The following is a 55,683-nucleotide window of genomic DNA, read 5'->3' as shown; positions in this document are numbered from 1 at the left end:
CAGAGCGCTTGCTTATATTAGCAAAACCGTACCCGTTTGTCAACACCTTTTTTCATTTTTTTCGAGCTTTTTTCCACTTTCTTTTCCACACCCATATCTTAGGTCTTACCCCCTTTTTCATCACAAAATATGCCGTTTCTCCGCCATCCTCCCCAAACGCCGAACAGCAGCGCCAGCAGAAACGGAACCACCAACCCCAGAATCAGGTTCCCCCAGAGGACTGTGTCCCGGCTCCAGCGGAGGGCAGTCTCCTCTGGAAAAGCCGTCAGCGCCAGGGCAGCGGCCAGGATCAGACCGGCGGCCGCGCTATGGGTTTCTTTTACTTTGGAGCACAGCCGCGCCGCCATGGCCCGCAGGCTGAACAGAATCAGCCCGGCCATGGTCAGGTCGGCCAGGGTCCACAGAGCGGTGATCACGCTCTCCACCCGCTGGAAAGCCCCCTCCACCCCCACGCTCTTGGCCAGGGTAAAGAAGGGGCTGTCCAGCTGCCCGGCCAGAGTGGCCCCCAGGCTCCCCAGGATCACAAATTGGGACAGCGCCAGCAGCAGGCAGCCCCCCACCACCCAAAAGGTCCAACGCCGCCCTCCGTCCCGCTCCGGACTTTTTACCCGGTCTGTCAGGAAGGCTGCCCAGAGCCCCCATCCCAGAGTCCCCGCCGCCGGCAGGGCGGAACGGAGAACGGGTACTAAGTCTCCGGTCCACAGGGGCAGGACCCGCTCCAACCGGATCTGGGTCAGGGACAGCAGGAGCACCACTCCCCCGGCGGTCAGCAGGATAGCCAGGAAGATCTGGCCGGCCCGGGCGAAGGCGGCCAGCCGTCCCCGTCCGATCCAGAGGGCCAGCCCTGCCACCGCCAGCAAAAAGAACCACAGCGCCCCGTCCCGCTGTCCCGAGGACAGCAGCCTCCGGGCACATAACCGCAGCCGGAGGGTCAGCAGCAGCTCCCCCCATACTATATATATAAGCAAAACTGCCTTTCCCGCCCAACTGCTCCCCAGCCGGCGGGCCAGTCCACAGCCCTCCCCAAGCCGGCTCAGAAGCCAGCCGGCGGCCAGTACCAGGGGAATGGCGGCGACAGGAGCCAGCCAGGCCCCTTTTCCAGCCTGGGGCAGGGTGACCGCCGGCAGCAGCTCCGCCGCCGGGGCCAGCGTCCCCGCCCAGACCAGAGCGGCCAGCTGGGTCCGCGAGATCTTGTCCTCCTCCATATTCGTGCCCCCCTTCCCGTTTCTTTCCGTATTATGGGTGAAGCTCCACCCGGACCGTTACCTCCGGCTCCCGCCGGGCAAAGGTCCGGCTCCAGTCCTCCCGGACCCGGCTCCAGACCCCAGGGGCGGTGAGCGCCCCTTTGGCCCCCAGCCCCAGGCAGTCCGCCTCCCAGCCTCTCAGCCGGTCCAGCGTCCCCCGGACCCGTGCCTCCTCCCGGAGGCGGACCTGCTGCTCCAGCTCTTCCAGCTCCTCTCCGGTCAAAGGACGGCTGTGCTCCGTCAGGCGGGCGGTCACACGGCAGGTGAGGGACAGGCCTCCCTCGTCAGTCAGACGGCAGGCTGCGCTCCCCCCGGACACCCGGACCGTCACCGGCTCTCCTCCCACCGTCTCCTCCAGCACATGGGCAGAGGGCTTGCCCGCCAGCAGCTCCAGCCCCCGGGCCTCCTCCCCTTCCAAAAAGCCGGCCAGCCGGTCCCCTTTCAGCACGGCGTAGCCTCCGTCCACCAGAGCGGCCCCCTCCCCCTCCATTACCGTCAGGGCGGGCACATAGGAGCTACCCTGCTCCAGCAGATTGGCGTATACCTCCCCCATCCGCCGGGAGATGGCGGACACCCCCATCTCCCCGTCGGTACACAGGGTGGTCAGGCGGCTGTCCACCCCCTGGTCGCCTCCCGACTCCACCGCGCCCCGGGCCGTTCCCCGAACCACCCAGATCCGGGCCCCGAGGCCCAGCTCCACGTCCCGGGCGAAGTAGTCCAGCACCGGGGACACGCCGTCCCTGGCCAGATCCTCCCCCAGCAGGAGCTGGTCCACATAGCCGAAGAACACATAGCTGTCGCTGAGACTCTGGAGGGTCAGCGCGGCGGCGCTGAGAGACCCGCCTTGGGCGGACAAGATAAGAGCCGGCTCCCGGTCCCCCTGGAGCCCTCTGGCCCGGGGGCCGGTGGACACGGTGACGGTCAGCGCGTCCCCGCCTCCGTCTACCCCCATGGTCCGCAGCAGGGCCATGTCCTCCATCTCCCGGGGGTAGGGCAGCTGGCCGCAGCCGGTCAGCAGCACGCTCAGCAGCAGCGCCGGAACGGCGATTGCTTTTCTCATCTCTGGTTCCTCCGATTCTCCGTCCTCACAGCTCCGTCCCGCCACTTCATCCAAGGCAGAGGCGGACGGATCAGACTGGGGTGGCCCCGCCGGACCCGGGTCCCCGTGGTGAATGGGGCCAGATAGGGGACGCCGAAGGTCTCCAGCCCCGCCAGATGATAGATGAGGGCAGCGCAGCCCATCGTCAGCCCGAACAGCCCCCCCAGGCTGGCCAGAATGGCCAGCAGAAACCGCCACAGCCGCAGGGCGCTGCCCAGGTCCTGGGAGGGCATGGTGTACCCGGCCACCCCGGCGATGGCCACGGCAATGAGGACGGCGGGGGATACGATGTGGGCGTCCACCGCCGCATTGCCCACCACCAGCCCGCCCAGAATGGACACAGTGGCTCCAATGGGGCTGGGGAGCCGGAGGCCCGCCTCCTGGACCACCTCGAAGGCCAGCAGCATGATAAGCACCTCGAAGATGGTGGAGAAGGGCACCTCCTGTTTGGCGGAGACGATGGACAAAGCCAGCTTGACCGGGATTGCCTCGGGATGAAAGGTGACCAGGGCGATATACAGCCCCGGCAGCAGCAAAGTCACCAGGGCGCAGAGGTAGCGGATCAGGCTGAGGGCGGAGGCCGTCATCCAGTGGTAGGCCCGGTCCTGCCCCGTCTTGAAGAACTGGTCCACGGTGCCGGGGACCAGCCACCCCAGGGGAATACCGTCGGCGATGAGGCCCACCCGTCCCTCCAGCAGTCCCTGGCAGAAGCGGTCGGGCCGCTGGGTGTAGACCATGAGGGGGAAGGGGGTCCGGGCGGCCTCCACCAGATACTCCTCCAGGTTGCCCGCCGCCTCCACCCCGTCGATGTCGATCTCGTCCAGCTTCTGCTCCAGCCGGGCCACCGTGTCCGGGTCGGCGATGCCCGCCAGATAGACCACGTCCACCGGCGTCAGGGACTGGCGGCCCACAGTGTGTTCCTTCACCTTCAGTTCCGGAGCCCGGAGCCGGCGGCGGACCAGGGAGGTGTTGGTTCGGACGCTCTCCACAAAGGAGTCCCGGGCTCCCTTCAGCGCCGGCTCGTTCTCCGGCTCCCCCACGGAGCGCTTCTCCTCGGTGGCCACGGGAATCAGCAGGGCGTCGGACCGGCCGGGGAAAAAGAGGGCGCAGCTGCCGTCGATGATGGCCAGGGCCGCCTCGTCCAGTTCGGTGGCGCGGGTGGCCGACTGGGCATAGAGGGCCCCCTTCTCCAGCAGCTCAAAGACCCGGCTCTCCGGGACGGAGGCCAGCATGGGGTCCTGGGCCAGGGGCCGCATGACGTAGTCGTTGAGCCGCTCCGTCCGGGCCATCCCGCCGATGTAGCACACCGTCACCTGCCGGGAAGGGTCGCCGTGGAGATACACCTGCCGCTTGTTGAAATCGTCACAGTCGGCAAAGACCCGCTCCAGGTTCTCCAGAGAGAGCGGCATGGGGATGCGGGGCTCCTGCCGGGGGTGGGGCAGATCGATCCTGGGTGCTCGAGACATGAAACCTCCCTCCTTTCGGCTTAGTTTGCCGAAATGGAGGGAGGTTATGTGCGGAGATGGAAATTTTAGTTGATCGTTTTATGTAAGGTAAGGGCTTGGTAGGGCGGGGACTTATCCCTCCCCCTTGTGGCCTTCGGCCATTTCCCCCCCGACGGGGGGAATCGTCCCCCGCCGTCCGACGGCTGCCATTTTGGCGGCGGCCCCAAGGGGCCGCCCTACGGGCGGGGCGTCCAGAGGCCGCCCCCTACGAAGCCATATTGTAAACCGTGCGTAGGGGGCGGCGGCCCCGACGCCCCATAATACATCCATAAACTAAAATTTATTTTGCCGCTTTTTGACGTGCAGCAGCTTTGGAAATAACTCCCGCTCCGGCCCCCTTCCGCCGCTCCAGGGCCTTGGCCGCTTCACAGATAGGGATGGGAGCTATGGCCAGCAAAACGACGGCGAGCCACTGGGCGGCGCTCATAGGCGCCACGGAGAACACCCCCCGCAGGGGCGGGACCACCAGCACCGACAGCTGCAGGGCCATCCCCGCCAGAAATGCCCTGTTCATGGCCGGGTTGGACAGCACCCCCTGGGAGAAGAGGGACCGGTCCTCGCTGCGGACGTTAAAGGCGTGGAACAGCTGGCACAGGGTGAGGGTGGCGAAGGCCATGGTGTTGGCCGCCGCCCCCTCCATTCCCGGGGCTCCAAGCCGGGCATAACCCAGGAAATAGGCCGTCAGGGTCAGCCCTCCCACCATCAGCCCCTGCCAGGCCAGCCGCAGGGAAAACCCCCGGCTGAACAGTCCCGCCCGGGCGTCCCGGGGCCGCTCCTCCATAACCCCCTCCTCCACCGGCTCCACTCCCAGAGCCAGGGCGGGCAGGGAATCGGTGACCAGATTGAGCCACAGCAGCTGCACCGGCACCAGAGGCATCTGGCCCAGGTCCAGGAGGGTGGCTGTGAAAATAGTGAAGATCTCCCCGATGTTGCAGGAGAGGAGGTAGTGGATGGCCTTGCGGATGTTGGAGTAGATCCCCCGGCCCTCCTCGATGGCGGAGACGATGGTGGAGAAATTGTCGTCGGTGAGGATCATGTGGGCGGCTCCCTTGGCCACGTCGGTGCCCGCCAGACCCATGGCGCAGCCGATATCCGCCGCCTTCAGGGCGGGGGCGTCGTTGACCCCGTCCCCCGTCATGGCCACCACATGGCCCTTCTTCTGCCAGGCCCGGACGATCCGCATTTTATGCTCCGGGGACACCCGGGCAAAGACGGAGAACTTTTCGATCTCCTCCTCCAGCATCTCCTGAGGCATAAAGTCCAGCTCCGGCCCCGTCACCGTCACTCCGCCGGGCCGGAGGATGTCCAGCTCCCGGGCCACGGCGGCGGCGGTGGCCCGGTGGTCTCCGGTGATCATCACAGGGCGCACCCCCGCCCGGTGGCACTTGTCCACGGCGGCGCGGACCTCGGGCCGGGGCGGGTCCATGAGGCCGAAGAGGCCCAGAAAGGTCAGCCCGCTCTCCACCGCCCGGGGCTCCAGCCCCGCGGGCAGGATCGCCAGCTCCCGCCGGGCCACGGCGATGACCCGGAGGGCCCGCTTGGCCATGTCCTCGTTGGCGCTCAGGATCCGCTGGCGGTCGTCATTGCTCAGCGGCCCGTTGGGCCCAGCCACGCACAGGGGCAGCAGCACGTCGGGCGCCCCCTTGACAAACACCGTCCAGCCTCCGTTCTTTCCGGGGTGGACGGTGGACATGAGCTTGCGGTTGGAGTCGAAGGGGATGTCGGCGCTCCGTGGCCGTTCCTCCATCAGCTTGCCCTGGTCCACCCCCTCCCGGGCGGCGGCCACCACCAGCGCCCCCTCGGTTGGGTCGCCGGAGGCGGTGGGCGCCCCGGCCTTCCACTCCAGCCTCGCGTCGGAGCACAGGCACCCCGCCACCAGCGCGTCCCGCCGGTGGCCGCCCGGAGGCGTCCACAGCTCCTGGACGGTCATTTTGTTCTGGGTCAGGGTCCCCGTCTTATCCGTGCAGATGACGCTGGCGCAGCCCAGAGTCTCCACGGCGGGCAGCTTTTTCACAATGGCCCCCCGGGCGGCCATCCGCTGGACCCCCAGGGCCAGGACGATGGTGACGATGGCGGGCAGACCCTCGGGAATGGCAGCCACCGCAAGGGAGACGGCGGTCAGGAACATCTCCAGCATGTTCTTTCCCTGGACCAGCCCCACCCCGAACATGACCGCGCACACCGACAGGCACAGAAAGGACAGGGACTTGGAGATCTCGGCCATTTTCCGCTGGAGGGGGGTGTCCCCCTCCCGGCCCTCCAGCAGCAGGTTGGCGATGTGTCCCATCTGGGTGTCCATCCCCGTGGCCACCACCAGGGCGGAACCCCGGCCGGCAGTGACCAGAGTGCCGGAGATGAGCATGTTCCGCCGGTCCCCCAGAGGGGTGTCCTCCGGCAGCGACTCCAGGGCCTCCTTTTCCACGGGCACCGACTCCCCCGTCATGGAGGACTCGTCGGCCCGGAGGCGGCTGCACTCCAGGATGCGGGCGTCGGCGGGCACCTGGTCCCCCGCCTCCAGCAGGATCACGTCTCCGGGCACCAGATGGGCGGCCGGGAGCCTTTGGGCCTTGCCGTCCCGCAGGACCCGGGCCATGGGAGAGGACATCCGCCGCAGCTCCTCCAGCGCCCGCTGGGCGTGGTCCTCCTGAGTAATGGAGATGATCCCGTTGACCAGGACGATAACAAGGATGATGGCCCCGTCCAGCCAGTCCTCTCCCCCGCTGGCCGCCAGGGAAAGCCCCGCCGCCCCCAGCAGGACCAGGATCATGGGGTCCTTCAGCTGTCCCCATATCCGGGCCAGCACGGAAGGCCCCTTGGGCGCTTCCAGTTGGTTGAGACCCGCCTTTTCCAGCCGCCGGGCCCCCTCCCGGCCGGTAAGGCCCTCCGGGCCGCTGTCCAGCTCCTTCATGATCTGGGTAACCGGCCTGCTGTGCCACTCGCCCATATGTACCACGCTCCTTTCCTTTGTCCGGTTGTCCTATCAGTATAGAACAGGGCCTGTCCCGATTTTTGGGGAAACTTGGAGAGAAGCAAAAAAGAGCCCGGCTTTCAATGGGAGCCGGAGCTCAAACAAGGGAAAAAACGCCCCCTGGGCCATGGTCCGGTCCCGGGTATACAGAAATACAAAAGGAAATGCCCGTTTCTCCAGTTGCTTTTTTCGCCCGCTCTCTGTACAATAAAAGCGACCAAATCCATCCAGGAGGTCTTGACTATGGATCACTTAACGGAAAAATTCGCCAAGCTGGGCGTGGACAGCGCCCCCGGCCAGGAGGGCCTGCAAAAGCAGGAGGTCCTGCCTCTGGAGGGCGACCCCATCCCCGGCGTTCCCGTGGACTTCTCCCACGGCGACGTGGACGCCCACAAGCCCATCCCCGGCAGTCTGGAGACCTTTGCGGCAGGCTATGAGGCCGGCGGTTGCCAGGCCTACACCGAGTACCGGGGCAAGGGGACCGTCCGCCGCTATCTGGCGGAAAAGCTGGCCGGCTTCAGCGGCGCTCCCGTGGACCCCGACACTGAGCTTATCCTCACTCCGGGCACCCAGGGCGCCCTGTTCCTGGCCATGGGCTCCCTCATCGCCCCCGGGGACAAGGTGGCCATCATCGAGCCCGACTACTTCGCTAACCGGAAGCTGGTGGAGTTCTTCGACGGCGAGCTGGTCCCCGTGCCCATCCGCTGGCAGGACACGGAGCACTACTCCGGTCTGGACCTGGAGGCCCTGGAGCAGGCCTTTCAGGCGGGGGTGAAGCTGTTCCTCTACTCCAACCCCAACAACCCCACCGGCGTCATCTACTCCCCCCAGGAGGTGTCCGCCATCGGCCGTCTGGCCAAGCGGTACAACGTGGCCGTCATCGCCGACGAGCTGTACTCCCGCCAGCTCTTCGACCCGGACCTGCCCTACACCCACCTGCGCGCCCTGGAGGAGAAGCCCGACGCCCTCATCACCATCATCGGCCCCTCCAAGACCGAGTCCCTCAGCGGCTTCCGGCTGGGCGTGGCCTATGGCTCCGCCCCCATCATCACCCGGATGGAAAAGCTCCAGGCCATCGTCTCCCTGCGCGCCGCCGGTTACTGCCAGTCCGCCTACCTCAACTGGTTCTCCGAGCCCCAGGGCTGGCTGGAGGCCCGGGTAGCCGACCACCGGGCCATCCGGGACGACCTGCTGGCCGTCATCGCCAAATATCCCGGCTGTTGGGCCCGCCCCACCGAGGGAGGCAGCTACCTCTTCCTCCGGCTGCCCAAGCTGAAGGTCACCATCGGCCAGTTCGTCAAGCTGTGCCGGGCCCAGGCCGCCGTCACCGTCACCCCTGGCACCGAATTCGGTCCCCAGTTCACCGACTGGGTCCGGCTGAACTTCTCCCAGGACCGCAAGGCGGCCGTGGACGCCGTGGACCGACTGTGCCGGATGGCACAGCGCTATCAGGCCTGACCCTATCCACCCCAATCAGACAGGAGGCACCCCACATGAACAAAAATCCCATTCCCCAGGGCAAATACAAGCCCGCCGTCCGCCATGGCGACCTGATCTTCACCGCCGGTATGACCCCCCGGAAGGACGGCGTCCTGCTGATGAGCGGCCGGGTCTCCCCCGACCAGCCCGTGGAGTTCTACCGCGACGCCATCCGCCAGGCGGTCGCCAACGCCCTCACCGCCGCCCGGAACTGTCTGGCGGAGGGGGAGCGGATCGCCCAGATCCTGTCCCTCACCGTTTACGTCAACGCCGCCCCCGATTACACCACCCACGCCAAGATCGGCGACGTGGCCTCGGAGTACCTCTTTGAGCAGCTGGGGGACGCGGGTATCGGCCCCCGGGCCGCCATCGGCGTGGCCACCCTCCCCGGCGGCGCGCCGGTGGAGATCCAGCTGGTCGCCGCCGCCCAGCCCCTCTGACCGCGCCGCCGGATCTGAATCCGCATCAATAAAAACCGTGCCCCTCCGTCAGGAGAGGCACGGTTTTTATGTATCTTCCTTGGGCTGTCAGCCCTGGCTGCCAGCGGCAGAAGAGGACGCGGAGCTGTCCGCCTCCTTGGCCTCGGTAATGGCCATGATCTCGTTGTAGGCCCCGCTCTGGAGGGACTGGGCCTTCTCCCAGAAGTCGGAGGGGTCGATCTTGTCATAGGCGTCGGTGGTGGTGATGGGATACTCCTCCAGCCACTGCTCGCTCTTGTCCTGCATCCGCTGGGACACCAGCGCGTCCCGGAACTGGTCCAGGTCCTCCAGAGGCAGGCGGAGGATAATGTGGTAGCCGTAGGTGCTCTCCACCACATCGCTGATCTCCCCGTCCTTCAGGGCCAGGGCGGCCTCCTCAAACTCGGGCACCATCTCACCCTTGCAGGTGGTATAGCCGTCGGGGTTGGCGGCCAGACCGGTGTCCTCGCTGTACTCGTTCATCAGGGTGTCAAAGAGAGCCACAGGGTCGTCCGCCGCCCGCAGCTGGGCCAGCAGGTCGTCGGCTTGAGCTTTCTTCTCGGCGACCACATCGTCGCCCAGAGGGGCGTAGCCGGAGGTGCCGTCCTCGTTGGTCACCCAGTTTTCCATATCCTTGGTCAGCAGCAGGATGTGCTTGGCCCGGTAGTAGCCCTCCTCGTCCTGGGCAAAGGAAAGGACCTCGGCGTCGGTGGGATAGCCCTCGCTGTCCTGACCGAAGTAGTGCTCCTGGAGCATGGCGTTCATCTCGCCCGCCAGATAATTCTCCCGGAAGGTGGCGGGGGTCATCATAGCCATCCAGAAATAGTGCTCCATCGCCGTTTCGCTGCCCAGCTCCGCCAGGAAATAAGCCTCATCGGCATCCATGTCGTCCAGGGTCTCCTGGGGAATGCTCAGACCCTCCTGCGCCCCGATCTCGGGCAGCAGGCGGTAAAAGGCGGCCAGCTGAAGGGCGGTATACAGCATGGACTGCTCCGCGGTGACACCGCCCACGTCGCTGTCCCAGGGGATCTCGGTCATGCCGTAGTAGCTGTACTGCTGGAGGGTGTAGGAGATGTTGTAGTTCAGCCAATAGAGCAGGTTGTCGGCCGTGATCTCATAGTCCCCCGCGGTGGCCACCACCGTGTCTCCGGCCAGACCCGCGGTTGCCAGGAAGGGGTCGGTGATCCCGGTCAGGTCCATGGGCTCTATCTGGGAGGCGGAGGAGGCACCGGCAGAAGAGGAGCCGGACGCGTCGGCGGAAGAGCTGTCCCCTTTGGAGCAGCCGGCCATCAAAGTCGTCCCCAGGGCCAGAGCCAGCGCCAGGGACAGAAATCGTTTTGTCATAGTCATAAGTACAGGTTCCTTTCAAAGAGGAAAATCGCCCGGCTTTCGCCGGCAGTGTATCTATCATAACACAAACTGCGGATGGGAGCAAGGCAAGATTCCGCCCCTCGCTCCGCCGCACAAGCGGCGGGGGGCTTGCGCCCCCAAAAGGCGGGGACCCGTTTCGGGCGCTCACCCCTCCAGCCCGGCGGCATAGTCCGCAACCAAAGTTCGTGCCGCTCTTAAGGGGTCCTCGCCTTTTTTCAGCCGCAGGGACAGATAGGGCTTGTCGCCGGCGGAAAAGAGCAGCCGGCCCTTGTACTTGTCGCTCCCGCACAGCTGGGACACCTGGCGCAGATCGAACTTGGGGATGGTCAGCAGCAGGGCGCCGTTCTTCTGGTCGATGTCGGTGATGTCCGCCCGGGCCGCGTCCGCCCGGAGGAGGGCCACGGAGATCAGGTTGTTCACCTGCCGGGGCGGCTCGCCGTAGCGGTCAATGAGCTCATCCACCAGATCGTCCGCGTCCCCTTCCGACCGGATGCCGGCGATGCGCCGGTACAGGTCCATCCGCTGTTCGGGAGAGGGGACGTACCGGTCGGGGACGGAGGCGGCCACCGACAGGTTGGCGGCGCACTCGGTCCGGGTGGGGACGGGCTGGCCCTGCTCGGTGAGCACCGCCTCCTCCAGCAGCCGCAGGTACATGTCGTAGCCCACAGACAGCATAAAGCCGCTCTGCTCCGGACCCAGCACGTTGCCCGCGCCCCGGATCTCCAGGTCCCGCATGGCGATCTTGAAGCCGGAGCCGAATTCGGCGAACTCCCGGATGGCCTCTAGCCGCTTGGCCGCCACCTCGCTGAGCACCTTGCCCTTCCGGTAGGTCAGATAGGCGAAGGCCCGCCGGCTGGACCGGCCCACCCGGCCCCGGATCTGGTGGAGCTGGGCCAGACCAAGCTTGTCGGCGTCCTCGATGATGAGGGTGTTGGCGTTGGGCAGGTCGATGCCGGTCTCGATGATGGTGGTACACACCAGCACGTTCAGCTCCCCGTCGGTCATCCGGCTCATCACGTCGTCAATGGCCTCCTGGGCCATCTTGCCGTGGGCCACCCCAATGGCCGCGTCCTCCCCCAGCAGCAGCTGGAGCCGGGCGGCGGTGCGGTCGATGGTCTCCACCCGGTTGTGAAGGTAATATACTTGCCCCCCTCTTTCCAGTTCCCGGCGCATGGCGTCCCCCAGCACGCTCCAGTCGTGCTCCAGCACATAGGTCTGCACCGGCTGGCGGTCGGCGGGGGGCTCCTCCAGGGTGGACATGTCCCGGATACCGGACAGGGCCATGTTCAGAGTCCGGGGGATGGGGGTGGCGGACAGGGTCAGCACATCCACCTGCTTGAAATTCTCCTTCAGCTTCTCCTTGTGCTGAACGCCGAAGCGCTGCTCCTCGTCCACCACCAGCAGCCCCAGGTCCTTAAAGCGCACGTCCTTGTTGAACAGCCGGTGGGTGCCGATGAGCACGTCCACGCCTCCGTTCTCCACCTTCCGCAGGGTCTCCTTCATCTGGGCGGGGGTGCGGAACCGGGACACCACGTCCACGTTCACCGGGTACTTCCGGAAGCGGTTCAGGGCGGTCAGATAGTGCTGCCGGGCCAGGACGGTGGTGGGCACCAGAATGGCTGCCTGCTTGCCGTCCAGGACGCACTTCATAATGGCCCGGAAGGCCACCTCCGTCTTGCCGTAGCCCACGTCGCCGCACAGCAGCCGGTCCATGGGGGTGGCCCGCTCCATATCGGTCTTGATCTCCTGGATACACCGGAGCTGGTCGTCGGTCTCGGTGTACTCGAACTGCTCCTCAAACTCCCGCTGCCAGGGGGAATCGGGTGAAAAGGCGTAGCCCGGCTGGCGCTGGCGCTGGGCGTAGAGCTGGATCAGGCCCTTTGCCAGGTCCTGGACCGCCTTTTTGGCCTTCTTTTTGGATTTCTCCCACTCGGTGCCCCCCAGGCGGTTGAGTTTTTTGGTCTCGTTGGCGTCCTCGCCGCCGCCGATGTACTTGGACACCAGGTCCAACTGGGTGGCGGGAACATAGAGCACGTCGGTGCCCGCGTAGGCGATCTTCACATAGTCCTTTTCAATGCCGTCCACCGGCATCTTCACCATGCCCACATACCGGCCCACGCCGTGGTGCTCATGTACCACCAGGTCCCCGGGGGACAGGTCGGCGTAGGACTTCAGCTTCTGCCGGTTGGTGGCGTCCTTCCGGGGCCGGGGGCGCTTGACGGCCGCCCGCTCCCCCTCGGTGAGGACGGCCAGCTGGATGCCGGGGTACTCCATTCCCGCGGACAGGCCCCCCACGGTAATGACGGTCTGGCCGGGCTTGGGCAGCTCCGTCAGGCGGAATTCCACGGCGGAGCGCACCTTCTGCTCCCGCAGCAGGGCCTGGAGGTCCAGCGCCCGCTGCTCTCCGGACACCAGCACCAGGCAGGCGAAGCCCGCATTCTGGTAGTGGGCCAGGTCCTGGACCGCAGTCTCCAGACTGGCTCCGAAGGAGGGCAGCTGCTTGGCCACCATGGACAGCAGGACCTTGGGCGGCGTGGGGTAGGCGGCGGTGGTGAAGGAGTCCAGATAGGCCACCGCCCAGTCCTCCAGAAAGGCGCACAGCTGGGGGAAGGTCCGGGCCAGCTCCCCGCAGGAGCCCTCCAGCTCTCCCCGGTCCATCAGGGTCTTCACGTCCTCCTCCAGCTGCCACTGGTAGGTCTTGGCCCGGTCGGCCACCCGGGGGCACTGGTCGAAAATAACGCAGGCGTCCCCGGGCAGATAGTCGGCGGCGGTGGCCATTTTCGGGTAGATCAGCGCCAGATACCGGTCCACCGCCGGGAAGGAGCGGCCTTGAGAGACAGCCTCCCGGTCCTGCTCCAGGGTGGCGGCCAGCTCCTTCAGCCCGTCTCTGGTGGCCTTAGCGGCCAGCTTCCCCAGCTTCTCCGACAGACCGGCCAGACCGCCGGGGGCCATCTGGGGCAGGGCCTCGGCGGCGGGCAGCAGGAGGGCGGAGTCCACGTTTTCGGTGCGCCGCTGGGTGGCGGGGTCGAAGACCCCCATGGCGTCCACCTCGTCCCCGAAGAACTCCACCCGGACGGGCGCCTCCATGCCGGGGGCGTAAATGTCCAGAATGCCGCCCCGGAGGGCGAACTGGCCCACGCCCTCCACCTGGTCGCAGCGGACGTAACCGGCGGCGGTCAGCGTCTCGGTCAAGTCGTTCAGGTCCCGGGTCTGCCCCACCTTCAGCTCCACGCAGCACTGCTCCAGCACCTCCGGGGGCATGGTGCGCTGGAGCAGGCTCTCCACCGTGGCCACCAGATAGGGGATCTCCCCCGCCGCCAGCCGGCGGAGCAGGGCCAGGCGCTTGTGCTCCCACTGGCGGGAGACGGTGGCGGCGTTGTGGAAGGTGAAGGAACGGGGCGTGAGCACCGGGACGGGCTGCTCCGCCAGGGCGGACAGGTCCCGGGCCAGCCGCTCCCCTTCCCCCTCGTCGGCGCACACCACCACCACGGGACGGCCCGTCATCAGACCGATCCCGGCGGCGATGTGGGTCCGGTGGAGGTTGGCCGCCCCGGACAGGGCCACGGGACAGCGGCCCCCCTCCATGGCGGAGAGGAGCTGCTGAAATTCCGGGATTCGGTTGATCGCGGCGGTGAGCAGTTTCATGGGGATGACCTCGCTTTTAAAATTTACAAAATTTGGAAGTTATGGGCGTGGGAAAGCCCCCCGTTCCCTGCGAAGAGGGGGGATGGGTGCCTGTGGTGAGGCGCTTTTGGGTGCGGGGCGGCCAGCCAAGAGAGGCGGGGGCAAGCCCCCGCCCTGCGGCCCATGTCCCCGGGTGTAGGCAGTTTGCAGGGACCGACCCGTTGCCGCCGCAGCGCCGACTCACCCGTTGAACCGGTTCATTCCCTTGTCCAGGCCGTCCTTCAGGATGCACTCGATGGCGTCGGCGGCCTTTTTCACGGCGGCGTCGATGGCCTTCTTGTCCTCCCCCACGAACTTGCCCAGCACCCAGTCGGCCAGGTCATAGTCGGGATGGGGCTTCTCCCCCACGCCCACCCGGATGCGGGGGAACTGGTCGGTGCCCAGGTGCTGGATGATGTTTTTCAGCCCGTTGTGGCCTCCGGCGGAGCCTTTGGCCCGGATACGCAGCCGGCCCACGGCCAGCGCGGTGTCGTCGGACACCACCAGCACATGGTCGGGGGGCACCTTGTAAAAGTCCACCGCCTGGCGCACCGCCTCTCCGGACAGGTTCATGTAGGTGATGGGCTTCATCACCAGCACCTTTTCCCCGGAAATGGTCAGCAGATTGGTCAGCGCCTTGAACTTCAGCTTCTGGATGGGCTTGTTCTGCCGCTCGGCTACCTCGTCGGCCACCATGTAGCCCACGTTGTGCCGGGTATTCTCATATTTATCCCCGGGGTTGCCCAGACAGACCAGAATCCACCCGGCGCCGCCGGAATTTTTTTGGAAAAGCATGTGGGTCTCCTCGTTTTCATCAAAAATCGGACAATCCAAATAGGGGCGGGTAAACCTACCCGCCCCTCTACTGTCAAAAAAGTGGCTTTGCCATTTTTTGAATGGGAAAGCACGAAATTTTCACCTCGATTTCTTCCGAAATTGTCGGCAAAAATTTCGTGAGAGGTGTCATTTCCCACGCGCATGTCGCGGGAAATGACATGATTTAACTTTATTCCGTCGCCTGCGGGCGGCGGAACTCCTTGCAGGAGGGCTTTTTGACAAGCCCCCCCGCAGCGGAAGAATTGCGTTCTGTTTTTCCCGGCGGCAAGCGCGCCGGGAAAAACACCGCTCATCTGACAAGCGGTGCCAGCGCAGCGAACGCTGCGCGGTCAGCCGCAAGCCTCGATCAGAGAAACAGCGGGGACACGGAGGTCTCCATATAGATGTGGCTGATGGCCTCGGCGAACATGTGGGCCACGGAGATATACTTGATCTTGGGGCAGTCGGCACCGGGCTTGCTGGGGATGGTGTTCAGGAAGATGACCTCGTCCAGAACGCTGTCGGCGATGCGCTGGATGGCGGGGCCGGACAGCACGCCGTGGGAGGCGCAGGCGGTGACGTCCTTGGCGCCGCCCAGCTCCACCAGCGCCTTGGCGGCGTGGCACAGGGAGCCACCGGTGTCCACCATGTCGTCCAGGAGGATGACGTGCTTATCCTTCACGTCGCCGATGATGTTCATGACCTCGGAGGAATTGGCCTTCTGGCGGCGCTTGTCCACAATGGCCATGGGCATATCCAGCTTCTGGGCGAAGGCGCGGGCGCGGGCCACGGAGCCCACGTCGGGAGACACCACCATGGTATCGGCGTGGACGGCGGCGAACTTGCGGATGAAATGGTCCACAAAGATGGGAGAACCCAGCAGGTTATCCACAGGGATGTCGAAGAAGCCCTGGATCTGGTTGGCGTGGAGGTCCATGGTCAGCACCCGGTCGGCGCCGGCCTCAGTAATCAGATCGGCCACCAGCTTGGCGGAGATGGGGTCGCGGGGCTTGGTCTTGCGGTCCTGGCGGGCATAGCCGAAGTAGGGGATCACAGCGGTGATCCGACCGGCGGAGGCCCGCTTCAGGGCGTCGATCATGATGAGCAGCTCCATCAGCGCGTCGTTGACGGAATGCTGCTTGCCGTCCTTGTCCACAAAAGCGCAGGTGGACTGGACCACAAACACATCAGAGCCGCGGACGGTCTCATAGAAAGAAGCAAAGTTCTCTCCGTCAGAAAATGCGCCTACTTCAGAGGTGCCCAGAGGGATACCCAGTTCCTTGCAGATATCCTTGGCCAGCTGGGGATTGGAATTGCCGGTAAAAACCTTGATGTCCTTCCCATGTGCGATCATGTTGTTTCCTCCCATAATTTGGTGTGCGCGCCGGCCCTGTCCCGCCGGGGGCACCCGTTTTCCTTTTCTGTCTCTTCGCAGGGGGTCAATGCTTGGTGTGAGCGGGTCGGCTCACTTTTTCCCTTTCTTTTCCCGGTTGGCGGCGGCCCAGCCCTCCTTGACCTGCTGCCGGGCCCGGCCGATGACCATGGCGTCGCCGGGGATGTCCTCAGTCACGGTGGTGGCGGCGGCGATAAAGGCCCCGTCCCCCACAGTCACGGGAGGCACAAAGTTGGTGTTGCAGCCCACGAACACGTTGCTGCCGATGGTGGTGCGGTGTTTCTGGAAGCCGTCGTAGTTGCAGGTGACGGTGCCGCAGCCGAAGTTGCAGTTGTCGCCCACATCGCTGTCGCCCACATAGGTCAGGTGGGCCATCTTAGTGCCCACGCCCAGGTTGCAGTTCTTCAGCTGGACAAAGGCCCCGATCTTGGAGCCCTCCCCTACCACGCAGTGGGGCCGGATGTGGGTGTAGGGGCCGATCTGGCAGTTGGGGCCGATCTGGCTCTCCTCGCACTGGGAGGCGTTGATGGTGGTCCCCTCCCCCACGGTGCAGCCGGTCAGCATCACATTGGGCCCGATCTGGCAGTTGGGGCCCACCACGGTGTCCCCCCGCAGAATGGTGCCGGGCAGCAGCAGCGTGCCCGCCCCCACGGTCACCGTGTCCTCCACATAGACAGCGGCGGGGTCCATCATCTCCACACCGGCCGCCAGCAGGGCCTGCCGCTTGGCCGCCAGGGCCTCGGAGTGATCCTTCATAACGATCTTGTCCTCCTATCGCAATCGAATGACGGAAAACCGTCATTTCTTTCCATTTGACATTATAGCATAATATCAGGGAATTTCAGCCATGGCAAGGGGAATTTTTTTGAATTGGGCCAGAAACCGCAATTTCTTCACAATATCGCTCAACAGGGCAAAACTCCTCTCCGCCGTCTCGGAGAGGAGTGCCGCTTTTTGCCCTCAGCCGGCGGGAATCAGGGGACGAACCCCCAGCTTTTCCCGCAGCCGGGAAGGGTGATAGATGCGGAACACCTCCAGCCCGGCGCAGAAGGTGTCCACCAGATCCACCAGCAAGGCCTCGGGGGACCGGGGCAGCTGGCCGCCCAGGGGCCACATGTGGGACAGGATGATGTTGCGCTCCTTTGAGGACAGGCGGGTCAGCGCCTCGGCGTTCCGGGCGGCGGCCCGGGGATGGTCGAAGCACTGCCAGCCGGGGTGGGCGGACTTGTCCTTGGAGTCGTATAAATACAGGTCGTGGAGCAGCCCGCCCCGGGCGGCGGCGGTCTCGTCCAGACCCAGGGCCCGGGCCGCCCGGAAGGACAGATAGGCCACAAAGAGGGAGTGGTCCAGGGTGGTGATCGGTCCGTGGTGCTTCCACCGGCCCATCATACGCACCTGGTCGGACCCCAGCAGCTCCCCGGTGGTCTCGACAAATTCACGCATAAAACGATTCATTGGAATCAGTCCTTTCTGGAAACGGGTGTGAGAGGGCCCCGCGGGCCGCGCCCCACTAAAGTGTGTCCTTACATATTCCCGGCGCCGGAGAGAGGACGGCGTGCGCCTCACCTTCATCATAGCGCACCGGCTCTCCGCTGTCACCCGGAACATTTTCCCTTACCGGATCTGGCCCCCGCCCCGGATGACATACTTGAAGGTACACAGCTCCCGGAGGCCCAGGGGGCCCCGGGCGTGGAGCTTCTGGGTGGAGATGCCCATCTCGCAACCCAGACTGAACTCCCCTCCGTCGGTGAACCGGGTGGAGGCGTTCCAGTAGACGGCGGCGGAGTCCACCCCCGCCAGGAACCGCTTGGCCGCCCCTTCGTCGGCGGTGACGATGGCCTCGGAGTGGCCGGTGGAGTGGGCGGCGATGTGGGCCATGGCCTCGTCCACGTCCCGCACCACGCCAACGGCCATGATATAATTCAAAAACTCGGTGTCAAAGTCCCGCTCCCCGGCGGGAACGCCGTCGATCACGGCGGCGGCCTTCCCGTCCAGACGCAGCTCCACCGGAGGCAGGCCCTTTTCCCGGCGGTCGTCCACCATACGCTGCCTGAACTTGGGCAAAAACTCCCCGGCGATGGCCTCATGGACCAGACAGACCTCGGCGGCGTTGCACACGCTGGGCCGGGAGCATTTGGCGTTCTCCAGAATGTCCAGCGCCATGGCCTGGTCGGCCTCTTTGTCCACATAGATGTGGCAGATGCCGGTACCCGTCTCCAGGACGGGAACGGTGGCGTTGTCCACGCAGGCCCGGATGAGCCCCGCTCCCCCTCGGGGGATGAGCAGATCCACATAGCCCCGGGCGCACATCAGCTCATTGGCGGAGGCCCGGGTGATGTCCTCCACCAGCCCCAGGGCGTCCTGGGGCAGTCCGGCGGCGGACAGCCCCTCCCGCAGGGCGGCCACGATGGCGGCGGCGGAGCGGTGGGCCTCCTTGCCGCAGCGCAGCACGCAGGCGCTCCCCGCCTTCAGCGCCAGGGCGGCGGCGTCGGAGGTGACGTTGGGGCGGCTCTCGTAGATGATGGCGATGACCCCCATGGGCACGGCGGTCCGCTCGATGACCAGACCGTTGGGCCGCTCCACCCGTTCCCGGACCTCGCCCACCGGGTCGGGCAGGGCGGCCACCTCCCGGACGCCCCCGGCCATGCCGGCGATGCGGCTCCCGCTGAGGGCCAGCCGGTCCAGCATCACGTCGGAGACGGTCCCCCGGGCCGCCTCCAGATCCAGGGCATTGGCAGCCAGGATCTGGGCCGAGTGGCGCTCCAGAGCGTCCGCCATGGCCAGCAGGGCCTTGTTTTTGGTCACGCTATCTGCCAGAGCCATGGCGGCTTTGGCGCCTTTGGCCCTTTGCAGCAGTTCCATCGTTGTCATAGCTTCCAGCCTCATTTCCTTAAAATGCGCCGTCGGACGCTTTCTTACCCAAAAAACGGGTGCCTACCGCCTTGCCCTCCACAATGTCATAGAGGCATTCGGGGTGTTCGCCGTTGGTGATGACCATGTCGCAGCCCCGGTCCGTGACCATTTTGGCGGCCCGGAGCTTGGTGGCCATCCCTCCGGTGGCCAGCTCGCTGCCCTTGCCGCCGGCCAGCGCCTCGATTGCGGGGGTGACCGCCTCCACCACGGGGAGCAATTTGGCGCCCGGGTCCTTTCGGGGATCGGCGGTATACAATCCCTCGATGTCGCTGAGCAGCACCAGCAGGTCGGCCCCTACCGAGCAGGCCACGATGGCGCCCAGGGTGTCGTTGTCCCCCACCTTGATCTCGGCGGTGGCCACGGTGTCGTTCTCGTTGATGACGGGCAGGGCCCCCAGCTCCAGCAGTCGGAACATGGTGTTTTCAAAGTTGTGCCGCCGGTCCTCATGGTCCACGTCCTCCCCGGTCAGGAGGATCTGGGCCACGGTGTGGTTGTACTGGGCAAACAGCCGGTCATAGGTGTACATCAGCTCGCACTGGCCCACGGCGGCGGCGGCCTGCTTGGTGGGCATGTCGGCGGGACGGCCGGGCAGGTTCAGCTTGCCCACCCCCATGCCGATGGCGCCCGAGGACACCAGAATCATCTCGTGGCCCGCGTTTTTCAAGTCGGAGAGCACCTTGACCAGCTCCTCCACATGGCGGATGTTCAGCCGCCCGGTGGGGTGGGCCAGGGTGGAGGTGCCGACCTTGACGACGATACGCATATGTTGAACTCCTTTCAGGACAGTCATGGGTGAACACGCGGGAGCGGGCGGTTGGAAGCTCCCGGCGCATCCCGTATGACGTCCGGCTCATTTCCCGGCCAGCGCCCGGGTCTTTTCGTAGGCGGCAATGACCGCGTCCATGGCGGCGGCCCGGAAGCCCCCCTCCTCCAGGGCGCGCACCCCCTGGATGGTGGTGCCACCGGGGGAGCACACCGCGTCCTTCAGCGCTCCGGGGTGTCTGCCGCTCTCCAGCACCATGCGCGCGGAGCCGGCCACCATCTGGGCGGCGTAGGCCAGCGCCTTGTCCCGGGGCAGTCCGCAGGCCACTCCCCCGTCGGCCAGAGCCTCAATAAACAGATAGGCATAGGCCGGACCGCAGCCGGAGACAGCGGAGGCCGCGTCGATCAGCTCCTCGGGCACCGGGTCCACCAGACCGGCGGGGGCAAGCAGGGCGGCAAACGCCTCCAGCTCCTCCCGGGCCGCCCCCAGGCCGCAGTACTGCACCACGCCTGCCCCAATGGCGGCGGGGGTGTTGGGCATCAGCCGAATGACGGGGCAGTCCAGCCCCGCCAGCTCCCGGATGCGGGCGCAGGACAGGCCGGCGGCCATGGTGGCCAGCACGAAGCGGCCGGTCCGGCCGGCCAGGATGGGGGAAAGCTCCGCCAAGACCCCGGCCATCATCTGGGGCTTCACCCCCAGGAAGATCAGATCGCAGCCTTGGGCGATCTCTCCGTTGGTAGCGGTCCGGGCCCGGGTCAGCTCCCCGGCCAGCTTCTCCGCCTTGGCGGGGGTCCGGTTGGACAGGTACAAAACGGCGCTCTCCGCCGCTCCCTTGTCGGCTGCCCGGGCCAGGGCGGAGCCCATGCTGCCGGTGCCGATAAAGCCGATGGACTGATACATGTTCATGCCTCCTGAGGATGCGGTCCCGAGGGCCGCCTTTTATTTTCTTTATCATATCACAACCGCGGCCAAGATGAAATTGAATATTGTGTTAAAGTTTCAAAAGCACGCCGTTCCTCTCTTTGACACTCTGCGGGGAGGACGGCTCCTTCCGCGGCGGGCAGCCGCAGAGGGCTGTCTCTGCGGTGTTGGTGTGGTCTTGATATCCCAGAAAGCCCTGTGTAAAGACAAAGGGCCCCCGCGGCTGCCACGCCGCGGGGGCTCTCTCTGTTGTTCTATGCTATTCTATGTGAGCCTTCCAGAATCACTGTTGATGCCGGGATGTACTCAGCACTTCTCAAAGATGGTGGCAACGCCCATGCCGCCGCCGATGCACAGGGTAGCCAGACCCTTCTTGGCGTCGTCACGCTTCTGCAGCTCGTGGAGCAGGGTGACGATGATGCGGGCGCCGGAAGCGCCGACGGGGTGGCCCAGAGCGATGGCGCCGCCGTTGACGTTGACCTTGCTCATGTCAAAGTTCAGCTCGCGGGCCACGGCGATGGACTGGGCGGCAAAGGCCTCGTTGGCCTCGACCAGATCCATGTCCTCGATGGTCAGACCGGCCTTGGTCATGGCCTGACGGGAAGCGGGCACGGGGCCCACGCCCATGATCTTGGGATCCACGCCGCCCTGGCCCCAGGAGACCAGCTTGGCCATGGGCTTCAGGCCGTACTTCTCAACGGCTTCCTTGGAGGCCAGGATGATGGCGGCGGCGCCGTCGTTGATGCCGGAGGCGTTGGCGGCAGTGACGCGCTGCTCGTGCTTGCGGGTATCGGCCTCATGGACCTTGGTGACCTCAAAGGTGTGGACCACCTGGTCCTCAACGCCCTCGGGACCCACGGGGAAGGCGCCCTTCAGCTTGGAGATGCCCTCGGCGGTGACGCCGGCGCGGGCGAACTCGTCCACCTTGAACTCCACCATTTCCTTCTTCTTCTTGACCATCACGGGGACGATCTCGTCGTTGAAGCGGCCGGAGCTGATGGCGGCCTCAGCCTTGTTCTGGGAGGAGGCGGCGAACTCGTCCAGCTCCTGGCGGGTGATGCCCCAGATGTCGCAGATGTTCTCGGCGGTGGTGCCCATGTGGTAGTTGTTAAAGGCGTCCCACAGGCCGTCCTTGATCATGGTATCCACGACCTTCTTGTCGCCCATGCGGGCGCCCCAGCGCTCGGCAGGCAGGGCGTAGGGGGCGGCGGACATGTTCTCCATGCCGCCGGCCACGATGATGTCGGCGTCGCCGGAGGCGATGCAGCGGCCGGCCTCGATGACGGACTTCATGCCGGAGCCGCAGACCATGCCCACGGTGTAGGCGGGGACAGAGGTGGGCACGCCGGCCTTCAGGGCGGCCTGGCGGGCGGGGTTCTGGCCCAGACCGGCGGTGAGGATGCAGCCAAACATGACCTCATCCACCTGCTCGGGCTTGACGCCGGCCCGGTTCAGGGCTTCCTTGATGACAAGAGCGCCCAGGTCGGTGGCGGGGGTATCCTTCAGAGAGCCGCCAAAGGAACCAATGGCAGTACGGCAGCAGTTGACAACATAGATTTCCTTCATAGTGTCTAAACCTCCAAATATTCGGTTTTGGCGTCACAGGGACGCCTTTACTTCCGCTCTTATGATAAATTATATCGAAGGGCAGATGAAAAAGCAACAAGATTCTTGTGGCATCTGGCACTGTTTCTGCCTGAGGTTGACGTATTATTATAAATATGCAATGAAGATTATTGCTTCTATGTAATAAAGCGTCTTATCCTGCCGGCCACCCCGCATTTCTTCACAGCAGCCTCTCTTGGGAAGCCTGCTATTTCACAGAGACGGCCGCCCACCGGGCGGCCGTCTCCTGTGCGTATTTTCTTCCCTGATCAAAAATCCTGAGTCATGCCTTCAACGGCCTCTTCCGGCGCCACCGTTTCCCACATCTCCTCATTCTCATCAGAGGCGGTATGGGGCCGCAGCTCATAGCTCTCCCCCAGGCCGGAGAACTCCTCCAGCCAGGCCAGGGTCCGCTGGGCGTTGGGGGTGAGGGTGATGGTCATGTCCCGCTGACTGGTCACCGTCTGTCCCCTACTGTTCCGTCTGGTCATTTCAAACGTGAAGGTCAGGTCGGTGCGGTAGGTGTTGTCCAGCCGTTCCCCGTCGTCAAAGAGGTAGCGCACCCCGATGGTGCCGTCGTCGAAGTCGGCCCGGACGGCCTGCCACAGGCCCTGGAGGTCCTCCCCCGCGGCTCCGTTCAGATAGAGGATGGACTGTTCCTCCCGGGCGCCGTCGCCGCGAAGCTGGTACACGTCGGTGAGGTAGGCCTCCACCAGACGGCTCTCCTCGCAATCGTCAAAGCCGTAGCGCTCCTCCACCAGCTCCCGGTCCTGGAGCAGCCGCTGGACCTGCCAGGTGACGGAGCCCTCCTGGTCAAGCTCGGACTGGTAAACGGGAATGGATGAGTAGTAGCGTTCCAGGGTAGCGCCGGTATTGAGTGTATAGTCCAGCCGGATATAGATGTACTCCTCTCCCGGCTGGTAGACATAGCTGTCCCGGTCCACCCGGTCCTTGTCCCGGAGGATGGCCCGGTGCAGGTCGATGAACCGCTGGATCTGCTCCCGGTCGGTCACCAGCGCGGTATGATTCCGGGCGGTGTCATAGGGGTAGCTCAGATCGGTGTAGACGGTCAGAGAGGCCACCTCTCCGGCGTCGGGCACCTTGTCCTCGATGCCGAACCAATCCAGCGCGAAGGCGGCGCACAGCAGGGCCATGGCCAGGGCCGCCGCCAGGGCGTGCTTCCAGTATCTCAGCACCCGGAAGGACTTGCGCAGCAGCATCTCCGCCGCGAAGCAGCCCACCACCGTCCAGAGGATGACGCACAGGGACATGGGCAGGGCCTCGGTCCAATCGAAGAAGGCGGCGGTGACCACCCCGAAGCACAGTCCGGAACAGAACGCCACCCCGTACCGGAAGATGGGCCGAACGATGGGGACGGCCACCACGTCGCCGGCGGATTCCACATGGCGGCGCTGGTAGACCAGCAGGGCCAGGACGGCCAGCACCACTCCGGCGGCGGCGTAGGCCGCCACAGTACCGGGGGACTCCAGACTGCGGACCACCGCCTCCCCGGAGTCGCTGTAAACCGTCTGCCACCCACAGGCCTCCATCAAGGCGTACACCGGGGTCAGATACCGGACCAGGGGGCCTTCCGCCCGCATGCCCGGATAGCCGAAAAAGAACAGGTCCATGAGGGCGGAGATCAGAAAGTAGACGGTGAACACCAGCCCATTCAGGATGCCGTAAAAGGCGGGCAGCGCCAGAAGGTGTCCGGTAAACATGGCGCAGAAGGCAGCAAAGGAGAAGAAGAACAGTGCGGTGCCACTCTGGACCAGCAGCAGGGTGCCCAGGGCGGACAGGGCCTGGCCCCAGGACTGGGAGGGCAGCAGCGCCAGCTCCACCGCCGCACCCATCAGGGCCGCCGCCAGCTGGGGCAGCAGCAGGAAGCTGAGCCCCGCCAGGTAGTTGGACCAGAACAGGGCCTCCCGCCGCACGGGCAGGGCGTGGATGGTGCAGGCGGCGCGGTTGTTATACAGGTAGCCAAACACCGCCATGGCCGCCAGAACTCCGCAGACCAGGGACAGGAACAGCCCCAGCTCCAGGCAGCCGGGCAGATCCAGGGCCTGGTCCAGCAGCTGTTCCTGGGCTTCGGACACGGTCCAGCCCCAGCGGATGCTCTGGAAGTAGCCGTTCATCAGGTTCAGCGGGACGGCAAAGAGCCAGACCACCCCGTACAGGGCCCACAGGGGCCAGAACCGGGCCATGGTCTTGCGGTAGAGGGTGGAATTAAAGAACGATGTCGCGGACCCCATAGTCCTCACCTCCCAATTCGTAAATAAAGATCTCCTCCAGGGACAGGGGCAGGACCTCCAGCAAAATGGGGCTGAGGGCCGCCATCCGGCTCTTGATCTCCGCCGGGTTGCCCCGGACGATGTAGGTATACACCCGGCCCACCTGGGAGGTGTGGAGGATGTTCATGTCATGGGGCAGCTGGGGCGGCTCAGGCTGGGCGAAGGCCGCCTGGAGCTTGACCACGTTGTCCTGCAGGTCGGTGAGGGACCGCTCCAGCAGCACCTTGCCGTGGGACAGGATGCCCACATGGTCGCACACATCCTCCAGCTCCCGCAGGTTGTGGGAGGAGACCAGCACGGTGGTCCCCCGCTGGGCCACGTCTCCCATGAGCAGGGACCAGACCTGCCGCCGCATCACCGGGTCCAGGCCGTCCACCGGCTCGTCCAGCACCAGCAGCTCGGGGTTGCAGCACAGGGCCAGCCAGAAGGCCGATTGCTTCTGCATCCCCTTGGACAGCCGGCGGATGGGCTGACGCTCGTCCACCTCGGGAAAGGCCTCCTTCAGCGCCTGGTACCGCCTGTCGTCAAACTTGGGATACAGCCCCCGGTAGAACTTCATCATGTCCCGGGTGGAGGCGGAGGCGAAGTAGTACAGCTCATCGGGGATGACGGCGATCTTGGCCTTCACCGCCGGGTTTTCATACACCGACTGGCCGTCCACCAGAACGGAGCCGGAATCGGGGCGGTACACCCCGGTGATGTGCCGCAGGATGGTGGACTTGCCCGCGCCGTTGGGGCCCACCAGCCCGTAGATGGAGCCCTTCTTTACCTTCATGGACAGGCCGTCCAGAGCCTTGAAGCCCTCGAAGGTCTTGACCACGTTGTTCACCTGGATCATTGCGCCTCTCCCCCTTCCATGGCCCGGATGCGGGCCCACAGCGCCTCCCCGTCCACGCCCAGAAACAGCAGCTCCGCCGCCGTCTGGTCAAAGACCTGGAGCAGTTCTTTCTTTCGCCCCTGATCCACCCCCGTGTGGGGAGCGGCAAAGGACCCCTTCCCCGGAACAGAACAGAGATAGCCCTCCGCCTCCAGAGCCTCGTAGGCCCGCTGGATGGTGTTGGGATTGATGGCCAGGGAGCTGGCCATGGTCCGCACCGAGGGCAGCTTCTCCCCTTCCTGAATCACCCCGGTCACCACCAGCCGGCGCAGGCCGTCCTTGACCTGCTCGTATATGGGGCGGGCGTCCCGGTAATCTAAATTGAGCACGGAAGTCCCTCCTTCCCGATATCCCGGCGGTCTGGGCCGCCGGTTCAAATTGGCTCAAACTGTATGAATCGTTCTAGTACACACAGTATACCGGGGGGCAGGGCAAAATACAATTAAGAAGTCTTTAAGATTTTCTTAGGATGGGCGGCGGGGGCAAGCCCCCGCCCTACCCCTTCCACGCCAGACATGGGAAGCCGTATTTCCACGCAGCGCTCCGGGCCTTTCCGTTGGGGCGGCCCCATGTGGCCGCCCGCTGTGCGGCGGGGACACCTTCCTACGGGCGCCGCCGCTGTATGGGATATGCTTCCTTCTTGCATAAACCCAACGATTGGGTTACACTGTGAAGGTAGAAAGGAGGCGGGAGCATGGACCACGAATACTACATGGGGCTGGCCCTGGAGCTGGCCCGCCAGGCGGCGGAGCACGGGGACGTCCCCGTGGGCTGCGTCATCGTAAAGGACGGCCAGGTCATCGGCCGGGGCCGGAACCGCCGGGAGGAGCGTGGGGACGCCACCGCCCACGCCGAGCTGGAGGCCATTCGGGACGCCTGCGCCCGGACGGGGAGCTGGCGGCTCCACGGCTGCACGTTGTATGTCACCCTGGAGCCCTGTCCCATGTGCGCCGGCGGCATCATCAATTCCCGCGTCGATACGGTGCGCTACGGGACCCGGGACGAGAAGGCGGGGTGCTGCGCCTCAGTGCTCAACCTCTTTGAGGAGCGGTTCAACCACCGGCCCCGCATCTACCGGGGGCCCCTGGAGCGGGAGTGCGAGGCCGTCCTCCAGAACTTTTTCGAGGACCTCCGGGGCCGGCCGGAGTGGACGCCGCAAAAAAAGATTTAATCCTTTTGTAACATTTGGGGATAACTTTTTTAATAACCCTTGGATATACTAATACTCGCAAGGCAAGAACATCTTTTCATTCTATCCTCCAATTTCTTGAAAGGCTGGCGGTCATCCCGTCGGTCTTTCTCCTTTTATGCCCGGTCTGTCGGCCGCGGAGTCCCGGTCCGAAGATTTAAAACTTATGTAACAATTCCCGTTGGATTTTTTAATAACTCTTCTTTATCATAAAATCTGCAAGAGACAGTTCGTTTCATTTTAATCCTCTTTTTCAACGGCAAGGCCCGGACGCTTTGGAGCTGGCGTCCGGGCCTTGCTGTTTTTTCATACTGGCCGCCGGTCGAACACAGACCTTTGATTTCTGTCCGGCCATGGGGGACGGCAGCCCTACCCCGCCTTCATGGCCAGCAGGGTCCGGGCCACGTTGTCCGCCCACAGCCGGGCTCCGTCCACGGCCTCTGTCAGGGTATTCCCGTGGCCTCCCACCTCCACCAGGAGGGAACCGGGGGACAGCTGCTGGTTATAGCGGCTGTTGCGCAGGACGATGGGCCGGGCCAGGCTGTCATAGCCCCGGGTCAGCCCCTGCTGGAGCTTCACCGCGAAGGCCAGATTGTCCTTCCACCGGGGATGCTCGGCCCCGGAACCGCTGGTGCCCACCACCAGCATGACCTGGGCCACCTTCTTTCCCGCCTCCTCCGACACCAGCTTGTAGACCTCTCCCCCGGAGCCCACCAAAGCGTCCCGGTGGACGTCCAGCACGATCTTGATGGTGGGGTACTGCGCCAGCCACTGCTCCACCGCCGCTTTGGAGCGGTCGTAGGCTCCGTTGTAGGCCGGATAGTCGAACAGCGTGGTATCGTGGATCACCTGGAAGCCGTGGGCCCGGAACACGGTGGCCATTTCCTCCCCCACCTTCACCACATTGTGGGTGCAGTCGGTGGTCCGGTAGGGGTCGCTCTCCTCGTAGGCGTCCCCGTCGGTCTGGGCGTAGGACTCGCTGCCGTGGGTGTGGACAATGAGGATCTGGGGCCCCTCCCCCAGAGCCACGTCTACCGTTCCCTGGGCCAGCACCGAGGCGTCCAGATCAAAGTCGGTGCGGTTATACAGATACACGCCCTGGCTGTAAAGGTATTTTCCTTCCGCCTTGCCTCGGGCAGTCATCTCCACCACGCCGTCCTCGCCAGTCTGGGGCCGGAGCTGGGGTTCCTCCTGGTCGTCGCTGTCCTCATCCCGCACCGCTGGGTCGGAGGCGTCCTGGCTCCCGCCGCCGCCCTCCCGCAGCCGGAGGACCTCCTCCTCCCCGGCGGCCAGCAGAGGGGACTGGCCCAGGAGCAGCCGTCCCCAGCCCTCCAGCGCGTCGGTCCGTTCCCCAGGCAGCGGACCCAGTTGGCGGGCCAGCAGGGCCCGGGTCAGGCCGGGGGCCCGTCCCAGTGAGGCCAGCCTGTCCCCCAGCCCGGAGAACCCCGCCAGCTGTCCCGCTCCCCACAGGGCCGCCAGCACCAGTCCCAGGGCCACCCCCCGGCGCAGGGCGGTCAGGTATCGCCGGCTTTCTCTCATGGTACCACTCCTTGTCCTGTGTATGACTTGCACCCACATCCTATGAGGGACAGGCGGCGGTTATGACTGCAAGGGGCCCGGGAGAATACGGTGATTTCCGCGCAAAAAAAGCCTGACCGCATCCGGTCAGGCTTTTTTGTTGCAGTTACCGCTCCTCGCGGAAGTAGTTCAGTCCCAGCGCGGCGGGCAGGCCGGAGCCCTCCCGTTTCCGCACCGAGGTGACCACCAGGACAATGGCGGTGATGATAAAGGGCAGGGCCTGGTACAGCTGGGTGGGGATGGCAGCCAGCCAGCCCAGAGGGCCGGGGAAGGCGGCGGCCAAGCTGGAGCCCGACACCCGCAGGGTGTTGAAGAAGCCGAAAACAAAGGTGCCCAGGATGGCCAGGGCGGGATTCCAGTTGGCGAAAATGACCAGGGCCACCGCGATCCAGCCGTAGCCGTTGATCCAGCAGCTGCTGTTGAAGGAGCCGGACATGTTCAGGCCCATGTAGTAGCCGCCGATGCCCATGATGCCGCAGCCCAGGCAGATGTGGATATACTTGTACCGCTTCACGTTGATGCCCACCGAATCGGCGGCGCCGGGGTTCTCGCCCACGGAGCGCAGCCGCAGACCGGGGGCGGTGCGGTTCAGATACCACCACATGACCAGCGCGATGGCCACGCCGAGATAGACCAGCACGTTGTGGGAGAACAGTCCACGGCCCAGGACGGGGATCTGGGACAGGCCGGGGATGGCGATGTCGGCAAAGCCGTTCTTAATCCCAGAGTAGTCGTTCATGGCGGGCCAAGCCACCGCCTTCAGACCGTTGCCCACGAAGAAATAGACGCCCAGACCGAAGGTGGTCAGGGTCAGGCCGGTAATGTTCTGGTTGGCCTGGAGGGATACGGTGAGAACGGCAAAGAGCAGGCCGCACAAAGCCCCGAAGGCGAAGGCGGTGAGGATGCCCACGGCGATGCTGTTGGCGTAGCAGCCGATGATATAGCCGAAGATGGCGCCCACGGCCATGATGCCCTCCACGCCCAGATTCAGACTGCCCGACTTCTCCACCACGATCTCGCCCACTGTGCCATACAGCAGCGGGATGTTGTAGACCACGATGTTGTGGATAAAGGTGGTGACCACGCCCAACTTATCCATTTCCATTGGTTTTTCCCCCTTTCTGCACGGGAACCACCCGGAACCGGGTGTAAAAATCGGCGGCCAGCACCAGGAACAGGATGGAGCCCTGGAGCATGTTGGCAAAGCTGGAGTCCACCTGGGAGAAGGTGGCGGCGGCGACGGTGGAGCCGTACCGCAGCATGGAGATAAGGGCGGACACCAGGAAGATGATGGCGGTGTTCATCTGGGACAGCCAGGCTACGATGATGCCCGTCCAGCCCACGTCGTCGGTGATGGCGGTGGACAGGATGCCGGCGGTGCCCACCTTGAAGGCGGCGGCCAGGCCGATGAGGCAGGCGGACAGGAACACGGTCCGCAGCACAATGGCATTCACCTTCATACCGGCGTAGTGGGCGGTGCCCACGCTGTCACCCACAACAGCGATCTCATAGCCATGCTTGGTGTATTTCAGATAGACAAAGACCAGCACGCCAATGACCAAGGTAAAGAGAACGCACACGTTCAGTCCGAACTTGCCCACCAGAGGGATCTTGGGGAAGGTCACGATGTCAGAAAAGCTGGCGAAGATGGGCCGCACCGAGTTGGGGTCCAGATAGAAGTTCCAGTCGGCCTTGGCCTCTCCCAGGAAGGTGAGGATATACAGGGCAATGTAGTTGAGCATCAGGGTCATCAGCGTCTCGTTGGTGCCGAACTTCACCTTCAGCACCGCCACGAAAGCGCCGTACAGGCCGGCCAGCAGCATGGCGGACAGGCACATCAGCAGCAGCGTCACCGCCCCGGGCAGGACGGGCCCCAGCTTGAAGGCCACGGTGGCGGCGGCGATGGCGCCCAGGATGAACTGGCCCTCGCCGCCGATGTTCCAGAATCGCATCTTAAAGGCCAGGGACAGGGCCACCGAGGTCAGGGCCAGGGGGACGAAGACCTTCAGGTAGTTTTCAAAGGTCTTGTAGGCGATCTTGTTGCCCACCATGCCCATGGTGAACATCCGGTAATAGTAGGAGACCGGATCCACCCCCAGGGCCAGCAGCACCAGGGCCCCCAGCCCCAGAGCGGCGGCCACCGCCAGGACATAGAGGCACAGCTTTTTCCACAGGGGGCAGTTGTCCCGCTTTACCACATGAAATCTCACGGCTGCTCCTCCTCCCCTTCCCGGCGCTCCAGCTCCCGGAGCTCCTCGTCGGTGATGTTGGTGTCCCGGGCATAGCCTGCGGGCTTGTCCTCATATTTGTTGGTCAGGTCCAGGGCGCCGGTCATCATCAGGCCAAGCTCCTCCTTGCTGGTCTTGTGGGCGTGGACCACGCCCATGACCCGGCCGTGGCACAGCACCATGATCTTGTCGCACAGGGCCAGCATCACGTCCAGATCCTCGCCCACGAAGAGGATGCCTACCCCGGCCTCCTTCTGCTGGTTGAGAATGTTATAGATGGCGTAGGAGGAGTTGATGTCCAGGCCCCGCACCGGGTAGGCGGTGACGATGACGTTGGGTCCGGCCTTGATCTCCCGGCCCAGCAGCACCTTCTGGACATTGCCGCCGGACAGGCGGCGCACCGGAGTCTCGGTGGAGGGGGTGACCACCTCCAGCTCCTCAATGACCCGCCGGGCGTCCTCCCGTCCCCCCTTCCGGTCCACGAAGGGGCCCCTGGCCTCAGTATAGTTTTTCAGGATCATATTGTCCGTGATGGACAGGGAGGGAGCCAGGCCCATGCCCAGCCGGTCCTCGGGGATGAAGGACATGGAGATGCCCTTTTCCAGAATGGCCTTGGGGGACAGGCCCACGATGTTGTCGCCCTTGTGGATCATCAGACCGGACTGGATAGGCCGCAGCCCGGCAATTGCCTCGCACAGCTCCTTCTGGCCGCAGCCGGCGATGCCCGCCACGCCCAGGATCTCGCCGCCCCGGATGTAGAAGTTCACATGGTCGATGGCCAGAGCGCCCTCGTCGTTTTTGATGGTCAGGTCCCGGATCTCCAGCAGGGGCCGGGTCTTTTCCACCACCGGGCGGTCGATGTTCAGATCCACCTTCCGCCCCACCATCCACTCGGTCAGCTCCTGCTCGTTGGTGTCGGCGGTGTTGACGGTGGTGATATACTCGCCCTTGCGCAGGATGGCCACCCGGTCGGAGATCTCCAGCACCTCGTTGAGCTTGTGGGTGATGATGATGATGGAGTGGCCTTCCTCCTTCATGCGGCGCAGCACCCCGAAGAGCTTTTCGATCTCCTGGACCGTCAGCACGGCGGTGGGCTCGTCCAGGATGATGACCTTGGCCCCGTAGTACAGCACCTTGATGATCTCCAGAGTCTGCTTTTCGGAAACGGCCATGTTCCGGACCTTTTTCTCGGGGTCGATGTCAAAGCCGAACTTTTTGGCCATCTCCCCAATCTCGGCGTAGCGCTCCCGCTTCAGGGTGAAGCCGGACTTCTCCCGGCCCATCCAGATATTGTCGGCGGCGGAGAACACATCCACCAGCTTGAAGTGCTGGTGGACCATGCCGATGCCCAGCCGCTTGGCGTCCTCCGGGGAGTCGATGGACACGACCTTCCCGTCCACCAGGATCTCCCCCCGGTCCGGCTTGTAAATGCCCGAGAGCATGTTCATCAGGGTGGTCTTGCCCGAGCCGTTCTCCCCCAGCAGCGCCAGGATCTCCCCCTGACGCAGGGTCAGATTCACGTCCCTGTTGGCCACCACGCTGCCAAAAGCCTTGGTGATGCCCCGCATCTCAATGGCGTACTGTTCCGGCATGGCCTTCTCTCCTTTTCTGTGAAATTCGGCAGGGGCGGTCCTTAGCTGCCCGCCCTCTATGTTCTCATTTGGTCTTTCCTCTCCGGGCCGGGCCTCCCGGCCCAGGGAGCAAAAACCAAACCGGGCCGGCCGGATGACCAGCCGGCCCGGTGTTCGGGTCTCGCGTTTTGTGGGGGGACGAAAGGGGTCAGGCCTCTTCCACGCCGGCCACGAAGTAGTTCATGGTGCCGGTGATGACGCTGTCCTCCACGGAGGGGCCGCCGGCGGCCACGATCTCAGCGCCGGTGTTGTCCACCAGAGCCTCGTCGGCCTTCTCCACGGTGGCGGCGCCGTCAGCCACGGTGATGTGCAGCTTCACGCCGGAGAACACGTCCCACTCGCCGGAGATGATGAGCTCCTTGACGGCGTCGATGGCTTCCTGAGTGCCGGCGGCACAGGTGGCCTCGTTCAGGGGGGACACGTCCACGAAGCCCTCCTTCAGGCCGCCGTACCAGGCGCCGGAGCCCAGGGTGGAGACGTAGTTGGAGGCGTCGCCACAGGTCATGGCGGCCTCAATGGCGGTGCGGTAGTACACGTTCCAGTTCCAGATGGCGGCGGTCAGGTGGGCGTTGGGGGCGTCGGCGGTCATGTCGGAGTTGTAGCCGCAGCCGAACACGCCGGCGTCCTGGGCAGCGATCTGGGGCTGGGCGGAGTCACAGTGCTGGGAGATGACGCCGCACTTGTAGCTGTCGATCAGCTCCTTGGCGAAGGCGGACTCGTTGACCTCGTCGGCCCAGGCGCCCAGCTTCTTCACATAGACCTTGGCGTCGGGGTTGACGGACTGGGCGCCCAGAGCGAAGCCGTTGATGCCGGAGCAGGTCTCGGCGTACTCGGTGCCGTAGGCGGCCACATAGCCGATGTTGTTGTTGCCGGTCTCCAGGCTCTTCAGACCGGCGGCGATGCCGGCCAGGTAGCGGGCCTGATAGGCACGGCCGAAGTAGTTGTTGAAGTTGGTGTCGTTGCACTTATAGCCGGTGGCGTGGGAGAACACCACGTCGGGGTACTCGGCGGCGGCCTTCTCCATGGCGTCGATATAGCCGAAGGAGATGCCGAAGATGATGTTGGCGCCCTCGCCCACCAGGGTGTCGATGGCGGTCAGCACCTGCTGCTCATCCTCGGGGATCTCGTCCTGGATCACCAGCTGAGTGGCGGGATCCATGCCCAGCTCCTCCATGGCGGTGGTGATGCCGTGATGGTGGGCGTAGGTGTAGCCGGCGGTGTCGTTCTTGCTGTTGATATAGATGGCACCCACCTTGAAATCGGCGGCGTCGCTGGTGCCGGCGGCGCCGGAGCTGGCAGCGCCGGAAGCGGCGGAGCCGGCGGACGTGCTGGGCTTGTCACCGCCGCCGCAGGCGGCCAGAGACAGCACCATGGCCATAGCCATGACCATTGCAAGGATCTTCTTCATAACTTGGTTGTCCTCCTTAGTTTTGGTTGGTTGGATCTTTTCATTCCTTGGATCGCTTACCTTTTATATTAAAACCGAATGACACGGTTTTAATCTTAATCCACAAATTCCACTCCGTTTTCCTCGGACATGGACTTGATACGGGCCAAAGATTTCCCACAAAATCTTTGATTTTGCGGGTACCCGTTTTTTTAATCCTCGGGCGGAATGAATCCGCCCTTGCGGAAATTCTCCGCCGCTTCGCGTCTTCGAATTTACGGCCTGCCGGCCGCCCCACCTGCGGCGGGGCCCCGTGGAATCCCTGGCCAGCTGTGGAAAATTCTCTAGCTTAATCTACAAATTCCACTCCGTTTTCCTCGGACATGGACTTGATCCGGGCCAAGGATTCCACCCGAATGCCCCGGGCACGGATGCGGTCGCCGCCGGGCTGGAAGGCCTTCTCAATGACGATGCCCGCACCCACCAGCTGGGCTCCGGCCTGGTTCACCAGATCCATCAGTCCCTCCAGTGCCGCGCCGTTGGCCAAAAAGTCGTCGATGATAAGCACCTTGTCCTCCGGACCCAGGAACTTCTTGGACACGATGACGTCGTAAACTTTGCCGTGGGTAAAAGACTCCACCTTGGTGGCGTACACCTCGCCGGTGATGTTCTTACTCTGGCTCTTCTTGGCAAAGACCACGGGGCAGCGGAACGACTGGGCCGCGACACAGGCGATCCCGATGCCTGACGCCTCGATGGTCAAGATCTTGTTCACGCCGCAGCCCTCAAAGCGCCGCTTGAATTCCTTGCCGATCTCTTCGAACAGGGCCACGTCCATCTGGTGGTTCAGAAAGCTGTCCACCTTCAGCACGTCGGTCCCTCTCACGGTGCCATCCTGCCGGATGCGCTGCTTGAGAAGCTCCATATTTCTCTTCCGTCCTTCCACGAAAATGACAATGGCCCGGAAGATTCGGGCCACGCAGTCTGAAACGATACGCATCCATTCTACAAAAAATTTTCTTGCCCTGCAATCCCTTTTTCAAAAAATTTTCCCGGTTTTTTTCCATATTCTTTCAAATTTTCCGTCACTATCCCGCGCATCCCCTTCCGGGGCAAAAAACGGCCGTTTTCTCCGCCCGCGGATAAAATCCGCCACCGTGTTTTCCGCCGGTCAAACAAACCACGCAGAGCTGGGGCTCGCAGTCATGCCGACTGTCCTCCATCGGGCGGACAGCGGATCCACTGCGGCAAACCGCGTTTTTCTCCGGACCGCAGCTTTTTCTTGTTTGACAGATAAAAAGGGCCGCGCCTTGCGGGCGCAGCCCTTTACCCATGCTAAACACAAGCGAATTGCTTGTGCAGCAGGCGCAGGAGGCCAAACGGCTCCTGCTCTTGCTACTCGCTAATGAGCGAAGACGCTTGACAAGTTCCGTCAGCGGCTCCGTGACCTGCTGAACAAGTAAAGCGCCGGGCCGCCACCCAAGGCCCAGCCCGACGCTTTTTGTCCCGGGATGCTTGACGAGTTCGCCGCCAAGCTCCCACATTCCGCCGGGGGCCAGCCCTGACAAAGCTCCCACGGCGTCCTGGTTTCGGAACGGCTGGCGAGTTCGCCGCCGCCCTGCCGCTATTCCGGAATCATTTGCAAAAAGCCTGGATTTACTGCAGCGCGCCGCTGGTACGGGCGGCCTTTCGGTCCTCCAGCTTGGAGATAATGACGGCACAGGCGGCGTCGCCGGTGATGTTGATGGTGGTACGGCCCATGTCGAAGATCCGGTCGATGCCGGCTACCAGGGCGATGCCCTCCACAGGGATGTTGACGCTCTGGAGCACCATGGCCAGCATGACCATGCCCGCGCCGGGGACGCCGGCGGTGCCGATGGAGGCCAGGGTGGCGGTGAGGACGATGGTAGCCATCTGGCCGATGGTCAGATCAATGCCGTAGCAGGAGGCGATAAAGACGGCGCACACGCCCTGGTAGATGGCGGTGCCGTCCATATTGATGGTGGCGCCCAGGGGCAGCACGAAGGAGGCCACCTCACACCGGGCGCCCAGGCGCTCGGAGCACTCCAGGGTAAAGGGCAGGGTGCCCACCGAGGAGGCGGAGGAGAAGGCCATCATCATGGCGGGGGCCATGCCCTTGAAGAACGCCAGGGGGGACACCCCGCCCAGAGCCCGCACCGTGGTGGAGTAGACCACGATGGCGTGGACCGCATAGCCCACATAGGCCACCAGCAGCACCATGGCCAGCTTGCCCAGGACCTCGGGGCCGTTTTCCGCCACCACCGGGCAGATCAGGCAGGCCACGCCGAAGGGGGACAGTTTGATGATCAGGTCCATGATCTTCATGGACACCTCGTTGAAGCTGTCCACCACCTGGGCGGCCACCAGACCCTTCTCTCCGGCCAGCAAAATGCCGAAGCCGATGAGCAGGGAGATGACGATGACCTGGAGCATGGTGGCGTTAGCCAGGGGGGTAATGGGGTTGGAGGGGAAGATGTTGACGATGGTGCTCATCAGACTCTGGCCCTCAGGGGGTGTGTACTCCAGTCCGGTGGTAGCCAGAGGGGCGAACAGGTGCAGCGCCTTGGCCGCGCTGGACAGGATCAGGGCCAGGATCACGGCAAAGGCGGTGGTACACATGTAATAGATCACGGTCTTGCCGCCCACAGAGCCCACTTTGCTGATGTCCTGCATGGAGATGACGCCCGAGGCGATGGAAAACAGGACGATGGGTACCACGATGAACTTCAGCAGGTTCAGGAAGATCGTGCCCCAGGGTTTGACGTAGCTCTTGGCGATGTCCACGCCGCCTGGTATGACCATAAAGATCAGGCCGGCCGCAACGCCCACCACCAGACCAATAAAGATCCAAAATGCCAGAGGTAGCTTCTTCGATTTCATGCGATCTCTCCTTCCTCATTTCCCTGCCGCCGGGGCGGACGGGGAGACAACAAAGCGGCCTCGGCCCGCCCATTCTGCGGGACCGCTGACCGCGGGTGCCTGGGGGACTCTCCCCCGATCCTCTTCCTTTTCTCTCTGTGCTCCATTATACTGTATTTTCTCTTTTCTTACAAGCCCGGACAAGATATTTTTCACTTCATTATGGAAATTTCATAAATTTGACGGTACGCGCGCCGGCTTTTGGTCCTCCCCCTGACCGGTCCGTCAAAAAATTTTTTCCACCTCCGGTATTTCGACGGAATATTTTCCATAATATGGTAAACTATGGACAAGCAGCCGGTGAAAGGAGGGGCAGGCCATGGGACTGCTGACCAAGAAAGGGATCTTTGACACGGGACGGGTGCTGTTTTTGCCGGTAGACGACATCGTGCCCAACCCGGACCAGCCCCGGAAGCGGTTCTCCCAACCGGAGCTGGAGGAGCTGGCCGCCTCCATCCAGACCCTGGGGGTGCTCCAGCCTTTGACCGTCCGCCGCCGGAACGGCGGCTGGGAGCTGGTGGCCGGCGAGCGCCGGCTTCGGGCGGCCCGGCTGGCGGGCCTGGCCCAGGTCCCCTGCCTGTCCGTCCAGACGGACAGCCAATCCTCCTCTCTTCTGGCTCTGGTGGAAAACCTCCAGCGCCGGGACCTGGATTTCTGGGAAGAGGCCTTGGCTCTGCGCCGTCTGCTGGACACCTATCATCTCTCCCAGGAGGAGGTGGCCCGCCGTCTGGGCAAGAGCCAATCCGCCGTGGCCAACAAGCTGCGGCTGCTGAAGCTGCCCTCCGATGTACTGGCCCGTCTGCGGGACGGGGGCTGCTCCGAGCGCCATGCCCGGGCCCTGCTGCGGCTGGAGGACCCGGAGCGGCAGCGGAAGGCGGCCCTCCAGGTCACCGAGGGCTCCCTCACCGTAGCCCAGACCGAGGCGCTGGTGGAGGCCATGCTCTCCGCCCAGCCCAAGGCCGGAAACCGCCGTCCCACCTTCATTGTAAAGGATGTTCGCTTGTTCCTGAATACCATCACCCGCAGTTTGGATCTGATGCGCTCCGCCGGCGTGGACGCCCAGTGTCAGCGCAAGGACACCGAAGACGCCATTCTGCTCACCATTCAGATTCCCCGCAGATCCGCCCCCTAACCCCTCTCTCCTCCCTCCCGCCCCGCGCGTCCGGATCAGGACGCGCGGTTTTTTCTTTTCTTCCCGGTCCCGTTGCCTCCATTGGACCGTTCAGGAAGGCTATGACGAATACGGGGAGGGGAATTTCACCCTGCGGGGAACGTTTTTCTGAGCAGTCAGAAAGAAGCCCAAGAACCACTGGGGGGCAGCCACTCGCAATTCCGTCGGGCGATCCCCACCGCCGCCGTTTCACGTGAAACATCTCCTGTTCCTCTTTTTTACCTTAAAACAAGAAAAAACCGGGAAAACAGTTGAAATGCCATGGGTTGGTTGATATAATATTTTTTTGCAAACGCCCCCTTTGGGGCAGGCTCAGGATCAACAAAGGAGGCGCCCCATGGCCAGGATCATTGCCATTGTCAACCAAAAAGGCGGGGTGGGCAAAACCACCACCACCGTCAACCTCACCGCCGCCCTGCACGCGCTGGGCAAGCGGGTGCTGTTATGCGATTTTGACCCTCAGGCCAACGCCACTTCCGGCATGGGAGTGGACAAAAACGCCGCCTCCCCCAACGTCTACGACGTGCTTATCAACGGGGCCGACCCGAAAAAGGCGGTGGTCTCCACCAAGTACGGCGATGTGCTGCCCTCCAACAAGGCGCTGGCCGGCGCAGGCATTGAGATGATCGGCGTGGTCGACCGTGAAAAGCTGCTGAAGCGGGCTTTGGACCTGCTCTCCCCCGGCTATGACTACATCCTGATCGACTGCCCTCCCTCCCTGGAGCTGCTCACCGTCAACGCCCTGTGCGCCGCCGGGACCCTGCTGGTGCCGGTCCAGTGTGAGTACTACGCTCTGGAGGGCCTCAGCGATCTGCTGGCCACCGTCCGGCTGGTGAAGCGGAAGCTGAACCCCCGGCTGGCTCTAGAAGGGGTCCTGCTGACCATGTTTGACAGCCGGACCAACCTGTCCCTCCAGGTGGCGGAGGAGGTCAAGCGCTACTTCCCCGGCCAGGTCTACGCCACCGTCATTCCCCGGAACGTCCGCCTGTCCGAGGCCCCCAGCCACGGCAAGCCCGTCTCCGCCTATGATCCCTACTCCCGGGGCGCCGAGGCTTACGCCGCTCTGGCCGCAGAGATCGTGTCTATTCACAATAAGAACTGACCCCCTCCCCTATCCCCTGCCGCCCAGGGCGGCGTAAAGAGAAGAAATGACCCAAGAAGTGACCTCTGCCCGCCGGGGCGGAGCGAACCATATGCAGTCCATACCGGCGGTGTTTCACGTGAAACGTTCCCCGCCGCAGCGTTTAACTCCTATATTTTGAACTCAGTAAAGGGGTGCAACATGGCAAAGCAAAAGATAGAACACGGCCTGGGCCGGGGGCTGAACGCCCTGCTGGGCGACCCGGACCTACAACCCCAGGGCGAGGGCGCCGTCTCCCTGCCCATTTTCCAGGTAGAGCCGGGACTGAACCAGCCCCGGAAGCGTTTTGACCCGGACGCTCTGGCCGATCTGACGGAATCGGTCCGCATCCACGGCATCATCCAGCCCCTGACCGTCCGCCGCCTGTCCTCCGGCTACTACCAGATCATCGCCGGCGAGCGGCGCTGGCGGGCCGCCAAGGCCGCCGGCCTCACCGAGGTCCCCGCCGTCATCATCGAGGCCGACGACCGGAAGGTAATGGAGCTGGCCCTTATTGAAAACCTCCAGCGGGAGGACCTGAACCCCGCCGAAGAGGCCCGGGGCTATCAGGTGCTGATGGAAGAGTACGGCCTGACCCAGGAGCAGGTGGCCCAGCGGATGGGAAAGTCCCGTCCCGCCATCACCAACACCCTGCGGCTGCTGGCCCTGCCCGAGGACCTGCTGAAGCTTGTGGAGGAGGGCGTCCTGTCCGCCGGACACGCCCGGGCCATCCTGGCCGCTCCCACCGCCGCCCTCCAGCGCGAAGCCGCCAAGCGGGTCATTGACGGGCAGCTGTCCGTCCGCCAGACCGAGGCCCTGGTAAAGGCGCTCCAAAAGGAGAAAAAGGACAAACCCCAGCCCGAAGGCCCGGACCTGTCCCTCTACCTGGGCGAGCTGGAAAAGGACCTGTCCGGCCGGCTGGGCCGCAAGGTGAAGATCGCCCACAAGGGCAAAAAGGGCCGGATCGAGCTGGAATACTACAACGACCAGGACCTGGAGGGTCTGCTGGCCCTGCTCCAGAGCCTGAACAGAGGGGAGGTGCCCAGCCATGAGTGAGGAAAACCAGACCCCCGCCTCCACCCCGGAGACCGGGCCCGCTCCCAAGCAGACGCCCCATGGGGAGCGCCGCTCCGCCCGGAACCAGCAGAAGCGCCGGCAGCGGTCCGTCTTTCAGTATATCACCATCCTGTTCGCGGCGGCATTTGTCCTGCTGCTGTTCACCTTCGTCATGGAGCGGCGGCAGCACGAGATCCTGCAGCAGGAGAATCAGGAGCAGATCGACAATCTGCAGCAGTCCGTCTCCGCCGTCCAGTCTCTGGACAACCTGTATAAGGAGAACGAAGCGCTGAAGGAGCAGGTGGCGCAGCTGGAACAGCAGCTCCAGCAGGCCGCTCAGGACCGCCAGTCGGAAAAGACCACCCTGCTTCAGCAGGTGGAAGCCAAGGAAAAGAGCCTCCAGGCCATGGACTGGTTCTGGCAGATCGACGAGGCTTACGCCAAGGGCCGCTACTCCCTGTGCCGCAGCCTGATCCAGAACCTCCAGAGCGCCGGTCTGGCGGAATATCTGCCCAAGGAGAGCGCCACCGACAACGACCGCTTCTCCCCCTACGAACGCTATCAGGAAATTTACGACAACCTGTATTGATAGCCCACCCCCGCGACCCAATATTGTTCAGTCATCTACTCATTTATATTAAGGAGAGGAAATCACCATGCTGGATATCAGATTTATTCGGGAGAACCCCGAGCTCGTCAAGGAGAACATCAAGAAGAAGTTTCAGGACGCCAAGCTGCCTCTGGTAGACGAGGTGCTGGCTCTGGATGAGGAGAACCGCGCCGCCCAGACCCGGGCCAACGAGCTGCGCTCCGCCCGCAACAGCCTGTCCAAGCAGGTTGGCATGCTCATGGGCCAGGCCAAGAAGGACCCCTCCAAGCTGGAGGAGGCCGAGGCCGTCAAGGCCCAGGTCAAGGCCAACGCCGACGAGCTGGCTGCCCTGGAGGCCAAGGAGACCGAACTGGCCGCCCGCATCCGCAAGATCATGCTCACCATCCCCAACATCATCGACCCCTCCGTGCCCATCGGCCCCGACGACTCCGCCAACGTGGAGGTGGAGCGCTTCGGCGAGCCCAAGGTGCCCGACTTTGAGATCCCCTACCACACCGAGATCATGGAATCCTTCAACGGCATCGACATGGATTCCGCCGGCCGTGTCTCCGGCAACGGCTTCTACTATCTGCTGGGCGACGTGGCCCGGCTCCACGAGGCGGTGCTGGCCTACGCCCGGGACTTTATGATCAACAAGGGCTTCACCTTCTGCATCCCCCCCTTCATGATCCACGGCAACGTGGTGGAGGGCGTCATGTCCCAGACCGATATGGAGGCCATGATGTACAAGATCGAGGGCGAGGACCTGTATCTGATCGGCACCTCCGAGCACTCCATGATCGGTAAGTTTATCGACCAGATCATCCCCGAGGCCTCCCTGCCCCAGACCCTCACCTCCTACTCCCCCTGCTTCCGGAAGGAGAAGGGCGCCCACGGCATCGAGGAGCGCGGCGTCTACCGCATCCACCAGTTCGAGAAGCAGGAGATGATCGTGGTCTGCAAGCCTGAGGACTCCATGGACTGGTACGAGAAGATGTGGCGGTACTCCGTGGAGCTGTTCCGCTCCCTGGACATCCCCGTCCGCCAGCTGGAGTGCTGCTCCGGCGATCTGGCCGACCTGAAGGTCAAGTCCTGCGACATCGAGGCCTGGTCCCCCCGCCAGCAGAAGTACTTTGAGGTCTGCTCCTGCTCCAACCTGGGCGACGCCCAGGCCCGCCGCCTGAAGATGCGCGTCAAGGGCGAGAAGGGCACCTACCTGCCCCACACCCTGAACAACACCGTGGTGGCCCCTCCCCGTATGCTCATCGCCTTCCTGGAGAACAACCTCCAGGCCGACGGCTCCGTGGTCATCCCCGAGGTCCTTTGGCCCTATATGGGCGGCACCAAGGTGCTCATCCCCAAGAAGTAAAACTTTCCCCCATTCGCAGGGGCGGGTCCCCGTCGTATCCATAGGCACGGCCTTTGCCGCCGCGCAGAGGCAATAAACAACCTGTGCGCCTCTGGGAAAAGCCAGGCGGATGCTGCGCCCCCTCCCCTGCCGCCTCTGTGCTGTGCCAAGGGCAGATAATGACGATTCGTAATTTTTATCTAAACTTATACAATTCGTTATATCTTTTTCCAGCCGTTTTCAGGTCCTCCGGACCATCCCAGGGTCATTTTCCCCCTCAAAAACGGCTCCAGAACGGTCGAAATCCGCAATCCCTTGGGGCGCAAGGGGTTTCGGATTGTGAAACTCCATGATTCAGCCCTCGCCCCTCCCCCCGCTCTCCCGGCAGGGGCTGTGCGGTAAGACCCGGACCCTTCACAAAAAAATAAAAGGAGGAAATCCCAACATGAAAAAGTTTATGGAAGAATTCAAGGCCTTTGCCATGCGGGGCAACGTGGTGGACATGGCTGTCGGCGTTGTCGTTGGCGGCGCTTTCGGCAAGATCACCAATTCCCTGGTCAACGACATTATCATGCCCGCCGTCAGTATGCTCACCGGCGGCATCAACTTCAGCGACTGGAAGTTTGTGCTGAAGGAGGCCGTGGTGGAAAACGGCGAGGAGATCGCCGCCGCCGTCTCCATTAACTACGGGACCCTCCTGTCCACCATTCTGGACTTTATTATCCTGGCCTTCGCCGTGTTCTGCATGGTGAAATTCCTGAACAACCTCCACCGCAAGAAGGAGGAGGCCCCCGCTGAGGAGCCCGCTCCCCCCGAGCCCTCCGCCGAGGAGAAGCTGCTCACTGAGATCCGCGACCTGCTGAAGGAGCAGCGCTGAGTCGCCGGGAGCAGCGAACAGGCGAAGCGTGACAACAAGAAGCGCTGAGCCGCCGGGAGCAGCGACTCTGGACCAGAGCGACAGGTGCAAACCAAGGAGGGCCAAAGGCCCGGATGTTTGTACCCGGAGTCGGCGGGAAGGAGAGCGTCGCGAACAGGCGAAGCGTGACAACAGGAAGCGGGAAGCTTCTGCAAACAGCCGCCTGGAATCCACACGAACAAAGGAGTACCTATGTCTGAACATGACAAACGCCCCGAAGAAGAGCAGGAGGAGAACAAGGGTTACACCCCCGCCTCCCCCGTCAAGCGCACGCTGGCCTGGATCGCCCTGGTCTATGTGCTGATCTTTCTGGCCCTGACCACCTATTTTTACTTTACCGGGACCATGCTGGGCAACCTGGCACCCCTGCTGACTGTCCCCGGGCTGGTGGGCATGGGCGCCGTGGTGGTGGTGAGCCGAAAAACCACCGGCAGCCCCAGTCGGCCTGTGGCCGTCGTGCTGGCTCTGGCCTGCTTCTGTCTGGCCGCCTTTACCCTGCCCATCGGAATCGTGGGACTGTTGTCCAACTTTGGAGGTTGAGCCGGTATGAAAGATATTATTTCCGCCGGTCTGGAGGAGTTGGGCCTGTCCCCTGCGGTCCCACCCGAAGCGGCCGGGCAGCTGGACCTGTACGGACGGCTGCTGCTGGAAAAGAACCAGGTCATGAACCTGACCGCCATCCGGGAGCCGGAGCAGGTGGCCCGGCTGCACATGCTGGACTGCGCCGCGCTGCTCAACTGCGCCCAATTTGAGGGAAAGACCCTCATCGACGTGGGCACCGGGGCGGGCTTTCCCGGTCTGCCTCTGAAGATCCTGGTCCCCTCTCTGGAGGTCACCCTGCTGGACTCCCTGAACAAGCGGGTGGACTGGCTGAATGAGGTGTCCGGCGCCCTGGGCCTTACCGGCGTCCGGGCCATCCACGGCCGGGCCGAGGAGCAGGCCCAGGTGAAGGGCTTTCGGGACTCCTTTGACTTTGCCACCGCCCGGGCCGTGGCCGACCTGCGGCTGCTGGCGGAACTGTGCCTGCCCTTCGTCAAGGTGGGCGGGCTGTTCCTGGCCATGAAGTCGGTGGAATCGGACGGCGAGCTGGAGCATGCCGCCCGTGCCGTCAAAATGATGGGCGGACGGGTCCGGGACCAGTTGGATTACACCATTCCCGGCTCCCAGATCACCCACCGGGTCATCCTCATCGAAAAGGTGGCGCCCACGTTAAAGGGCTATCCCCGGCGTTGGGCAAAAATTCAGAAGGAACCTCTCTGATCCGGGGATCGCCCGGGAGCGCAAGCGACCCGCCGCTTATGCGGCGCAAATTCGACCAAAGGGAGAATTTCCGCAGGGCGAATTCACTTCGCCCGAGGATTTAAAACTCCGGGTCCCCAACGGGGCAGGCCCCGTTGGGACTATCCCCGGCGCTGGGCAAAAATTCAGAAGGAACCTCTCTGATCCGGGGATCGCCCGGGAGCGCAAGCGACCCGCCGCTTATGCGGCGCAAATTCGACCAAAGGGAGAATTTCCGCAGGGCGAATTCACTTCGCCCGAGGATTTAAAACCCCGGGTCCCCAACGGGGCCTGCCCCGTTGGGACTATCCCCGGCGCTGGGCAAAAATTCAGAAGGAACCCCTCTGATTCGGGCTTCTTCCCGTCCACGCGAACAGGCTTCTATTATTGCCAAAATTGTTAAATTTTCTCAAAAGTTTCGGCCAAAACCATTGACGCGACCAAGATTTGTGGTACACTTTAATGTGGTGAGTTGGGGGGATATTCCATGGGTATCATCATTGCAGTCACCTCCGGAAAGGGAGGCACCGGAAAGACCTCCATCACCAGCGGCACTGCCGCTTCCCTGGCCCTCATGGGCCGAAGCGTACTGTGCATCGACATGGATATTGGACTTCGTAACCTGGACATCTCCCTGGGGCTGAACGACCGGGCTCTGATGGACTTCTCCGATGTGGCGCTGGGGCGCTGTCCCCTGGCCCGGGCGGCGGTGTCCCACCCCGATCTGAAGGGCCTGTCCCTTCTTACCGCCCCCCTGTCCCTCCCCGCCAGCCTGACCGCGGACAAGATCCGCGCCCTGCTGAATACCGCCCGGAGCATGTACGACTATGTGCTCATCGACTCCCCCGCCGGTCTTGGCACCGGCTTCCGGCTGGCCACCTGCGGAGCCGACCGGGCACTGGTGGTGGCTACCAACGACGCCTCCTCCCTCCGGGACGCCCAGCGCACGGTGGCCGAGCTAGACCGGCTTCGCCAGGTCCATCTGGTGATGAACCGCATCCAGCCCAAACTGCTCCGCAAGCTCCGCACCACCATTGACGACGCCATGAACGCCGCCGGACTGCCCCTCATCGGTGTGGTCCCCGAGGACCCGCAGGTCATCCTGTGCGCCAATCAGGGACTTCCTCTCACCAGCCGGGGCCGCCGCGGAGCCGCTCTGGCCTGCTGGAATATCGCCCAGCGTCTGGAAGGAAAGCAGGTCCCCATTATGAAGATCCGATAACGCCCCCCTTCACTACATAACAAGGAGGTACCGCTGCCAATGAATATCGCGATTATGAGCCATACCAAAAAGCAGGATCTGATGGTGCAGTTCTGCACCGCTTACTGCGGCGTTCTGTCCAAGCACTCTGTCTGCGCTACCAATGCCACGGGACGTATGGTGGCAGACGCCACCGGCCTGCCCGTCCAGCTTTTCCTCTCCCATGAACACGGCGGCATCGAGCAGATCGGCCAGCGGATCGTCTATAACGAGATCGACATGGTTCTGTTCTTCAACTCCCCTCTGGACAACGAGATGGATAAGGATATCCTGTATATTTCCCGCCTGTGCGACCAGCACTCCGTCCCCATGGCCACCAACGTGGCCACCGCCGAGCTGCTCATCCACGGTCTGGCCCGGGGCGACCTGGACTGGCGCCAGGGCATGAACCCCAGCCGGGTGCCTTTTGCCCTGTGACCCTTGACTTTTTTCGTAAAATAAGGTAGCATAACACCATTCACCGCAGTGACGGCGCATTAGTACCCGGAACGCCCTCCGACAGAGAGGAGCCCCACGGTTGAGAGGGCTCCAGGACCCGGCCCCGGCGAAGACGGCGCTACCAGCGGGCCCGGAGACGGGTGCGGTCCCCTTCCCGCAACAGAAGGCGAGAGGAGCGGCCCCGGGAGCCGCTCGAAGTTGGGTGGCACCACGAAGCGTTTGCGCGCTCTCGTCCCAATCAGGGGATGAGAGCGCTTTTTTTGTCACCATAAGTGCCGCTTCGCCGCCCCTTTTCTTTGCGAACCCCTCCATCCCGCCCGGTGGGCGGAACAGAAAGGAGTTTTAAAATATGGCCATCACTTACCCTCTGCTGCACAAATTCCACCTTCCCCAAGGGGAAGGATTATAACAAGGCGGCTCCTTCGGAGCCCGAGCGCTGACGCTCCAGTTCCCGCGCTGAAAGGGACCTAAAATGCTGTGTGTAAAAGAAAGGATCATGACTTATGGCTAAAGTTCAACCCCGTACTCTGTCCGGTTTCATGGAGCTGCTCCCTGCCCAGCAGATCCAGTTCGACCGTATCGTTTCCATTCTCCGGGAGAGCTACTCCCTTTATGGCTATACCCCCCTGGACACCCCCCTCATCGAGGCCAGCGAGGTGCTGCTGGCCAAGGGCGGCGGCGAGACCGAGAAGCAGATCTACCGCTTCATGAAGGGCGACACCGACCTGTCCCTGCGCTTTGACCTGACCGTTCCTCTGGCCAAATATGTGGCCTTGAACTATAACCAGCTGGCCTTCCCCTTCCGCCGCTTCCAGATCGGCAAGGTCTACCGGGGCGAGCGGGCCCAGCGGGGCCGCTTCCGCGAGTTCTACCAGGCTGATATCGACGTCATCGGCGACGGCAAGCTGGACATCTCCAACGACGCGGAGATCCCCGCCATCATCTACCGCACCTTTACCGCTCTGGGCCTCAAGCGGTTCCAGATCCGGGTGAACAACCGGAAGATCCTCAACGGCTTTTACGCCATGCTGGGCCTGACCCGCCAGTCCGGCGCCATCATGCGGACCGTGGACAAGCTGGACAAGATCGGCGAAAAGAGCGTCCGGGAGCTGCTCACCTCCGAGGAGATCGGACTCACCGAGCAGCAGGCCGCCGAGATCCTGAAGTTCATCGACATCCGGGGCACCAACGCCGAGGTGCTGGCCGCCCTGGAGGGTTACCGGGGCCGCAACCCCCTGTTTGACGAGGGCCTGGACGAGCTGACCACCGTGGTCCGCCACCTGGCCGCCTTCGGTGTGCCCGAGGCCAACTTCGCCGTGGACCTGACCATCGCCCGGGGCCTGGATTACTACACCGGCACCGTCTACGAGACCACCATGCTGGACCACCCCGAGATCGGCTCCATCTGTTCCGGCGGCCGTTATGATAACCTTGCGGAATATTATACCGATAAACAACTCCCCGGAGTTGGCATTTCCATCGGTCTGACCCGCCTGTTCTTCGTGCTGGAGGACCAGGGCTACCTGAACGAGCAGATGAACACCGCCCCCGTGGACGCGCTGATCCTGCCCATGACCGAGGACATGGCCCCCTCCATCGCCCTGGCCACCCAGCTGCGCAACGCCGGCATCCGTGCCCAGATCCACGCCGAGCAGAAGAAGTTCAAGCAGAAGATGTCCTACGCCGACAAGATCCGCGTCCCCTATGTGATCTTCCTGGGGGACGACGAGGTGAAGGAGGGCGTGGCCGCCGTCAAGAACATGCGCACCGGCGAGCAGGTCAAGGTGACCCCCGACCAGGCCGTGGCCCAGATCCAGGCCGGTCTGGAGGAGCTGAACCAGGGCACCCCCATTCTGGACAAGGGCACCCAGGGCTGAGCCTCCCCCCTCCCCTATTCAGTCTGCGGCAAATCCGCAGGGGGACCCCCGTTCCGGTCCTATTTTTCAATACTATTTGTTATGTTTTCAATCAATAATACTGTTTGGAGTTGATTTTTGTGGATAATCTTCAGGATTTCCACCGCAGTCATTACTGCGGCGACCTGCGTCTCACCGACGCGGGCAAAACCGTGTCGGTATGCGGCTGGGTCCAGCGTCAGCGGGATCTGGGCGGACTGATCTTCGTGGACCTGCGGGACCGCACCGGTCTGGTTCAGCTGTCCTTCGACGACAGCACCGACAAGGCCATCTTTGACAAGGCCGCCTCCCTCCGGGGCGAGTACGTCATCGCCGCCACCGGTCTGGTCCGGGAGCGCGAGTCCAAGACCGACAAGATCGCCACCGGCGACATTGAGATCTACGTCACCGAGCTGCGCCTGCTGGCCAAGTCGGAGACCCCTCCCTTTGAGATCGTGGAGAACTCCAAGGCCAACGACATGCTGCGCCTGAAGTACCGCTATCTGGACCTGCGCCGTCCCGAGATGCAGAAGGCCATCGCCACCCGGCACAAGATCACCAAGATCGCCCGGGACTACTTCGACGAGAACGGCTTCTTGGAGATTGAGACCCCCGTGCTGACCAAGTCCACCCCCGAGGGGGCCCGGGACTATCTGGTGCCCAGCCGCGTCCACCCCGGCAAGTTCTACGCCCTGCCCCAGTCCCCCCAGCAGTATAAGCAGCTGCTCATGCTGTCCGGCTTCGACCGCTACTTCCAGATCGCCCGGTGCTTCCGGGACGAGGATCTGCGGGCCGACCGCCAGCCCGAGTTCACCCAGATCGACCTGGAGATGTCCTTCCTCAACGAGGACGAGATCATGACCATCCAGGAGGGCTTTTTGAAGCGGGTGTTCAAGGAGGTCCTGGACGTGGACGTTCAGACCCCCTTCCAGCGCATGCCCTGGCGGGAAGCCATGGACCGCTTCGGCTCCGACAAGCCCGACCTGCGCTTCGGTTTTGAGCTGAAGGACATCAGCGACATTGTGAAGAACTGCGGCTTCGGCGTGTTCTCCGGCCCTGTGGCCGCCGGCGGCTCCGTCCGCCTGATCAACATCGAGGGCGGCGCCGCCGCCTTCCCCCGGAAGAAGATCGACAAGCTGGGCGACTTCGCCAAGACCTACCACGCCAAGGGTCTGGCCTGGACCCGCCTCCATGAGGGGAACATGACCTCCTCCTACGCCAAGTTCCTTACCGAGGAGGAGAACAAGGCCATTCTGGACCGGGCCGGCGCCAAGGACGGGGACCTGGTCCTCATCGTGGGCGACGAGAAGAACACCGTGGTCTGGGCCGCCCTGGGCGCCCTGCGGTGCGAGATCGCCAAGCAGATGGGTCTGCTGGACCCCAAGGACTTCAAGTTCCTGTGGGTCACCGAGTTCCCCATGTTCGAGTGGTCCGAGGAAGAGAACCGCTATATGGCCATGCACCACCCCTTCACCGCCCCCATGGTGGAGGACGAGGACAAGATTTTGACCGACAAGGCCAACTGCCGCGCCCGCGCCTATGACATCGTACTCAACGGCACCGAGCTGGGCGGCGGCTCCATCCGCATCAACACCCCCGAGATGCAGGAGAAGGCCTTCCAGGCCCTAGGCATCAGCGAGGAGGACATTCAGGAGCGCTTCGGCCACCTGGTCAACGCCTTCAAGTTCGGCGCGCCTCCCCACGGCGGTCTGGCCTACGGTCTGGATCGGCTGTGCATGCTGATGGCGGGCGCTCCCTCCATCCGGGACGTCATCGCCTTCCCCAAGGTGCAGAACGCCTCCGACCTGATGATGGCCTGCCCCGACGTGGTAGATGCAAAACAGCTGGATGATCTGTCCATCGCGATCACCAGAATGGAAGAGACTTCCGAAGCGGAATAAACCTTTTTATAGGGGCGCACACCGTGCGCCCCTTATTTTTAACATAAGGAGAGGATCCCCATGAAACTGGTCCAAATCTGGAAGGACAACAGACCCGCCCTGGGCATCCAGACCGGGGGCGGGATCATCGACGTAGAGGCGGAGGCTGCCCGCAGGGGCGTATCCGCCCCCGCCGATATGAAGCAGGCCATCGCCGCCGGGAGCCAGGGTCTGGCCCGGCTGGCGGAGCTGGCCGCCGATGCCCAGTGCTACACCAACGCTCCCCTGGCCCCGGTGGTCACCGGCACCGACCGGATCTTCTGCATCGGCCTGAACTACCGCCAGCACGCCAAGGAGTGCGGCCTCCCCCTCCCCCCTGCCCCGGTGCTGTTCAACAAGTTTTCCAACGCTCTGGCCGCCCACGGGGACTGCGTGCGGCTGATGCCTGATTACAAAGAGTATGATTATGAAGCAGAATTGGTAGTTGTAATGGGAAAACCCGCCCGGGACGTGTCGGAAGCCGAGGCGCTGGACTATGTGTTCGGCTACACCTGCGGCAACGACCTGTCCACCCGGGACCTGCAATTTGCCCGGGGCAACCAGTGGGTGCTGTCCAAGACCTTCGACGGCTTCGCCCCCGTGGGCCCCTGTCTGGTCCCCAGCCGTGAGCTGGACCCCAACAACCTGGACATCTCCAGCGTGGTCAACGGCGAGACCCGGCAGAACTCCAACACCTCGGACATGATTTTCAATGTCCAGCAGATCATTGCCGACCTGTCCCACCACTTTACCCTCCAGCCCGGCGACCTGATCTTCACCGGCACCCCCCAGGGGGTCATGCACGGCTACCCCGCCGACAAAAAGAACTGGCTGAAGCCCGGCGACCGGGTGGACGTGACCATCCAGGGCATCGGCACCCTGAGCAATACCTTCTGCTGAAATTTTGGAAAAGAGGCTGCTTATGAAAAAACGTTTGCTCGCTCTGGCCATGACATTGGCCCTGACCTTTGGCATGATGATCCTGCCCGCCTCCGCCGCCGACTACTCTGTCAAACAGCTTGAGGGCGGCCCCGCCTGCTCCTTTGTCCTCACCAACGATGGCACCCTGTACGCCTGCGGCCTGAACGATCAGCATCAGGGCATACTGGGTCCCGACGTAGGGGAGCATACCTCCCCACAGGGCGGCCTTGTGGCCACCACTCTGACGAAACTTGCCGAAGACGTGAAAGAGGTGGCCGCCAGCGAGACGCCAACCCTTCACTACTACAAAACCCCCGACGAGCTGGGCTTTCACGTCCTGGTTCTGATGGAAAACGGCGACCTGTACGCCCAGGGCAACAACCTCTACGCCCAGTTGGGACAGAACGACAGAAATCCCCACGAGGGGATGCAGTTCGTCATGAGCGATGTCAAGGCCATCGCCGCCGGAAGCTACTTCTCCGCCTGCGTCACTGAGGACGGCGAGCTGTACTGGTGGGGCTATCTCGTCCAGCAGCTGGGCGGCAACGAGGTGGCCAACACCTTCGATCCCGAATATCTGGGCGACGGCTTCGTGGACGTGGAGGCCGGCACCTGCACTCTGACCGCCTTGAAGGAGGACGGCACCGTCTGGACCATGGGCTCCAGCGCCTACGGTGCCCGGGGTGACGGTACCACCGGCCATCTGACTCGGGAACCCGAGCAGGTATTCTCCGGCGCAGTGGAGATCGCCAGCGGCGAAAATCACACTCTGGTGCGCACCGCCAGCGGTGACGTCTACGGCTGGGGTGACAACAGCTCCCAGCAGCTCCGCCCCCATGAGCTTGAGGGCGACTATGCATACGACTCGGACGGCTATGTCATTGATGCGCCCGTACTGCTCAACGAACAGTACACCACCCCCGTCTTTATTATGGGCGGCGCCAAGGCCATCGAGGCTCATTGCAGCAACTCCTACGTCATCAAGACCAACGGCGACCTTTACACCATGGGCATGGAGTACGACGGCCAGTTCGGCATTGAGACGCGCAAACTCTTTGGGGAGGACATCATCAAGCCCGCCACCCGCACTGCCACCAATGTCAAGCAGGTATCCGGCGGCTACCACGCCACCTATATTCTGAAAGAGGATGGCTCCACCCACGCCGCCGGCAATAACTACTACTACAACTTCGGCAATGGTACCTTCCTCAATCATCAGCACTACTGGACGCCCGCTTTCTTCACCGCCCTGCCCGTGGTGGACCCCGACGCCATCTCCTTTACCGATGTCAAGCAGAGCGACTGGTTCTACACCCCCGTCCAGTGGGCCGTGGAGAACAACGTGACCAGCGGCACCGGGGACGGCACCACCTTCTCCCCCAACAAGCTCTGCTCCCGCGCCGAGATCATCACCTTCCTCTGGGCTGCTTCCGGTCGTGAGACGGGCTTTGGCAGTATCGCCACCCTCTCCGATATGACCCGTGACCTGTGGTACTACAACGCCCTGTACTGGGCCAGTACCATGCCCCGCAACGCCCCCGTTGCCACCGCGCTGCGCGGCGACAAATTCTGCGGCAACGATCCCTGCACCCGGGCCATGGCGGTGGAGTTCATCTGGAGAGCCATGGGCAGTCCCGCCTATGACACCTCCAACCTGCCCTTTACCGACGTGAAGCCCACCGATTCCTACGCCCAGGCCGTGGCTTGGGCCCTGGACAACGGCATCACCAGCGGCACCTCCGCCACTGCCTTCAGTCCCAACGCCACCTGTACCCGCGGCCAGATCTCCACCCTCCTGTACAAGGCCTTCGGTTAACGGAAAACACAAAGGACCCGCCCTCGGTTTTCACCGGGGCGGGTCCTTTTGTTGGGAATATTCTCAGCCAAGCAGCAGCATGAGGATGGGGATGGTGATAAAGCTGCCCAGGGTGGACAGGCAAGCCCCGGTGGCGGCATAGCGCTCGTCGGCGCCGTAGGCCCCGGCCATCACCGTGACCTGGCTGACCACCGGCAGGGCGGATTCCACAATGAACACCTCCCGGGCCAGTCCGGTCACGCCGAAGAGCTGGCAGAAGGCCAGACAGACCAGCGGGGCCACGCCCAGCCGCACCACCAGCATCAGAGGCAGTCCCTTCATGAGGCGGATGTTCTTCAGCCCCAGCTCGAAAATGATAAAGCCGCAGTAGATCAGCGCCATGGGGGACACGGAGTTGCTGATGTACCCGGCAAACTTCATCACGGGCCCGGGCAGCCGCAGATCCAGCACCAGCAGGATCAGCGAAAAGATCACCGCCAGCACCGGGGGCTTGGTAAACATGCTTTTCAGCACCCCGGCCACCGTGATCCCGCCGCCGCCCTTGCTCCCCGCCCGCTCGATGAGGACGAAGCCCAGGGACTGGAGGAAGGTGGTGTTGGCCAGGAAATAGATCATCAGGTAGGGCATACAGGCCTCGCCGAAGAGCTGGGTGCTCACGGGGATGCCGATAAAGATGGTGTTGGACAGTCCCGCCATCAAAACAAAGACGCCCCACCGCTCCCGGGGGAGCCTCAGCAGGGTGGCCAGGGCCATGGACAGCAGCAAGGTGGCTCCCACCCCCAGCAGGCCAGAGACCAGCATGATCCCCGCCTGGGCCAGCTGGTCATGGCTCAGGTTGTTCAGCAGCCCCACCACGCAGTTGCAGGGCACGGCGATGTTGACGATGTACTTGCTGACGAATTTTTTCTCCTGGGCGGTCATCCAGCCCAAAACCCCCATGAAATAGCCCACCGACATCAGCATCAGCAGCACCAGAGACGCCGAAAGGGCGTTGAAAAAGCCGGTCACATGCTCACTTCCTTATGTGTTCACAAAGAGACAGGCCCCGGGCGGTCTCTCTCCCCGCGCCGGGGCCCGGTTCTGTCTGGATCTTCTCAGTCCTGGCCGCCGGACTGGGGCTTCTCCCCGCCCCCTCTGGGACGGCGGCGGCGGCGGCGGTTGGTCTTTTTCTCCCCGCCCTCCTTGGGAGCGGCGGCGGGGCCTTCCCCCTCCTGGACGGCTTTGGGCGGTCTGGGAGGACGGCGGCGCTCCGGACGGGTGGCCTGCTGGCCCTCCTCACGGGCCCGCTGCTCAGGCTGAGGGGCCTGGGCGGTCTGGACCTCTCCGCCCTCGCCCTTGGGACGGCGGCTCCGGTTCCGGTTTCTCCGGCTACGGGGAGACCGCTGGCCCTCCTCCTGGGGCGCGGCGGAGGCCTCTGCCGCCGGGTTCTCCCGGCCAAAGGCGGCGTCCAGAGCGGCGGTCAGGGCCTCCTCCTCGGACATCTGCGCCTCCTTCTCCTCGGGCTGGCGCCGCAGCTTGGCCAGCTCCTCCAGAGGGGGCTCCACATAGTCCTCGGGCCGTCTGCCCTTTCCGCTGCGGATGACGCACAGCTCGCAGTTGTGGTAGCACTTGGGGGTCTCGGGGGCGGAGTCCAGGCGGACCTGCACCGTCTGGCGCAGAAGGTTGACGCTGGACACGGTGCCCGCTCCGTCGGGAGTCTCCACAAAGGACTCCTGCTTGGGGGCCTTTTTCACCAAGTCCTCGTAGGCCTCCTGCTCATACTTCAGACAGCACATGAGCCGTCCGCAGGTGCCCGAGATCTTGGTGGGGTTCAGGGACAGGTTCTGGGTCTTGGCCATTTTGATGGACACGGGCTGGAACTCGTCCAGGAACTGGGAGCAGCAGAAGGGCCGCCCGCAGATGCCCAGACCGCCCAGCATCTTGGCCTCGTCCCGGACGCCGATCTGGCGCAGCTCGATGCGGGCGTGGATGGTGCTGGCCAGGTCCTTTACCAGGGCCCGGAAGTCCACCCGGCCGTCGGAGGTGAAGAAGAAGAGGACCTTGTTCCCCTCAAAGCTGTACTCCGCCTCCACCAGCTTCATGTCCAGACCGTGCTCGGCGATCTTCTCCTGGCAGATGGCGAAGGCCTTCTCCTCCTTCTCCTTGTTCCGGGCCACCGTCTTTTTGTCCTCCTCGGTGGCCACCCGGACCACCGGGCGCAGGGGGGCGATGAGCTCCATCTCGTCGATCATGGAGTTGGCCTGGACACACTCGCCGTACTCGGTGCCCCGGGAGGTCTCCACGATGACGCCGTCGCCCAGCTGGAACTGCTTCCCGTCGGGATTGAAATAATATTGCTTTCCGCCGTTTTTGAAACGGACGCTGATGATCTCTACCATACGATTCTCCTTTATTTCAGAGCGCGGTGTGAAGCTGCTGCTCTTTGTCCGTGATCTTCACCCTCAACTCTCCGCGCTCAAATAAACATTCCCGCGCACAGCCAGCCGGCCAGCTGGCCGGGGTTGGCGTTGAGACGGGCGGCGGCCCGGATCTGCCGGGTCAGCTCCACCCCCCGAAACAGGCGGCGGCGGTCCTGCCGCCGGGCCATCCGGCCCGTCAGCTCCCGTTCCAGGGCGTCCAGCAGCCGGGGCAGCTCCTCCCGGCTCTGCTTGTCCAGGACCATGGCCGCCTCGAACAGCTCCAGCTCGGTCCTCGTTTCCAGGGCGTCCGCCAACTTTACCGCCTGGCTCTCCCGGGCCTGGAGGCTCTCAGCCGTCCCCTCCAGCCGCTCCACCGCCCGGCCCAGCAGGCCCTGACAGTCCAGAGCGGCCTGGCGGACCTCCTCCCCCGTCTTTTGGGGGAATCTCTTCTCCAGCCAGTCCTGACACTCCTTGACCGGCACGGGAGATAAGGTCAGCTCCTCGCACCGGGAGCGCACCGTCTGGAGCAGGCCGCCGCCGTTTTCCGCCAGCAGCAGAAAGGCGGCGTACTGGGGGCCCTCCTCCAGCAGCTTCAGCATGGCGTTTTGGGCCGCGGCGTTCATCTGGTCCGCTCCCTCCAGAAGATAGACCTTCCGCTCCCCCTCGTTGGGGCGGATGTGGGCGTCGGCCCGGAGGCTCCTGATCTGGTCCACAGTGATGGGCTTGCCCTCCCCCACCCCGGAGATGACGGCCACGTCGGGGTGGATGCCGCCAAAGACCTTTTTGCAGGGGGCGCACCGTCCGCAGGGCCGGGACCCGGGATGGGCGGTACACACCATGGCGGCGGCCAGGAGCCGGGCCAGGGTATGCCGGCCCGAACCGGCGGGACCGGAGATGATATAAGCGTGGGACAGGCCGCGGCCCTCCTCCCGGTGGGAGAGCAGCTCTTTCAGGCGGCTGTTGCCCGCCAGGGATGAAAGCTCCATATGTTTTCCTCGCTGCGGACCAAAATTATCCCAATGGTGCCACGGTCCGCACTTCCGACATTATATTATATCCTATTTGCTGTAAATAAGAAAGTTCTTTTTTTCCGATCCGCTCCCCGGGAGCCACCACCGGCACGCCGGGGGGATAGGGGGCGATCTGGCAGGCGGAGACCTCCCCCAGACAGTCCTTCAACGGCATGACCCGGCTGGGGGCAAAGAGGGCCCGCCGGGGGGAAAGGACCCGCTGGGGC

General features: G+C 63.7%; 46 protein-coding genes. 18 read left to right on the top strand and 28 right to left on the bottom strand.

Features of this window, described 5'->3' with window-relative positions; genetic code table 11:
* Positions 1-98 precede the first annotated feature (98 nt).
* The 4 genes from I6E39_RS06505 to I6E39_RS06490 all read right to left on the bottom strand — a co-directional run bounded on the left by I6E39_RS06505 (position 99) and on the right by I6E39_RS06490 (position 6,792).
* The gene (locus I6E39_RS06505) at positions 99-1,205 is read right to left on the bottom strand and encodes a GerAB/ArcD/ProY family transporter (RefSeq protein WP_235380798.1); all 1,107 of its coding nucleotides are present in this window, start codon (positions 1,203-1,205) and stop codon (positions 99-101) included.
* Between the two features lie 31 nt (positions 1,206-1,236).
* The gene (locus I6E39_RS06500; RefSeq protein WP_235380797.1) at positions 1,237-2,304 is read right to left on the bottom strand and encodes a Ger(x)C family spore germination protein; all 1,068 of its coding nucleotides are present in this window, start codon (positions 2,302-2,304) and stop codon (positions 1,237-1,239) included.
* Complete coding sequence (locus I6E39_RS06495; protein WP_235380796.1) at positions 2,301-3,809, bottom strand: spore germination protein; 1,509 nt, start codon at positions 3,807-3,809, stop codon at positions 2,301-2,303. The genes I6E39_RS06500 and I6E39_RS06495 overlap by 4 nt, the downstream gene beginning before the upstream one ends.
* Positions 3,810-4,128: 319 nt before the next feature.
* Complete coding sequence (locus tag I6E39_RS06490; RefSeq protein ID WP_235380795.1) at positions 4,129-6,792, bottom strand: calcium-translocating P-type ATPase, PMCA-type; 2,664 nt, start codon at positions 6,790-6,792, stop codon at positions 4,129-4,131.
* Between the two features lie 267 nt (positions 6,793-7,059).
* Between I6E39_RS06490 and I6E39_RS06485 the strand changes: the two genes are divergently transcribed.
* Together I6E39_RS06485 and I6E39_RS06480 are read left to right on the top strand one after the other, a co-directional pair.
* Positions 7,060-8,274, top strand: coding sequence for a pyridoxal phosphate-dependent aminotransferase (locus tag I6E39_RS06485; RefSeq protein ID WP_235380794.1), 1,215 nt, complete (start codon positions 7,060-7,062; stop codon positions 8,272-8,274).
* Positions 8,275-8,309: 35 nt separating this feature from the next.
* Positions 8,310-8,735 carry a RidA family protein gene (locus I6E39_RS06480; protein WP_235380793.1) on the top strand — a complete coding sequence of 142 codons (426 nt, stop codon included), beginning with the start codon at positions 8,310-8,312 and terminating at the stop codon, positions 8,733-8,735.
* Positions 8,736-8,822: 87 nt separating this feature from the next.
* Here I6E39_RS06480 and I6E39_RS06475 read toward each other — a convergent pair whose 3' ends face one another.
* The 13 genes from I6E39_RS06475 to I6E39_RS06415 all read right to left on the bottom strand — a co-directional run bounded on the left by I6E39_RS06475 (position 8,823) and on the right by I6E39_RS06415 (position 25,695).
* Positions 8,823-10,103: a peptidylprolyl isomerase gene (locus I6E39_RS06475; RefSeq protein ID WP_235380792.1), complete on the bottom strand. Its 1,281-nt coding sequence runs from the start codon at positions 10,101-10,103 to the stop codon at positions 8,823-8,825.
* Between the two features lie 165 nt (positions 10,104-10,268).
* A complete protein-coding gene (gene mfd, locus I6E39_RS06470) occupies positions 10,269-13,769 on the bottom strand; it encodes a transcription-repair coupling factor (protein WP_235380791.1) in 3,501 nt (1,166 codons plus the stop codon).
* 219 nt (positions 13,770-13,988) lie between these two features.
* Positions 13,989-14,582: an aminoacyl-tRNA hydrolase gene (gene pth, locus I6E39_RS06465; protein ID WP_235380790.1), complete on the bottom strand. Its 594-nt coding sequence runs from the start codon at positions 14,580-14,582 to the stop codon at positions 13,989-13,991.
* Between the two features lie 388 nt (positions 14,583-14,970).
* On the bottom strand, positions 14,971-15,957 hold the full coding sequence (locus I6E39_RS06460; RefSeq protein WP_235380789.1) for a ribose-phosphate pyrophosphokinase: 987 nt from the start codon (positions 15,955-15,957) through the stop codon (positions 14,971-14,973).
* Between the two features lie 111 nt (positions 15,958-16,068).
* Entirely contained in the window at positions 16,069-16,752 is a 684-nt protein-coding gene (locus I6E39_RS06455; RefSeq protein WP_235380788.1) for a DapH/DapD/GlmU-related protein, read from the bottom strand.
* A gap of 204 nt (positions 16,753-16,956) precedes the next feature.
* A complete protein-coding gene (locus I6E39_RS06450; RefSeq protein WP_235380787.1) occupies positions 16,957-17,451 on the bottom strand; it encodes an HD domain-containing protein in 495 nt (164 codons plus the stop codon).
* Between the two features lie 159 nt (positions 17,452-17,610).
* Positions 17,611-18,867: a glutamate-5-semialdehyde dehydrogenase gene (locus I6E39_RS06445; protein WP_235380786.1), complete on the bottom strand. Its 1,257-nt coding sequence runs from the start codon at positions 18,865-18,867 to the stop codon at positions 17,611-17,613.
* A 19-nt stretch (positions 18,868-18,886) separates the two neighbouring features.
* The gene (gene proB, locus I6E39_RS06440) at positions 18,887-19,672 is read right to left on the bottom strand and encodes a glutamate 5-kinase (RefSeq protein WP_235380785.1); all 786 of its coding nucleotides are present in this window, start codon (positions 19,670-19,672) and stop codon (positions 18,887-18,889) included.
* 87 nt (positions 19,673-19,759) lie between these two features.
* A complete protein-coding gene (gene proC, locus I6E39_RS06435) occupies positions 19,760-20,572 on the bottom strand; it encodes a pyrroline-5-carboxylate reductase (RefSeq protein WP_235380784.1) in 813 nt (270 codons plus the stop codon).
* A gap of 327 nt (positions 20,573-20,899) precedes the next feature.
* Entirely contained in the window at positions 20,900-22,159 is a 1,260-nt protein-coding gene (locus I6E39_RS06430) for an acetyl-CoA C-acetyltransferase (protein ID WP_235380783.1), read from the bottom strand.
* Between the two features lie 308 nt (positions 22,160-22,467).
* On the bottom strand, positions 22,468-24,450 hold the full coding sequence (locus tag I6E39_RS06425; protein ID WP_235380782.1) for a hypothetical protein: 1,983 nt from the start codon (positions 24,448-24,450) through the stop codon (positions 22,468-22,470).
* Complete coding sequence (locus I6E39_RS06420; RefSeq protein ID WP_235380781.1) at positions 24,425-25,327, bottom strand: ABC transporter ATP-binding protein; 903 nt, start codon at positions 25,325-25,327, stop codon at positions 24,425-24,427. The genes I6E39_RS06425 and I6E39_RS06420 overlap by 26 nt, the downstream gene beginning before the upstream one ends.
* A complete protein-coding gene (locus I6E39_RS06415; RefSeq protein WP_235380780.1) occupies positions 25,324-25,695 on the bottom strand; it encodes a GntR family transcriptional regulator in 372 nt (123 codons plus the stop codon). Before I6E39_RS06415 ends, I6E39_RS06420 begins: the two co-directional genes overlap by 4 nt.
* Before the next feature lie 365 nt (positions 25,696-26,060).
* On the opposite strand from I6E39_RS06415, the gene I6E39_RS06410 reads away from it, so the two are divergent.
* Positions 26,061-26,537: a nucleoside deaminase gene (locus I6E39_RS06410; RefSeq protein ID WP_235380779.1), complete on the top strand. Its 477-nt coding sequence runs from the start codon at positions 26,061-26,063 to the stop codon at positions 26,535-26,537.
* 387 nt (positions 26,538-26,924) lie between these two features.
* Here the strand turns inward: I6E39_RS06410 and spoIIP are convergent, their stop codons facing one another.
* The 6 genes from spoIIP to I6E39_RS06380 all read right to left on the bottom strand — a co-directional run bounded on the left by spoIIP (position 26,925) and on the right by I6E39_RS06380 (position 34,304).
* Complete coding sequence (gene spoIIP, locus I6E39_RS06405) at positions 26,925-28,094, bottom strand: stage II sporulation protein P (RefSeq protein WP_235380778.1); 1,170 nt, start codon at positions 28,092-28,094, stop codon at positions 26,925-26,927.
* A gap of 145 nt (positions 28,095-28,239) precedes the next feature.
* Positions 28,240-29,238, bottom strand: a complete 999-nt coding sequence (locus I6E39_RS06400) for an ABC transporter permease (protein WP_235380777.1) — start codon at positions 29,236-29,238, stop codon at positions 28,240-28,242.
* Positions 29,225-30,343, bottom strand: coding sequence for an ABC transporter permease (locus tag I6E39_RS06395; RefSeq protein ID WP_235380776.1), 1,119 nt, complete (start codon positions 30,341-30,343; stop codon positions 29,225-29,227). Before I6E39_RS06395 ends, I6E39_RS06400 begins: the two co-directional genes overlap by 14 nt.
* Positions 30,340-31,953, bottom strand: a complete 1,614-nt coding sequence (locus I6E39_RS06390) for an ABC transporter ATP-binding protein (RefSeq protein ID WP_235380775.1) — start codon at positions 31,951-31,953, stop codon at positions 30,340-30,342. Before I6E39_RS06390 ends, I6E39_RS06395 begins: the two co-directional genes overlap by 4 nt.
* Positions 31,954-32,140: 187 nt before the next feature.
* Positions 32,141-33,400, bottom strand: coding sequence for a BMP family ABC transporter substrate-binding protein (locus I6E39_RS06385; RefSeq protein ID WP_235380774.1), 1,260 nt, complete (start codon positions 33,398-33,400; stop codon positions 32,141-32,143).
* A gap of 328 nt (positions 33,401-33,728) precedes the next feature.
* On the bottom strand, positions 33,729-34,304 hold the full coding sequence (locus tag I6E39_RS06380) for a xanthine phosphoribosyltransferase (protein WP_235380773.1): 576 nt from the start codon (positions 34,302-34,304) through the stop codon (positions 33,729-33,731).
* 31 nt (positions 34,305-34,335) lie between these two features.
* On the opposite strand from I6E39_RS06380, the gene I6E39_RS06375 reads away from it, so the two are divergent.
* Positions 34,336-34,785, top strand: coding sequence for a hypothetical protein (locus I6E39_RS06375; protein WP_235380772.1), 450 nt, complete (start codon positions 34,336-34,338; stop codon positions 34,783-34,785).
* Between the two features lie 250 nt (positions 34,786-35,035).
* Here I6E39_RS06375 and I6E39_RS06370 read toward each other — a convergent pair whose 3' ends face one another.
* Positions 35,036-36,280, bottom strand: a complete 1,245-nt coding sequence (locus tag I6E39_RS06370; RefSeq protein WP_235380771.1) for a dicarboxylate/amino acid:cation symporter — start codon at positions 36,278-36,280, stop codon at positions 35,036-35,038.
* A 358-nt stretch (positions 36,281-36,638) separates the two neighbouring features.
* Here I6E39_RS06370 and I6E39_RS06365 point away from each other — a divergent pair, with 358 nt between their 5' ends.
* The 14 genes from I6E39_RS06365 (at position 36,639) to I6E39_RS06300 (ending at position 52,047) form a co-directional block, all read left to right on the top strand.
* Complete coding sequence (locus I6E39_RS06365) at positions 36,639-37,451, top strand: ParB/RepB/Spo0J family partition protein (protein ID WP_235380770.1); 813 nt, start codon at positions 36,639-36,641, stop codon at positions 37,449-37,451.
* Positions 37,452-37,827: 376 nt separating this feature from the next.
* Complete coding sequence (locus tag I6E39_RS06360; RefSeq protein WP_235380769.1) at positions 37,828-38,592, top strand: ParA family protein; 765 nt, start codon at positions 37,828-37,830, stop codon at positions 38,590-38,592.
* Between the two features lie 180 nt (positions 38,593-38,772).
* Complete coding sequence (locus I6E39_RS06355) at positions 38,773-39,666, top strand: ParB/RepB/Spo0J family partition protein (protein ID WP_235380768.1); 894 nt, start codon at positions 38,773-38,775, stop codon at positions 39,664-39,666.
* On the top strand, positions 39,659-40,255 hold the full coding sequence (locus I6E39_RS06350; RefSeq protein ID WP_235380767.1) for a hypothetical protein: 597 nt from the start codon (positions 39,659-39,661) through the stop codon (positions 40,253-40,255). Before I6E39_RS06355 ends, I6E39_RS06350 begins: the two co-directional genes overlap by 8 nt.
* Before the next feature lie 67 nt (positions 40,256-40,322).
* Positions 40,323-41,624 (top strand): serine--tRNA ligase, encoded by a 1,302-nt coding sequence (serS, locus tag I6E39_RS06345; protein ID WP_235380766.1) that lies wholly within the window; start codon positions 40,323-40,325, stop codon positions 41,622-41,624.
* Between the two features lie 424 nt (positions 41,625-42,048).
* Entirely contained in the window at positions 42,049-42,480 is a 432-nt protein-coding gene (gene mscL, locus I6E39_RS06340) for a large-conductance mechanosensitive channel protein MscL (RefSeq protein WP_235380765.1), read from the top strand.
* Positions 42,481-42,711: 231 nt separating this feature from the next.
* Complete coding sequence (locus I6E39_RS06335) at positions 42,712-43,059, top strand: hypothetical protein (RefSeq protein ID WP_235380764.1); 348 nt, start codon at positions 42,712-42,714, stop codon at positions 43,057-43,059.
* Positions 43,060-43,065: 6 nt separating this feature from the next.
* Positions 43,066-43,779 (top strand): 16S rRNA (guanine(527)-N(7))-methyltransferase RsmG, encoded by a 714-nt coding sequence (gene rsmG, locus I6E39_RS06330; RefSeq protein WP_235380763.1) that lies wholly within the window; start codon positions 43,066-43,068, stop codon positions 43,777-43,779.
* 505 nt (positions 43,780-44,284) lie between these two features.
* On the top strand, positions 44,285-45,019 hold the full coding sequence (locus I6E39_RS06325) for a nucleotide-binding protein (protein WP_235380762.1): 735 nt from the start codon (positions 44,285-44,287) through the stop codon (positions 45,017-45,019).
* 39 nt (positions 45,020-45,058) lie between these two features.
* The gene (locus I6E39_RS06320) at positions 45,059-45,475 is read left to right on the top strand and encodes a methylglyoxal synthase (RefSeq protein WP_235380761.1); all 417 of its coding nucleotides are present in this window, start codon (positions 45,059-45,061) and stop codon (positions 45,473-45,475) included.
* A gap of 524 nt (positions 45,476-45,999) precedes the next feature.
* The gene (gene hisS / locus I6E39_RS06315) at positions 46,000-47,373 is read left to right on the top strand and encodes a histidine--tRNA ligase (protein ID WP_235380760.1); all 1,374 of its coding nucleotides are present in this window, start codon (positions 46,000-46,002) and stop codon (positions 47,371-47,373) included.
* A gap of 119 nt (positions 47,374-47,492) precedes the next feature.
* Complete coding sequence (gene aspS, locus I6E39_RS06310; protein WP_235380759.1) at positions 47,493-49,292, top strand: aspartate--tRNA ligase; 1,800 nt, start codon at positions 47,493-47,495, stop codon at positions 49,290-49,292.
* Between the two features lie 60 nt (positions 49,293-49,352).
* Positions 49,353-50,210: a fumarylacetoacetate hydrolase family protein gene (locus I6E39_RS06305; protein WP_235380758.1), complete on the top strand. Its 858-nt coding sequence runs from the start codon at positions 49,353-49,355 to the stop codon at positions 50,208-50,210.
* A 22-nt stretch (positions 50,211-50,232) separates the two neighbouring features.
* Positions 50,233-52,047 (top strand): S-layer homology domain-containing protein, encoded by a 1,815-nt coding sequence (locus I6E39_RS06300; RefSeq protein WP_235380757.1) that lies wholly within the window; start codon positions 50,233-50,235, stop codon positions 52,045-52,047.
* 63 nt (positions 52,048-52,110) lie between these two features.
* Here I6E39_RS06300 and I6E39_RS06295 read toward each other — a convergent pair whose 3' ends face one another.
* From I6E39_RS06295 to I6E39_RS06280, 4 genes are all read right to left on the bottom strand, one after another.
* Complete coding sequence (locus tag I6E39_RS06295) at positions 52,111-53,055, bottom strand: AEC family transporter (protein ID WP_235380756.1); 945 nt, start codon at positions 53,053-53,055, stop codon at positions 52,111-52,113.
* An 86-nt stretch (positions 53,056-53,141) separates the two neighbouring features.
* A complete protein-coding gene (locus tag I6E39_RS11140; protein ID WP_235380755.1) occupies positions 53,142-54,425 on the bottom strand; it encodes a PSP1 domain-containing protein in 1,284 nt (427 codons plus the stop codon).
* A 77-nt stretch (positions 54,426-54,502) separates the two neighbouring features.
* On the bottom strand, positions 54,503-55,432 hold the full coding sequence (locus I6E39_RS06285; protein ID WP_235380754.1) for a DNA polymerase III subunit: 930 nt from the start codon (positions 55,430-55,432) through the stop codon (positions 54,503-54,505).
* Between the two features lie 25 nt (positions 55,433-55,457).
* Positions 55,458-55,683: Orn/Lys/Arg family decarboxylase (locus tag I6E39_RS06280; protein ID WP_478358318.1), on the bottom strand; the 226-nt coding region annotated here is incomplete at its 5' end.

It is taken from the genome of Pseudoflavonifractor phocaeensis, assembly GCF_021531375.1.
GTDB classification, from domain to species: domain Bacteria; phylum Bacillota; class Clostridia; order Oscillospirales; family Oscillospiraceae; genus Lawsonibacter; species Lawsonibacter phocaeensis_B.
This window is presented reverse-complemented; position numbering and strand designations above follow the sequence as displayed.

What these genes read in the sequence shown, in the direction of transcription:
- I6E39_RS06420 (WP_235380781.1), bottom strand. Translation starts at nt 25,327, where the DNA reads ATGATCCAGGTGAACAACGTGGTCAAGACCTTCGAGGGCTTCAAGGCT.
- I6E39_RS11140 (WP_235380755.1), bottom strand. Translation starts at nt 54,425, where the DNA reads ATGGTAGAGATCATCAGCGTCCGTTTCAAAAACGGCGGAAAGCAATAT.
- I6E39_RS06480 (WP_235380793.1), top strand. Translation starts at nt 8,310, where the DNA reads ATGAACAAAAATCCCATTCCCCAGGGCAAATACAAGCCCGCCGTCCGC.
- I6E39_RS06445 (WP_235380786.1), bottom strand. Translation starts at nt 18,867, where the DNA reads ATGACAACGATGGAACTGCTGCAAAGGGCCAAAGGCGCCAAAGCCGCC.
- I6E39_RS06300 (WP_235380757.1), top strand. Translation starts at nt 50,233, where the DNA reads ATGAAAAAACGTTTGCTCGCTCTGGCCATGACATTGGCCCTGACCTTT.
- I6E39_RS06430 (WP_235380783.1), bottom strand. Translation starts at nt 22,159, where the DNA reads ATGAAGGAAATCTATGTTGTCAACTGCTGCCGTACTGCCATTGGTTCC.
- pth (WP_235380790.1), bottom strand. Translation starts at nt 14,582, where the DNA reads ATGCTTTTCCAAAAAAATTCCGGCGGCGCCGGGTGGATTCTGGTCTGT.
- I6E39_RS06410 (WP_235380779.1), top strand. Translation starts at nt 26,061, where the DNA reads ATGGACCACGAATACTACATGGGGCTGGCCCTGGAGCTGGCCCGCCAG.
- I6E39_RS06335 (WP_235380764.1), top strand. Translation starts at nt 42,712, where the DNA reads ATGTCTGAACATGACAAACGCCCCGAAGAAGAGCAGGAGGAGAACAAG.
- I6E39_RS06475 (WP_235380792.1), bottom strand. Translation starts at nt 10,103, where the DNA reads ATGACTATGACAAAACGATTTCTGTCCCTGGCGCTGGCTCTGGCCCTG.
- rsmG (WP_235380763.1), top strand. Translation starts at nt 43,066, where the DNA reads ATGAAAGATATTATTTCCGCCGGTCTGGAGGAGTTGGGCCTGTCCCCT.
- I6E39_RS06355 (WP_235380768.1), top strand. Translation starts at nt 38,773, where the DNA reads ATGGCAAAGCAAAAGATAGAACACGGCCTGGGCCGGGGGCTGAACGCC.
- I6E39_RS06485 (WP_235380794.1), top strand. Translation starts at nt 7,060, where the DNA reads ATGGATCACTTAACGGAAAAATTCGCCAAGCTGGGCGTGGACAGCGCC.
- I6E39_RS06455 (WP_235380788.1), bottom strand. Translation starts at nt 16,752, where the DNA reads ATGAAGGATCACTCCGAGGCCCTGGCGGCCAAGCGGCAGGCCCTGCTG.
- hisS (WP_235380760.1), top strand. Translation starts at nt 46,000, where the DNA reads ATGGCTAAAGTTCAACCCCGTACTCTGTCCGGTTTCATGGAGCTGCTC.
- I6E39_RS06380 (WP_235380773.1), bottom strand. Translation starts at nt 34,304, where the DNA reads ATGGAGCTTCTCAAGCAGCGCATCCGGCAGGATGGCACCGTGAGAGGG.
- I6E39_RS06450 (WP_235380787.1), bottom strand. Translation starts at nt 17,451, where the DNA reads ATGAATCGTTTTATGCGTGAATTTGTCGAGACCACCGGGGAGCTGCTG.
- proB (WP_235380785.1), bottom strand. Translation starts at nt 19,672, where the DNA reads ATGCGTATCGTCGTCAAGGTCGGCACCTCCACCCTGGCCCACCCCACC.
- I6E39_RS06460 (WP_235380789.1), bottom strand. Translation starts at nt 15,957, where the DNA reads ATGATCGCACATGGGAAGGACATCAAGGTTTTTACCGGCAATTCCAAT.
- mfd (WP_235380791.1), bottom strand. Translation starts at nt 13,769, where the DNA reads ATGAAACTGCTCACCGCCGCGATCAACCGAATCCCGGAATTTCAGCAG.
- I6E39_RS06500 (WP_235380797.1), bottom strand. Translation starts at nt 2,304, where the DNA reads ATGAGAAAAGCAATCGCCGTTCCGGCGCTGCTGCTGAGCGTGCTGCTG.
- I6E39_RS06490 (WP_235380795.1), bottom strand. Translation starts at nt 6,792, where the DNA reads ATGGGCGAGTGGCACAGCAGGCCGGTTACCCAGATCATGAAGGAGCTG.
- I6E39_RS06370 (WP_235380771.1), bottom strand. Translation starts at nt 36,280, where the DNA reads ATGAAATCGAAGAAGCTACCTCTGGCATTTTGGATCTTTATTGGTCTG.
- mscL (WP_235380765.1), top strand. Translation starts at nt 42,049, where the DNA reads ATGAAAAAGTTTATGGAAGAATTCAAGGCCTTTGCCATGCGGGGCAAC.
- I6E39_RS06400 (WP_235380777.1), bottom strand. Translation starts at nt 29,238, where the DNA reads ATGGAAATGGATAAGTTGGGCGTGGTCACCACCTTTATCCACAACATC.
- I6E39_RS06325 (WP_235380762.1), top strand. Translation starts at nt 44,285, where the DNA reads ATGGGTATCATCATTGCAGTCACCTCCGGAAAGGGAGGCACCGGAAAG.
- I6E39_RS06385 (WP_235380774.1), bottom strand. Translation starts at nt 33,400, where the DNA reads ATGAAGAAGATCCTTGCAATGGTCATGGCTATGGCCATGGTGCTGTCT.
- I6E39_RS06285 (WP_235380754.1), bottom strand. Translation starts at nt 55,432, where the DNA reads ATGGAGCTTTCATCCCTGGCGGGCAACAGCCGCCTGAAAGAGCTGCTC.
- I6E39_RS06360 (WP_235380769.1), top strand. Translation starts at nt 37,828, where the DNA reads ATGGCCAGGATCATTGCCATTGTCAACCAAAAAGGCGGGGTGGGCAAA.
- I6E39_RS06505 (WP_235380798.1), bottom strand. Translation starts at nt 1,205, where the DNA reads ATGGAGGAGGACAAGATCTCGCGGACCCAGCTGGCCGCTCTGGTCTGG.
- spoIIP (WP_235380778.1), bottom strand. Translation starts at nt 28,094, where the DNA reads ATGAGAGAAAGCCGGCGATACCTGACCGCCCTGCGCCGGGGGGTGGCC.
- serS (WP_235380766.1), top strand. Translation starts at nt 40,323, where the DNA reads ATGCTGGATATCAGATTTATTCGGGAGAACCCCGAGCTCGTCAAGGAG.
- I6E39_RS06350 (WP_235380767.1), top strand. Translation starts at nt 39,659, where the DNA reads ATGAGTGAGGAAAACCAGACCCCCGCCTCCACCCCGGAGACCGGGCCC.
- proC (WP_235380784.1), bottom strand. Translation starts at nt 20,572, where the DNA reads ATGTATCAGTCCATCGGCTTTATCGGCACCGGCAGCATGGGCTCCGCC.
- I6E39_RS06425 (WP_235380782.1), bottom strand. Translation starts at nt 24,450, where the DNA reads ATGGGGTCCGCGACATCGTTCTTTAATTCCACCCTCTACCGCAAGACC.
- I6E39_RS06305 (WP_235380758.1), top strand. Translation starts at nt 49,353, where the DNA reads ATGAAACTGGTCCAAATCTGGAAGGACAACAGACCCGCCCTGGGCATC.
- I6E39_RS06375 (WP_235380772.1), top strand. Translation starts at nt 34,336, where the DNA reads ATGGCCCGGAAGATTCGGGCCACGCAGTCTGAAACGATACGCATCCAT.
- I6E39_RS06320 (WP_235380761.1), top strand. Translation starts at nt 45,059, where the DNA reads ATGAATATCGCGATTATGAGCCATACCAAAAAGCAGGATCTGATGGTG.
- I6E39_RS06365 (WP_235380770.1), top strand. Translation starts at nt 36,639, where the DNA reads ATGGGACTGCTGACCAAGAAAGGGATCTTTGACACGGGACGGGTGCTG.
- I6E39_RS06495 (WP_235380796.1), bottom strand. Translation starts at nt 3,809, where the DNA reads ATGTCTCGAGCACCCAGGATCGATCTGCCCCACCCCCGGCAGGAGCCC.
- I6E39_RS06390 (WP_235380775.1), bottom strand. Translation starts at nt 31,953, where the DNA reads ATGCCGGAACAGTACGCCATTGAGATGCGGGGCATCACCAAGGCTTTT.